Annotated in this window: 51 protein-coding genes and 1 riboswitch (2 of these 52 only partly in view); of the genes, 33 read left to right on the top strand and 18 right to left on the bottom strand. The window is 72.0% G+C overall.

All coding sequences use genetic code 11. The annotated features are described in order from the left end of the window. Positions 1-777 carry the 5' portion of a leucyl aminopeptidase gene (locus OHA81_RS09870; protein WP_329194705.1) on the bottom strand. The gene continues 765 nt to the left of window position 1, outside the view, so only the first 777 of its 1,542 coding nucleotides appear in the window; it begins with the start codon at positions 775-777; its stop codon lies beyond the left edge, outside the window. 353 nt (positions 778-1,130) lie between these two features. Here OHA81_RS09870 and OHA81_RS09865 point away from each other — a divergent pair, with 353 nt between their 5' ends. The 5 genes from OHA81_RS09865 to OHA81_RS09845 all read left to right on the top strand — a co-directional run bounded on the left by OHA81_RS09865 (position 1,131) and on the right by OHA81_RS09845 (position 7,849). Beyond that, complete coding sequence (locus tag OHA81_RS09865; RefSeq protein WP_329194703.1) at positions 1,131-3,164, top strand: hypothetical protein; 2,034 nt, start codon at positions 1,131-1,133, stop codon at positions 3,162-3,164. A gap of 125 nt (positions 3,165-3,289) precedes the next feature. Next, a complete protein-coding gene (gene pelF / locus OHA81_RS09860) occupies positions 3,290-4,804 on the top strand; it encodes a GT4 family glycosyltransferase PelF (RefSeq protein ID WP_329194701.1) in 1,515 nt (504 codons plus the stop codon). Then, a complete protein-coding gene (locus OHA81_RS09855) occupies positions 4,801-6,327 on the top strand; it encodes a hypothetical protein (RefSeq protein WP_329194700.1) in 1,527 nt (508 codons plus the stop codon). The genes pelF and OHA81_RS09855 overlap by 4 nt, the downstream gene beginning before the upstream one ends. A 41-nt stretch (positions 6,328-6,368) precedes the next feature. Next, the gene (locus OHA81_RS09850) at positions 6,369-7,019 is read left to right on the top strand and encodes a spherulation-specific family 4 protein (protein WP_329202138.1); all 651 of its coding nucleotides are present in this window, start codon (positions 6,369-6,371) and stop codon (positions 7,017-7,019) included. Beyond that, positions 7,016-7,849, top strand: a complete 834-nt coding sequence (locus OHA81_RS09845) for an endo alpha-1,4 polygalactosaminidase (RefSeq protein ID WP_329194699.1) — start codon at positions 7,016-7,018, stop codon at positions 7,847-7,849. The genes OHA81_RS09850 and OHA81_RS09845 overlap by 4 nt, the downstream gene beginning before the upstream one ends. 52 nt (positions 7,850-7,901) lie before the next feature. On the opposite strand, the gene OHA81_RS09840 is transcribed toward OHA81_RS09845, so the two are convergent. Then, entirely contained in the window at positions 7,902-9,347 is a 1,446-nt protein-coding gene (locus tag OHA81_RS09840) for an FAD-dependent monooxygenase (RefSeq protein WP_329194697.1), read from the bottom strand. A gap of 67 nt (positions 9,348-9,414) precedes the next feature. On the opposite strand from OHA81_RS09840, the gene OHA81_RS09835 reads away from it, so the two are divergent. Beyond that, positions 9,415-10,065: a TetR/AcrR family transcriptional regulator C-terminal domain-containing protein gene (locus tag OHA81_RS09835; RefSeq protein WP_329194695.1), complete on the top strand. Its 651-nt coding sequence runs from the start codon at positions 9,415-9,417 to the stop codon at positions 10,063-10,065. Positions 10,066-10,137: 72 nt separating this feature from the next. On the opposite strand, the gene OHA81_RS09830 is transcribed toward OHA81_RS09835, so the two are convergent. The 5 genes from OHA81_RS09830 to OHA81_RS09810 form a co-directional block, all read right to left on the bottom strand. Then, positions 10,138-11,364, bottom strand: coding sequence for a sensor histidine kinase (locus OHA81_RS09830; protein WP_329194693.1), 1,227 nt, complete (start codon positions 11,362-11,364; stop codon positions 10,138-10,140). A 36-nt stretch (positions 11,365-11,400) separates the two neighbouring features. After that, entirely contained in the window at positions 11,401-12,138 is a 738-nt protein-coding gene (locus tag OHA81_RS09825) for a hypothetical protein (RefSeq protein WP_329194692.1), read from the bottom strand. Next, positions 12,135-13,994 carry a phosphatidylglycerol lysyltransferase domain-containing protein gene (locus OHA81_RS09820; protein ID WP_329194691.1) on the bottom strand — a complete coding sequence of 620 codons (1,860 nt, stop codon included), beginning with the start codon at positions 13,992-13,994 and terminating at the stop codon, positions 12,135-12,137. The genes OHA81_RS09825 and OHA81_RS09820 overlap by 4 nt, the downstream gene beginning before the upstream one ends. 80 nt (positions 13,995-14,074) lie before the next feature. Then, positions 14,075-15,139 carry a nicotinate-nucleotide--dimethylbenzimidazole phosphoribosyltransferase gene (gene cobT, locus OHA81_RS09815; protein WP_443056492.1) on the bottom strand — a complete coding sequence of 355 codons (1,065 nt, stop codon included), beginning with the start codon at positions 15,137-15,139 and terminating at the stop codon, positions 14,075-14,077. A gap of 96 nt (positions 15,140-15,235) precedes the next feature. Next, positions 15,236-16,447, bottom strand: coding sequence for a bifunctional adenosylcobinamide kinase/adenosylcobinamide-phosphate guanylyltransferase (locus OHA81_RS09810; protein ID WP_329194689.1), 1,212 nt, complete (start codon positions 16,445-16,447; stop codon positions 15,236-15,238). A gap of 117 nt (positions 16,448-16,564) precedes the next feature. Here OHA81_RS09810 and OHA81_RS09805 point away from each other — a divergent pair, with 117 nt between their 5' ends. After that, on the top strand, positions 16,565-16,777 hold the full coding sequence (locus OHA81_RS09805; protein ID WP_190182197.1) for a hypothetical protein: 213 nt from the start codon (positions 16,565-16,567) through the stop codon (positions 16,775-16,777). 55 nt (positions 16,778-16,832) lie between these two features. Here the strand turns inward: OHA81_RS09805 and OHA81_RS09800 are convergent, their stop codons facing one another. Continuing rightward, a complete protein-coding gene (locus OHA81_RS09800) occupies positions 16,833-17,540 on the bottom strand; it encodes a class I SAM-dependent methyltransferase (RefSeq protein ID WP_329194687.1) in 708 nt (235 codons plus the stop codon). Between the two features lie 116 nt (positions 17,541-17,656). Next, complete coding sequence (locus OHA81_RS09795) at positions 17,657-18,256, bottom strand: DUF3043 domain-containing protein (protein WP_329194685.1); 600 nt, start codon at positions 18,254-18,256, stop codon at positions 17,657-17,659. A gap of 358 nt (positions 18,257-18,614) precedes the next feature. Between OHA81_RS09795 and OHA81_RS09790 the strand changes: the two genes are divergently transcribed. Both OHA81_RS09790 and pspAA read left to right on the top strand, forming a co-directional pair. After that, the gene (locus OHA81_RS09790; protein ID WP_329194683.1) at positions 18,615-19,409 is read left to right on the top strand and encodes a PspA/IM30 family protein; all 795 of its coding nucleotides are present in this window, start codon (positions 18,615-18,617) and stop codon (positions 19,407-19,409) included. A 13-nt stretch (positions 19,410-19,422) separates the two neighbouring features. Next, a complete protein-coding gene (gene pspAA, locus OHA81_RS09785; protein WP_329194681.1) occupies positions 19,423-19,701 on the top strand; it encodes a PspA-associated protein PspAA in 279 nt (92 codons plus the stop codon). Between the two features lie 35 nt (positions 19,702-19,736). Here pspAA and OHA81_RS09780 read toward each other — a convergent pair whose 3' ends face one another. Further along, positions 19,737-20,507, bottom strand: a complete 771-nt coding sequence (locus tag OHA81_RS09780; protein ID WP_329194679.1) for a hypothetical protein — start codon at positions 20,505-20,507, stop codon at positions 19,737-19,739. 86 nt (positions 20,508-20,593) lie between these two features. Between OHA81_RS09780 and OHA81_RS09775 the strand changes: the two genes are divergently transcribed. From OHA81_RS09775 to OHA81_RS09765, 3 genes are all read left to right on the top strand, one after another. After that, complete coding sequence (locus OHA81_RS09775; protein ID WP_329194677.1) at positions 20,594-21,415, top strand: adenosylcobinamide-GDP ribazoletransferase; 822 nt, start codon at positions 20,594-20,596, stop codon at positions 21,413-21,415. Positions 21,416-21,441: 26 nt separating this feature from the next. Next, positions 21,442-22,143, top strand: a complete 702-nt coding sequence (locus OHA81_RS09770; protein WP_329194676.1) for a response regulator transcription factor — start codon at positions 21,442-21,444, stop codon at positions 22,141-22,143. A gap of 167 nt (positions 22,144-22,310) precedes the next feature. Then, entirely contained in the window at positions 22,311-25,436 is a 3,126-nt protein-coding gene (locus OHA81_RS09765; RefSeq protein ID WP_329194674.1) for an efflux RND transporter permease subunit, read from the top strand. Positions 25,437-25,515: 79 nt separating this feature from the next. Here OHA81_RS09765 and nadA read toward each other — a convergent pair whose 3' ends face one another. Continuing rightward, the gene (nadA, locus tag OHA81_RS09760; protein ID WP_329194671.1) at positions 25,516-26,718 is read right to left on the bottom strand and encodes a quinolinate synthase NadA; all 1,203 of its coding nucleotides are present in this window, start codon (positions 26,716-26,718) and stop codon (positions 25,516-25,518) included. Between the two features lie 312 nt (positions 26,719-27,030). On the opposite strand from nadA, the gene erpA reads away from it, so the two are divergent. Beyond that, positions 27,031-27,387 carry an iron-sulfur cluster insertion protein ErpA gene (gene erpA, locus OHA81_RS09755; RefSeq protein WP_136217385.1) on the top strand — a complete coding sequence of 119 codons (357 nt, stop codon included), beginning with the start codon at positions 27,031-27,033 and terminating at the stop codon, positions 27,385-27,387. A 77-nt stretch (positions 27,388-27,464) separates the two neighbouring features. Here the strand turns inward: erpA and OHA81_RS09750 are convergent, their stop codons facing one another. Then, positions 27,465-28,913 carry a hypothetical protein gene (locus OHA81_RS09750; RefSeq protein ID WP_329194667.1) on the bottom strand — a complete coding sequence of 483 codons (1,449 nt, stop codon included), beginning with the start codon at positions 28,911-28,913 and terminating at the stop codon, positions 27,465-27,467. 121 nt (positions 28,914-29,034) lie between these two features. Continuing rightward, entirely contained in the window at positions 29,035-29,250 is a 216-nt protein-coding gene (locus OHA81_RS09745) for a hypothetical protein (protein WP_329194665.1), read from the bottom strand. Positions 29,251-29,381: 131 nt separating this feature from the next. Here OHA81_RS09745 and OHA81_RS09740 point away from each other — a divergent pair, with 131 nt between their 5' ends. Further along, positions 29,382-30,356: a carbohydrate kinase family protein gene (locus OHA81_RS09740; RefSeq protein WP_329194664.1), complete on the top strand. Its 975-nt coding sequence runs from the start codon at positions 29,382-29,384 to the stop codon at positions 30,354-30,356. Positions 30,357-30,405: 49 nt separating this feature from the next. Here OHA81_RS09740 and OHA81_RS09735 read toward each other — a convergent pair whose 3' ends face one another. Further along, positions 30,406-31,785 carry a cysteine desulfurase/sulfurtransferase TusA family protein gene (locus OHA81_RS09735; RefSeq protein WP_329194663.1) on the bottom strand — a complete coding sequence of 460 codons (1,380 nt, stop codon included), beginning with the start codon at positions 31,783-31,785 and terminating at the stop codon, positions 30,406-30,408. 283 nt (positions 31,786-32,068) lie between these two features. Between OHA81_RS09735 and ctaC the strand changes: the two genes are divergently transcribed. The 4 genes from ctaC to OHA81_RS09715 all read left to right on the top strand — a co-directional run bounded on the left by ctaC (position 32,069) and on the right by OHA81_RS09715 (position 36,534). Then, entirely contained in the window at positions 32,069-33,043 is a 975-nt protein-coding gene (ctaC, locus tag OHA81_RS09730) for an aa3-type cytochrome oxidase subunit II (RefSeq protein WP_329194662.1), read from the top strand. Continuing rightward, the gene (gene ctaD, locus OHA81_RS09725; protein WP_329194661.1) at positions 33,040-34,776 is read left to right on the top strand and encodes an aa3-type cytochrome oxidase subunit I; all 1,737 of its coding nucleotides are present in this window, start codon (positions 33,040-33,042) and stop codon (positions 34,774-34,776) included. Before ctaC ends, ctaD begins: the two co-directional genes overlap by 4 nt. Then, a complete protein-coding gene (locus tag OHA81_RS09720; RefSeq protein WP_190182182.1) occupies positions 34,773-35,171 on the top strand; it encodes a cytochrome c oxidase subunit 4 in 399 nt (132 codons plus the stop codon). Before ctaD ends, OHA81_RS09720 begins: the two co-directional genes overlap by 4 nt. A 115-nt stretch (positions 35,172-35,286) precedes the next feature. Next, a complete protein-coding gene (locus tag OHA81_RS09715) occupies positions 35,287-36,534 on the top strand; it encodes a L,D-transpeptidase (protein WP_329194659.1) in 1,248 nt (415 codons plus the stop codon). A gap of 108 nt (positions 36,535-36,642) precedes the next feature. On the opposite strand, the gene OHA81_RS09710 is transcribed toward OHA81_RS09715, so the two are convergent. Beyond that, entirely contained in the window at positions 36,643-37,044 is a 402-nt protein-coding gene (locus OHA81_RS09710; RefSeq protein WP_329194657.1) for a hypothetical protein, read from the bottom strand. 201 nt (positions 37,045-37,245) lie between these two features. Between OHA81_RS09710 and ctaE the strand changes: the two genes are divergently transcribed. From ctaE to OHA81_RS09680, 6 genes are all read left to right on the top strand, one after another. Then, positions 37,246-37,866: an aa3-type cytochrome oxidase subunit III gene (gene ctaE, locus OHA81_RS09705; RefSeq protein ID WP_136215176.1), complete on the top strand. Its 621-nt coding sequence runs from the start codon at positions 37,246-37,248 to the stop codon at positions 37,864-37,866. Between the two features lie 76 nt (positions 37,867-37,942). Continuing rightward, positions 37,943-38,752, top strand: coding sequence for a cytochrome bc1 complex diheme cytochrome c subunit (gene qcrC, locus OHA81_RS09700; protein WP_329194654.1), 810 nt, complete (start codon positions 37,943-37,945; stop codon positions 38,750-38,752). Then, positions 38,749-39,807: a cytochrome bc1 complex Rieske iron-sulfur subunit gene (qcrA, locus tag OHA81_RS09695; RefSeq protein WP_329194652.1), complete on the top strand. Its 1,059-nt coding sequence runs from the start codon at positions 38,749-38,751 to the stop codon at positions 39,805-39,807. The genes qcrC and qcrA overlap by 4 nt, the downstream gene beginning before the upstream one ends. Next, positions 39,804-41,435, top strand: coding sequence for a cytochrome bc1 complex cytochrome b subunit (gene qcrB / locus OHA81_RS09690; RefSeq protein WP_329194650.1), 1,632 nt, complete (start codon positions 39,804-39,806; stop codon positions 41,433-41,435). The genes qcrA and qcrB overlap by 4 nt, the downstream gene beginning before the upstream one ends. Positions 41,436-41,603: 168 nt before the next feature. Beyond that, positions 41,604-42,668: an anthranilate phosphoribosyltransferase gene (gene trpD, locus OHA81_RS09685; protein WP_329194647.1), complete on the top strand. Its 1,065-nt coding sequence runs from the start codon at positions 41,604-41,606 to the stop codon at positions 42,666-42,668. Positions 42,669-42,752: 84 nt separating this feature from the next. Then, positions 42,753-42,869: riboswitch (SAM riboswitch) on the top strand. Positions 42,870-43,082: 213 nt separating this feature from the next. After that, positions 43,083-44,504: an aminotransferase class V-fold PLP-dependent enzyme gene (locus tag OHA81_RS09680; RefSeq protein WP_329194645.1), complete on the top strand. Its 1,422-nt coding sequence runs from the start codon at positions 43,083-43,085 to the stop codon at positions 44,502-44,504. 168 nt (positions 44,505-44,672) lie between these two features. Here the strand turns inward: OHA81_RS09680 and OHA81_RS09675 are convergent, their stop codons facing one another. Together OHA81_RS09675 and OHA81_RS09670 are read right to left on the bottom strand one after the other, a co-directional pair. Then, on the bottom strand, positions 44,673-44,954 hold the full coding sequence (locus OHA81_RS09675; protein WP_007263678.1) for an Lrp/AsnC family transcriptional regulator: 282 nt from the start codon (positions 44,952-44,954) through the stop codon (positions 44,673-44,675). Then, entirely contained in the window at positions 44,951-45,697 is a 747-nt protein-coding gene (locus tag OHA81_RS09670) for a rhomboid family intramembrane serine protease (protein WP_443056490.1), read from the bottom strand. The genes OHA81_RS09675 and OHA81_RS09670 overlap by 4 nt, the downstream gene beginning before the upstream one ends. Before the next feature lie 133 nt (positions 45,698-45,830). On the opposite strand from OHA81_RS09670, the gene OHA81_RS09665 reads away from it, so the two are divergent. The 7 genes from OHA81_RS09665 (at position 45,831) to OHA81_RS09635 (ending at position 54,184) form a co-directional block, all read left to right on the top strand. After that, positions 45,831-46,070 carry a hypothetical protein gene (locus OHA81_RS09665; protein WP_030291802.1) on the top strand — a complete coding sequence of 80 codons (240 nt, stop codon included), beginning with the start codon at positions 45,831-45,833 and terminating at the stop codon, positions 46,068-46,070. Positions 46,071-46,109: 39 nt separating this feature from the next. Next, positions 46,110-47,474: an NYN domain-containing protein gene (locus tag OHA81_RS09660; protein WP_329202134.1), complete on the top strand. Its 1,365-nt coding sequence runs from the start codon at positions 46,110-46,112 to the stop codon at positions 47,472-47,474. A gap of 300 nt (positions 47,475-47,774) precedes the next feature. Next, complete coding sequence (locus tag OHA81_RS09655) at positions 47,775-48,797, top strand: C40 family peptidase (protein ID WP_329194633.1); 1,023 nt, start codon at positions 47,775-47,777, stop codon at positions 48,795-48,797. Positions 48,798-49,033: 236 nt separating this feature from the next. Continuing rightward, complete coding sequence (locus tag OHA81_RS09650; protein ID WP_329194632.1) at positions 49,034-50,077, top strand: C40 family peptidase; 1,044 nt, start codon at positions 49,034-49,036, stop codon at positions 50,075-50,077. Between the two features lie 25 nt (positions 50,078-50,102). Then, positions 50,103-51,221, top strand: coding sequence for a hypothetical protein (locus tag OHA81_RS09645; protein WP_329194630.1), 1,119 nt, complete (start codon positions 50,103-50,105; stop codon positions 51,219-51,221). Between the two features lie 24 nt (positions 51,222-51,245). Next, a complete protein-coding gene (locus tag OHA81_RS09640; protein WP_329194628.1) occupies positions 51,246-52,388 on the top strand; it encodes a glycosyltransferase family 4 protein in 1,143 nt (380 codons plus the stop codon). Positions 52,389-52,567: 179 nt separating this feature from the next. Continuing rightward, complete coding sequence (locus OHA81_RS09635; RefSeq protein ID WP_329194626.1) at positions 52,568-54,184, top strand: GMC oxidoreductase; 1,617 nt, start codon at positions 52,568-52,570, stop codon at positions 54,182-54,184. Between the two features lie 19 nt (positions 54,185-54,203). Here the strand turns inward: OHA81_RS09635 and OHA81_RS09630 are convergent, their stop codons facing one another. After that, positions 54,204-56,000 carry an AMP-dependent synthetase/ligase gene (locus tag OHA81_RS09630; protein ID WP_329194624.1) on the bottom strand — a complete coding sequence of 599 codons (1,797 nt, stop codon included), beginning with the start codon at positions 55,998-56,000 and terminating at the stop codon, positions 54,204-54,206. A 229-nt stretch (positions 56,001-56,229) separates the two neighbouring features. On the opposite strand from OHA81_RS09630, the gene OHA81_RS09625 reads away from it, so the two are divergent. Together OHA81_RS09625 and OHA81_RS09620 are read left to right on the top strand one after the other, a co-directional pair. Beyond that, positions 56,230-57,012, top strand: a complete 783-nt coding sequence (locus OHA81_RS09625) for a metallophosphoesterase family protein (RefSeq protein ID WP_329194623.1) — start codon at positions 56,230-56,232, stop codon at positions 57,010-57,012. Between the two features lie 221 nt (positions 57,013-57,233). After that, positions 57,234-57,431, top strand: the start of a protein-coding gene (locus tag OHA81_RS09620; protein ID WP_329194621.1) for an SRPBCC family protein. Its footprint extends 243 nt past the window's final position; only the first 198 of its 441 coding nucleotides appear in the window; its start codon is at positions 57,234-57,236; the stop codon falls past the right edge of the window.

Below are 57,431 nucleotides of genomic sequence, written 5' to 3'. Positions count from 1 at the left end.
CAGCTTGACCAGCCGCGGCGGGTTCTCGGAGCCCTTGCCGACGCCCATGATGCCGCCGAAGCCGCCCTTGACCAGGGCCTTCTCGTCCAGCACCTGGACCTTGACGCCGTTCTCCTTCGCGGTCGCGGTGGCGACGGCGGCGAAGGCCTCGGGGGTGAGGTCGTTCGGCGGGGTGTTGACCAGGTCGCGAGCGATGTTGACCTCGGTCGCGACGACGGTGGCGCGCTCGGCGGCGGCCTTGTGTTCCTTGTCGCGCGGCTTGGCGCCGAGCAGGACGACCTCGGCCAGCGGCTGCTTCGGGCCGCCGTTCTTCGCACCGCTCTTCGCGACCTTGTCCTCGCCGCCCTGGTAGGCGGTGAAGGCGTACGCGCCGAGCAGCGCGCCCTCGGCGACGGCGGTGACGGCGGAGGCGTCGTCCAGGGGAAGGGCGAAGGCGGCCTTCTTCGTGCCGTGCAGGGCGCGGGCGGCAGCGCCGGCGGCGCGGCGCAGGGCCTCCTCGTCGTACGACTCGTCCTGCTCCGGTACGGAGCCGAGCCCGACGGCCAGCACGACCGGGACCTTGACGCCGGCGGGCGCGGGCAGCTTGGTGACCTCGCCTTCGGCGCCCGAGGCGCCCATGGCGTCGAGCACGGCGGCCAGCTTTCCGTCGAACGCCTTGTCCACGGCCTCGGCGCCCGCGGCGACGACGGGCCCCTTCGGGCCCTTCGCCACGCCGACCACGAGGGCGTCGGCGCGGAGCGTCGCCGCGCCGGCAGTGCTGAGAGTCAGAGCAGTCACGGTGGTGAAGTCTCGCTTCCGTTTGTGTATGTGTGCGCTGCGGTCGCGTCAGGGTCGCCGGCCGCTCCGCAGCGATCGTATTCGGGCGCGGCGGCACCCGGAAACGAGCCTACGCGTACGCGGTCGTCCGTACGTCACTCGAAGGTTTGGCAAGTTGTTCGACGGGACCACTGACAGGTTCACCCATCTGTGGTCTCTGTTCCAGGTTTGCGCTTTAGACCTGACGAGGTCCTAGAGACTCGACCCACTCTCGCAAGGGGGCGTGGGGTCCCTTTGCATGATTTCCACAGAGCCTCCCCGGTCGGCCGTCCGCCATGGCCGTCGCCGAGGGAGCCTGCGGGGGGAAGGCCGAAATGGTCAGCAAGAGCAAGAACCGGATGAACAGGCTCGCGGCGGCGATGGCCGCGACAGCGCTGATGTCCGTGGCGGTGCCCGCGGCGACCGCCCAGGCGGCCACCGTCGTACCGCGCATCGACCTGAGGGTGCTGGTCGTCGACGACGGCGGCAGCTCGGTCGCGGCGATCACCGCCGAACTCCGGGACACCGGAGTCCCCTACACCCGCGTCGACCTGGGCAGCAGCAGCCGCCCGGTCATCGACGCGGCCTTCCTGAGCGACACCGTCGACGGCCGGCCGCGCGCCAAGTTCCAGGGTGTCGTCCTGCCCAACGAGAACCCCTTCGGCGCGGGTTCCGCCGAGTCCGCCGCGCTCACCGCCTACGAGACGGCGTACGGCATCCGCCAGGTGGACGCCTACACCTGGGCGCACCCCGAAGTCGGCCTGGAATACACCGACAACGGCGGCTACGGCGGCACCCTCGACGGCACCCAGGCGGCCGTCACCGCAGCGGGCAAGGCCGGCCCGTTCGGCTACCTCGGGGGACTGGTCGCCTTCGAGGACAACTCGCCGCTGATCCCGGAGAGCTACGGGTTCATCGCCAAGCCCCGCACCGGCTACACCAGCTACCTCGACGCCCCCGTCGGATCGGGACGCGCCTCGCTGCTCGGCGAGTACGCCCACGACGGGCGCAGCGAACTGGTCGTCACCTTCGGCTACAACCAGTACCAGCAGCAGTTCCGGCTGCTGGCCCGGGGCATCGTCGAATGGCTGACCCAGGGCGTCCACCTCGGCCAGGAGCGCAACTACTTCGCCGTCCACGTCGACGACGTCTTCGCCCCGGACGCCCGCTGGGACCGGGCCCTCAACTGCACGCCGGGCGACTACGCCTGCGCGGGCGGCGAGGGCAAGGAGAGCACCATCCGGATGAGCGCTGCCGACGCCCAGTACGCGGTGCAGTGGCAGAAGAGCAAGAACTTCAAGCTCGACATGCTCTTCAACGCCGGCGCCGGGGAGGAGTGGAAGACGGAGAACGGCGGCACCGACGCCCTGACCGCACAGCTCGTCGCCGACCGGGCCCAGTTCCGCTGGATGAACCACACCTACACCCACCCCTTCCTCGGCTGCGTCCAGGACGTCACCACCGTCCCCTGGACCTGCACGAAGAACGCCCAGGGCGCCATCAACTGGATGAGCCGCGCCGACATCTCCGCCCAGATCCGCGACAACAACAACTGGGCCGCCTCCAAGGGCATCACCACCGACCGCTCCGAGATCGTCACCGGCGAGCACTCCGGCCTCAAGACCCTGCCGCAGCAGACGGTCGACAACCCGAACCTGGCGGGCGCTTTCGCCGACAACGGGATCAAGTGGGCCGGCAGCGACAGCTCGCGCGAGCCCGGGCAGCGCGCGGTCGGCGCCGCCCTGACCGTCCCCCGCTACCCGATGAACGTGTACTACAACACGGGCACCAACGCGGAGATGGCCGACGAGTACAACTGGATCTACACCAGCCGCGCCCAGGGCGGCAGCGGCGCCTGCGAGGACAACCCGGCGACCTCCACCTGCCTGCCCGCGCCGCTCGACGCCGCCACCGGCTACCTCGACTACATCGTCCCCGCCGAGGCCCGCACCGCCCTGCGCCACGTCCTGAACAACGACCCGCGCCCGCACTACGTCCACCAGTCCAACCTCGCCGAGGACCGCACCCTCTACCCGGTCCTCAACCAGGTCCTCGACACCTACCGCACCCTGTACGCCCCCAGCGCCCCGCTCGTGAACCAGAGCATGAAGGACAGCGGCGTCGAGCTCGGCCGCCGCGCCGCCTGGGACGCCGCCCTCGCCGCCAACAAGGTCACCGCCTACCGCATCGGCAAGGACGTCACCGTCAAGGCGCCCTCGGGCGTGGTCGCACCCGTCACGGCGCCCGCCGGGACCAAGAAGCAGCTCCTGCTCGGCACCGCGGACTTCGGCACCGCGTACGCCGGCACCCGCTCCGCGTGGACGTCCCCGGAGCTCCTCCAGTCGGCGGTCACGCTCAAGCTGGCCTGACGGCCGCCCCGGCCGTACGCCCGGCCGGAACCGCTCCACTCACCCGCGTACGCAGCATCACCTTGCGCCGGCGCTCCGCGAACCACGGGCGCCGGCCCCTTTTCCGTCCTGGGGGGACACACCGCATGAGCCATGGGCGTCACGTCACCATGCTCACCGAAGGCACCTACCCGCACGTCCACGGGGGCGTCAGCACCTGGTGCGACCAGCTGGTCCGGGGAATGCCGGAGGTCGACTTCAACGTCATAGCCCTGACCGGCTCCGGACGCGAGCCGGTCACCTGGGAACTGCCCCGCAACGTCTACCGGCACACCGCCGTGCCGCTCTGGGGCCCGCCGCCGCCCCGCACGCTCCGCGCGGCCCTGCGCGGCAAGGCCCGGCGCCGCTTCACCGACACCTACGAAGCCTTCCTGCTGTCGATGCTCGACCCCGCGCGCGGCGGATTCTCCGAAGCCCTGCGCGAACTGGCCCTGCTGGCCCGCTCCGGCCGCCTCGCCCCCGCCCTGCGCTCCGAGTCCGTCCTGCGGCTGCTGATGGACCTGTGGACCCGCCCGGGCACGGGCACCGCCGCGGCCGAGCCCACCATCCACGACGCGCTGACCGCCACCGACCTGCTGGAACACGCGCTGCGCCCGCTCGGGGTCCGCATCCCGCGCGACAGCGTCTCCCACGCCGTCAGCAGCGGCCTCGCCACCTTGCCGGCGCTCGCCGCGAAACACCTCGACCAGGTGCCCTTCCTGCTCACCGAGCACGGCATCTACCTGCGCGAGCGCTACCTCGGCTACCGCACCGCCGAACAACGCTGGCCGGTCAAGGCCCTCCTGCTCGGCTTCTACCGGGAGCTGAACACCGAGGGCTACCGGCAGGCCGACCTGATCACCCCCTGCAACCAGTACAACCGCCGCTGGGAAGAGCGCGGAGGCGCCGCCTCCGACCGCATCCGCACCGTCTACAACGGCGTCGACCCGCACGCCTTCCCCGAGGCCGGCCCCGAACCCGAGGTGCCCACCCTCAGCTGGTGCGGCCGCGTCGACCCCATCAAGGACCTCGAAACCCTCATCCGCGCCTACGCGTTCATGCGACAGGAGATCCCCGCCCTGCGGTTGCGCCTCTTCGGCCCGGTCCCGGCCGGCTGCGAGGACTACAAGCTGCGCCTGGAGAAGCTCGCCGCCGAAATCGGGGTGTCCGACGGCGTCACCTTCGAGGGCCGCATCGCGCAGGTCGCCCAGGCCTACGCGGCCGGCTCGGTCGTCATGCTCTCCTCCATCAGCGAGGGCTTCCCGTTCAGCATCATCGAAGCCATGTCCTGCGGCCGCACCACCGTCTCCACCGACGTCGGCGGAGTGCGCGAGGCCGTCGGCGACACCGGGCTGGTCGTCCCGCCCCGCGAACCCGAGACCATGGCACGCGCCACCCTCGCCCTGCTCCGCGACGACGTGCGCCGCGCCGAACTCGGCCGGCTGTCCCGCAAACGGGTCGTGGAGAAGTTCACCCTCCACCAGTCCGTGGACGGGTTCCGCCACATCTACCGGGAACTCGCGGGCCAGCCCGTCCTGCCGGTCCACCCGGGCGACGACTGGACCCAGCGCCTGGCCGACCCCTGGTACCGGGAGCTCGCCGCCGAAGGGAACCCGTGGTGAGCGGATCCCTGTGGCTCAAAGTGCCCGGCGGCAACACCCTGCCCGCCATCCCCCGCCCCCGGCGGACGGCCACGGCCGCCGCCGACCCGATGGATGAACTCGTCGAACGCTTCGACGAGTTCATCGCCGCCGCCGTCCATCCCGACGAGATCGCCGCCATCCTCGAATCCGACGGGATGAACGATGAGTACATCCGCCTGACCTACGGCCGCCACGACTCCTTCGCGCTCGCGGAGGAGCTCTACGCCCGGGTGCCCCGCTCCTTCCCCGAGCCCCGCAGCACCCCCGACCCCTGGAAGGTCTCCCTCACCGCCTGCCTCCTGCGCGGGGTGATCTTCGCCCTGCCCGGCCTCGCCTACCTGCTCGGCGCCCCCCTGCTGGAAGGGCCGCCGGACCGGCTCGGCCTGCCCGCCGGGACGCTCACCCTGCTCGCCGGCGCCCTGATCGGCTGGGTGTGGGACCAGACCCTGTCCCACCGGGCCTACTCCTGGCTCGGCCTCGGCGACCGGGCCGCCGCCGGGCGGACCCTGCTCGCCGGGGCCCCCGCCGGGGCACTGCTGGGCACCGCCGCCGCCCTGGCGGTGCCCGGCGGGCCGCCGTTCTCCTACGCGTTCGCCGCCGGGCAGGCGCTGTACGTCGGCGCGGCCACCGTCCTGCTGGTCCTCGGCCGGGAGCGGGTGCTGCTCGCCGCGCTCGCCCCGATGGCCGCCGGGGCGGTGCTCGTCCTCTTCACCGACCTGCCCGTCAGGGTGCGGGTGACCCTGCTGGTGGTGTCCCTGCTGGCCGCCTGCGCCCTGGCCGTACGCGAACTGCCGCTGGCCGAGGGGGTACGGGCCCTCGCCGGGCGGGTCCGGGAGCGGACGCGGGCCCGCCCGGGCGGGGGCCCCGTGCGGTGGCGGATGCTGCGCGGCGCCGAGGAGGAGTACGCGCCGCGCGGGCCCCGGCTCGCGGACTCCGTGCCGTACGGCGTCTTCGGCCTGGGCACCGGGCTGCTCGTGCTGTACGCGGCTCTGGGGGAGGTGCTCGCCGGGGGGCCCGCCGAGGCGGTCGCCGCGCCCTCGGCGGTGGCCCTCACCCTCAGCATGGGCCCCGCCGAATGGCTGCTGCACCGGTTCCGCAGCGGCAGCCTCGCCGGGCTGCGGGCCGCCCGCTCGCCCCGGGCGTTCCGGCGCCGGATGCTGGTCACCCTGGCCCGCTGCCTGGCCCGGTACCTGGCGGTGCTGCTGGCGCTGGGCGTGAGCGGGACCCTGCTGTGGCCCGGCGCTCCCACCCTGACCGGGGCGCGGGCGGCGACGCTGCTGCTGCTGGGCGCCGTCATGTGGACGGGGCTGCTGCTCCAGTCCTTCGGGGCGGTCCGGCCCGCCGCGGTGGTCTGCGCCTCGGCGGCGTTCGTGCAGAGCCTGGCCGTGCTGACCGGTTCCGGGCCGCCGCGGCTGGTGCAGTTGGCGGTGGCGGGCGCGGCCGCGGCCGCCCTGGCCACCCTGGTCTGCCTGCTGCTGGGCCGCGCGACGGCCCACCGCTGACGCACGTGCCCCCGTACGAGACGCACAAGAAGAAGGACCTCATGCTGCTGGTGCCCCTCTACGAGCACCCCGCCGACCGGCCCGAGGCGTGGGAGCTGCTCATCGCCTCGGCCGGCCGGCTGCATTCGGTGGTGCTCAACCCCGACAGCGGGCCGGGCGCGGCCCCCGACGAACGGTTCGCCGCGGTCGCCGGGCGGCTGCGGGCCGCCGGGGTGCCCGTCCTGGGGTACACCGACACCGACTACGGGCGCCGCCCGCACGCGGCCGTCGTCCAGGACCTGCTGCGCCACCGCGACTGGTACGCCACCGACGGCGCCTTCCTCGACCAGGCCTCCGCGGAGCCGGGACTCCTGCCGCACTACGGCCGGCTCGCCGTCGCCGCCCGGGCGGCCGGCGCCCGCACCCTCGTCCTGAACCACGGCGTCCACCCGCACCCCGGGTACGCCGCGCTCGCCGACCTGCTCGTCACCTTCGAGGGTCCCTGGGACGCGTACCGCGACGCGGGAGCCGCCCCGGGGTGGACCGCCGACCACCCCGCCCAGCGGTTCTGCCACCTCGTGTACGCCGTCCCGCCGGGCGCCCCGGCCGCCGAACTCGCCCTGGAGCGAGGGGCCGCCGTGCACTGCGCGGTCCCCGGCACCGGCGCGCACCCGTGGGGAACCCTGCCGTACGCCCTGGAGGCCACCGCATGAGGCGCCGCGCGCTGCCCTGGCTGCTCGTCGGCCCGCTCCTGCTCCTGGCCTCCTGCACGTCCGTGCCCGAGTCGCCGGAACCCGACGACCTGTCGCCCGACCCGGCGCCCGGGCAGCGCTGGCAGCCCGCGCCGCAGGTGAGCTGGCAGTGGCAGCTGACCGGCGCGCTCGATGCCTCCGTGAAGGCGGCCGTGTACGACGTCGACGGCTTCAACACCTCCAAGGAGCAGGTGGCCGCCTTGAAGAAGGCCGGCCGCAAGACGATCTGCTACCTCTCCACCGGAGCCTGGGAGGACTTCCGTCCCGACGCCGCCGACTTCCCGAAGGAACTGCTGGGCAAGGGCAACGGCTGGGAGGGCGAGCGCTGGCTGGACATCCGGCGCTCGGCCGAACTGGAACCGCTGATGGCCAAGCGGTTCGACATGTGCAAGGCCAAGGGCTTCGACGCGATCGAGCCGGACAACATGGACGGGTACGCCAACTCGTCCGGGTTCCCGCTCACCGCCGCCGACCAGCTGGCCTACAACCGGCTGATCGCGAAGCTCGCGCACGACCGGGGACTGTCGGTCGGGCTCAAGAACGACCTGGACCAGATCCCCGACCTCGTCGGTGACTTCGAGTTCGCCGTCAACGAGCAGTGCGCCCAGTACGAGGAGTGCGAGCGGTACCGGCCGTTCGTCGCGGCCGGGAAGGCCGTCTTCCACGTCGAGTACGAGGGCCGGCTGCGCGAGTGGTGCCCCGTCTCGCAGCGGGAGAAGCTCAGCTCGCTCCAGAAGAAGACCGACCTGGACGCCTGGCGCCGCTGGTGCCCGCCGAGGGGCGAGCCTTAGGCGGCCCGGGCCGGCCGTGGCCGGGCCGGCGGCCCCGGGGCCCTGTCCCGGTTCAGACGCCGGCCAGGACCGCGTAGTCGGCGGCGCCCGCGCCCGTCGGGCCCGCCCAGCCGACGTAGCCGTCGGGGCGGACGAGGAACACCCCGTCCCCGTACGGTGCGTAGGACGGGATGCGCACCGTACGGGCGTCGGGCAGCGCCGGAAGGTGCGCCCCCGCCCCGGCGCCGACGGCGAGCAGAGTCCAGTGCGGTCCGCGGAACGCGTCGAAGAGGCGTACGCCGCCGCACACCCCGTCCGGTGCGCGGTCGCCGGCGCGCAGGGCGCCCTCGGGCAGCGCGGTGCGGGTCTCCACGGCGAGGGCGGAGCCGCGGTAGCCCAGGCCCAGCATGCGGGTGGCCTCGCCGCGCCGGGTCTCGCCCCGGTGGACCCGGGTGGACAGGCCGAGCATGTCGGCGGCGACGGGCAGCCGTTCCTCCTCGTAGGTGTCGAGCAGGGACTCGGGGGCCCGGCCGCCCAGCACCGCGGCCAGCTTCCAGCCGAGGTTGTACGCGTCCTGGACGCTGGTGTTCAGCCCTTGGCCGCCCGCGGGGGAGTGGATGTGCGCGGCGTCCCCGGCGAGGAAGACGCGGCCCTCGCGGAACCGGTCGGCGAGCGCCGCCCGGGGGCGGAAGTCCGAGGCCCAGCGGACTTCCGTCACGGCCTCGGGGGCGAGGTGGGTGCGGGCGGCGACGACCGCGCGGATCCCGGCGGGGGAGACGTCGATGTCCGTGCCCTCGGGGAAGCGGGCCGTGAGCTGGAAGTCCTGCGTCCCGGCCAGCGGACAGAGCGTGAGCACCCCGCAGTCGTCGGCGGCGGGGAAGATGTGCCAGTTCTCGCGGTCGAGCCCGGTGAGGCGGACGTCGGCCACGAGCATCGGGTTCGGATCCAGGCTCTCGCCGGTCATCGTGATGCCGAGGGCGCGGCGCACGGTGGACCGGCCGCCGTCGGCGGCCACGGCGTAGCGCGCGCGGACGCTCTGGCCGGAGGCGAAGAGGGCGTTCACCCCGTCGGGGTCCTGGGTGATCCCCGTCAACTCCCTGCCGAAGGCGACCTCGCCGCCGAGCTCCGCGAGCCGGGTGAAGAGGATCTCCTGGGTGCGCCACTGCGGCACCATCCAGGGCTCGTGGTACGGGGAGTCCTCGCGGCGCTCACCCTCGTCGAACATCGGGTACTCGCCCTGGCGCCGGCCGTCCTGCCAGATCATCCCGAGCGGGTAGGGGCCGCCGGCCGCACCGATGGCCGCCCCCACGCCGAGGTCGTCGAAGACCTCCCGGGTGCGCGGCTGGACGCCCTTGCCGCGGGAGCCGGGGAAGAGGCCGTCGGCCCGCTCCACGAGGAGGGAGCCGATCCCCCGCCGGGCGAGGTCGACGGCGAGGGCGAGGCCGGTGGGGCCCGCGCCGACGATCAGTACGTCCGTGTGCGTGCCCTTGTTCGTACCGCTGGTCACAGTGCTGCTCATGGCGCATCTCCTTAACGTCGTTAAGTTGCCTCCACAGATTCGCCTTAACACTGTTAATCTGTCAAGCGTGACGACCCGGAGAACTCCCAAACTGGACAAGAAGCAGGTCGTGGAGACCGCGCTGCGCCTGCTGAACGAGGTGGGCCTGGACGGACTGACCCTGCGGGCCATCGCCAAGGAGCTGGACGTGCAGGCGCCCGCCCTGTACTGGCACTTCAAGGACAAGCAGGAACTGCTCGACGAGATGGCCACCGAGATGTACCGGCGGATGACCGCCCAGGTGCGGCTCGCCCCGCACACGGCGTGGCAGGAGCGGCTCCTGGCCCGCAACCGCTCCCTGCGCGCGGCCCTGCTCGGCTACCGCGACGGAGCCAAGGTCTTCAGCGGCTCGCGCTTCACGGGCACCGGGCACGCCGTCCAGCTGGAGGCCGATCTGCGGGCGCTGGTCGACGCGGGCTTCACACTGCCCCGGGCGGTGCGCGCCCTGTCCACCGCCTACTCCTTCACCATCGGCTTCGTCACCGAGGAACAGGGCGTCGAGCCCGTCCCCGGTGACCGCAGGGAGGGCTACGACGTCACCGAACGCGCTGCCCGGCTGGCGGAGTTCCCCCTTGCCGCAGCGGCGGGCGCCGGCCTCTTCCAGGAGTACGACGAGGGGTTCGAAGAGGGCCTGGCCCTGCTGGTCCAGGGCATCGAGGCGCGCTACGGCCTCGCCTGAGCCGGGCCCGCCTCCGGCCTCACCCGAGCAGGCCGGGCGCCCCTTGGGGCCCGCCTCCGGGCCCGCCCCCGCTCACGCCGGCAGGACCGCGTGGACGCGGTACCCGCCGCCGTAGCGGGGCCCGGCGGAGCAGGACCCGCCCAGGGCGCCGGTCCGCTCGCGCATCCCCAGCAGGCCGTGGCCGCCGCCCGGGTCGGCCGGGCGGGGGGCGGAGTCCGCCGAGGTGCCCCCGTCGTCCAGCACGGTCACCTCCACGGACGCCCCCACCCGCACCACGCTGACCTCGGCCGTCGCGCCCGGACCCGCGTGCTTGCGCACGTTGGTCAGCGCCTCCTGGATCACCCGGTACGCGGCCAGGTCCACGGCCGCCGGAAGGGCGTCCCCGTCCCTGCCCAGCTCGACCATCACCTTCACCGGCAGCCCGGCGTTGCGGAAGGTGTCGGTCAGCTCCTCCAGCACCCCCAACCCCGGCGCGGGCTCCGTCGGCGCCTCCGGATCACCGGACTGCCGCAGCAGCCCGACCGTGGCGCGCAGTTCGTTCAGCGCCGAACGGCTGGCGTCCCGTACGTGCGCCAGCGCCTCCTTGGCCTGGTCGGGGCGCTTGTCCATCACGTGCGCGGCCACCCCCGCCTGCACGTTGACCAGGGCGATGTGGTGGGCCACCACGTCGTGGAGGTCCCGCGCGATCCGCAGCCGCTCCTCGGCGACCCGGCGCCGGGCCTCTTCCTCGCGGGTGCGTTCGGCGCGTTCGGCGCGCTCCCGGATCGCGTCGATGAAGGCCCGGCGGCTGCGCACCGCGTCCCCGGCGGCCGCGGCCATGCCGGTCCAGGCGAAGACGCCGATGTTCTCCTGCGCGTACCAGGGCAGCGGCCCGGCCAGCATGGCGACGCCCGTCAGCCCCGCCATGGTGAGCAGACCGACCTTCCAGGTCGTGGGCCGGTCGGTGCGGGCGGCGAGCGTGTACAGGGCGATCACCGTGCACATCGCGACGGGCGCCCGGGGCTCCCCGGTGGACAGCTCCAGCAGCGAAAGGGCGACGGTCGCGGCGAGCACCGCGCGCGGCCGTCGGCGCCCGAACACGAGGGCGGCGGAGCCCAGCAGCATCAGCACGAGCGAGAACGGCTCGGGGGTACGGGTGCCGAAGGTGGGACCGTGCGGCCCGTGCGGGCTGGCGAAGGAGCCGACCACCATGGCGACGAGCGCCCCGAGAGCGAGTGCGGCGTCGGTCGCCGGCGGATGGGTCCGCAGCCACTGCCGGACCGCACGGAAGCGTCCCTGCCGGACGGGGTCTGTCGTCACGGGAAGCTACGGTACGGCCTCCACCCGCAGTCCCGGTCAGTCGCTGCGCGAGGACGGCGGGGACGGCGGGGACGCGGGCGGAGGCCGGCGGCCCAGCGGTATCCGGGAGCGCTCCGGACCCCACTTCGCGCGCACCACGCACACCGCCATGACGGCGGCGATGGCCGCGAGGTGCTCCTTGCCCGCCAGGTTGTCCTTGAACAGCACCTCGCCGATCATGACGGCGATCACCAGACCGCCCGTCAGGTACGCCCGGTAGCGCCAGCAGACGTAGATCGCCAGGCCCACCACCGCCGCCGACGGCCCGGTGTCGTTGACGACGCGGTCGGACACCGGCAGGCCGAAGGGGTGGTCATGGCCCAGCGAGAGCCCGATCCGGGCGTACGTGGTCCCGGCGAGCGTGGCCACGTAGCCGATCACCAGGGTGCGCCACCACCCGATGCAGATCTCGGAGATGCCGAAGACCAGCAGGATCTGGGCGAGTGCCCCCCACACCGGCAGGTCGAGTGCCGGCACGAACAGGGAGAGCGGGGTCCGCAGGAGCGCCAGCCAGAGCGGGTCGGCGGCCTTGACGGAGCCGAGGTCCTGCACCGGCTGGAAACCCCAGTGGGTGTTCTGGACGATCTGGAACAGCGAGGTCAGGGCGACCGCGCCGATCGTCATCGGGATCGCGCGCCACTTCTGGTGGACGAGCGCGTCCCGGATCGTCCGGAACAGGGGCCCCCACTCGCGGCGGGCGAACCGCCGCGGTGAGGGGTTCGACCACGCTGTCAACGACGCGTCTCCAGATGTCTGCGGTGCAGCCACTTCGGCAGGCCGGGTGCCTCCAGGAAGCCCTCGGCCCGGCCCGCCGCGATACCGATCCGCAGCAGGTCGGAACTCTTCTCGAAGAGCATGAACCGCGGCTCCCAGATCGGCCGGTATTTGGCGTTGGCCCGGTAGAGGGACTCGATCTGCCACCAACGGGAGAAGAAGCTCAGCAGCGAGCGCCACATGCGCAGCACCGGACCCGCCCCGAGCTTGGACCCCCGTTCGAAGACGGAACGGAACATCGCGAAGTTCAGTGAGACCTGTGTGACGCCGATCTCCTTCGAGCGCTCCAGGAGTTCGATGACCATGAACTCCATCAGACCGTTCTCGGATTCCCGGTCGCGGCGCATCAGGTCGAGCGACAGGCCCTTGGGTCCCCACGGCACGAAGGACAGCACGGCGCGCAGCTCGCCCTGCCCGTCGAAGCACTCCAGCATCACGCACTGGCCGTCGTCCGGGTCGCCCAGCCGGCCCAGCGCCATGGAGAAGCCGCGCTCGGTCGCGCCGTCGCGCCAGTCGTCGGCCCGCTTGAGGAGGTTGTCCATCTCGTCGGCCGGCACGTCGGCGTGGCGGCGGATGCGGACGGTGTACCCGGCGCGCTTGACGCGGTTGAAGGCCTGCCGGACGGTCCGCATGGCGCGGCCCTCCAGGGTGAACTCGTCGGTCTCGACGATGGCCTCGTCACCGAGCTCCAGCGCGTCCAGGCCGTGCCGCGCGTAGATCTGCCCGGCCTCCTCGCTCGCGCCCATCACGGCCGGGATCCAGCCGTGTTCGCGGGCCTCGGCCAGCCAGGGTTCGATGGCGCCGGGCCACGCCTCCGGGTCGCCGATCGGGTCGCCGGACGCCAGTGAGACGCCGCCGACGACGCGGTAGGTGACGGCGGCCTTGCCGGTGGGGGACCAGATGACGGACTTCTCCCGGCGCAGCGCGAAGTAGCCCAGGGAGTCGCGGTCGCCCTGCTTGGCGAGCAGGGCCCGCAGCCGCTCCTCGTCCTCGGGGGTCAGCGGGTCGACGGCGCGGCGCGCGCGGAACGCCGCGAACAGCACGGCGAGCAGCAGCATCATCGACATCACGTTGATGGAGACGTCCACCCAGCTGGGGGTGGCGATCCCGTCGTAGGCCCGGTCGTTCGGCTCCAGGGTGACCAGCCGCATCACGCCGTACCGCCAGCGGGCCAGGAACGTCGCCTGGGCGCGGTCGGGGTCGGTGTTGGTGGCGCCGACCAGCAGGGCGGCGACGAGCGAGGTCAGCAGCAGGCCCACCGCGCCGACGGCGGTGGCGAGCTTGGGGTTGGACCGGTCGCCCTTGGCGTAGAACTCGTGCCGGCCCAGTACCAGCGCACCGACGAAGGCGGCGGTCAGCACCAGCGACACCCAGTTCTGGGCGTGGTCGCGGAACTCGGGGTAGCAGAAGTTGAACTCCCCGCCCGTGCACGGGGCGAAGGCCGCGGTGGCGAAGGCGAACAGCAGCATCCCGCTGATCACCAGGTTCAGGATCCAGGCGGCCCGCTTGCGGCGGCGCATGGTGACCGCGAGGATCAGCGAGAACAGCCCGGACGCGAACCCGGCCGTCAGCAGGTACGGGGTGTAGAAGTCGGCGGTGTTGTGCCGGCGCAGGTCCTGCCCGAGCGAAAGCCACACCGCGCTGAGGAAGTTCACGAAGGTGACGGCACGCAGGTACCAGACCGCGAAGGCGGCCCCGCGCCGCGATGGTCCGGTGCCCCTGCGGCCGGCCGCCTTGTCGGCGGGCTCCCCGCCGGGCTCTTTTCTGCCGTTGGCAACCGTCGTGGTTTCTACGCTGGTCAAGCGGACCTCTCCCATGGAATGCGATGTTATGGGGCGTCACCGTCCACGGGCGGTTCGAGCACCCCGGACTGCTCAGGCCCGTGGCGCCCGTCGACTCAGTCCTTCGTTTCCTCCGCCGCCCGCTCGGGCAGGTCCGCCGCGAGTGCGGCGGCCGCTTGGACGAGGGGGAGGGCGAGCAACGCCCCGGTTCCCCCACCTACTGTGACGCCGTGGTCGAGCACCGGGTTGAGCGCCATCCGGTCCAGGGCTTTGGCCTGGCCCGGCTCTCCGCTGGCCTGGCCGGCCAGCCACCAGTCCGGGGCGCGGAACGCGGCCCGCTGGGCCACCAGCCCGCACGCCGCGGACACGATGCCGTCGAGGATGACAGGCGTGCGGCGTACCGCGCACTGGAGCAGGAACCCCGTGATGGCGGCGACGTCCGCACCGCCGACCTTTGCCAGCAGGGCCACCTGGTCCCCGAGGACGGGGCGGGCCCGGCGCAGCGCGTCGCGGATCGCCGCACACTTGCGCATCCAGGTCAGGTCGTCGACGGGGAGACCGCCGCGGCCCGTGACGACGGAGGCGTCCGTGCCGCACAGGGCCGCCACCAGGGTCGCGGCCACCGTGGTGCCGCCCACGCTGAGGTCGCCGAGCACGACGAGGTCCGTCCCCGCGTCGGCCTCCTCGTCGGCGATGCGCATCCCGAGCCGGAGCGCAGCCTCGGCCTCCTCGGGCGTCAGCGCGTCCTCCACGTCGATGCGGCCGCTGCCGCTGCGGACCCGGTGGCGCGTGACGTCCGACGGGAGCAGCCCGGGGTCGCAGTCCAGTCCCGCGTCGACGATGCGGACGCCGGCGCCGAAGCGGCCGGCCAGGACGGCGACCGGGCTCGTCCCGTCGAGCACGGCGCGCACCAGTTCGTGGGCTGAACCGGCGGCCCGGGCGGAGACCCCGGCGGCGGCGATCCCGTGGTCGGCGGCGAACAGCACGACGCGCGGCCGCTCGATCGCCCTGACCGGTACCCGGCCCTGCGCGGCGGCCAGCCACTCGCCGAGCTCGTCGAGCCGGCCCAGCGCGCCGGGCGGCACGGCCAGCCGTTCGCGGCGATCCTCGGCATCACGACGGACGCCCCCGTCGGGGCGTTCGATCAGATCGGAGAACTCGTCGAGATTCAGCGTGGTCATCTGCCAGAGCGTACAGGCGGTGAGGCCTTCCCCAAGCCCCCGATCCGGCCTCTCGGTCAGCCCGCCGACGGCCCCCCGCGGACCGCTCCGCCGGCGTCACGGCTTCAAGATCAACGCCTGGCCCGCGACGACCAGCAGCACGTGCTCGCACTCGGCCGCCACCGCGTTGTTCAGCCGGCCCAGCTCGTCGCGGAAGCGCCGCCCCGACGCGGTCGCGGGAACCACGCCCGCACCCACCTCGTTGCTGACGAACACCACCGTCCGGCGGGCCGCCCGCACGGCCGCCGCCAGCGCACCGGTCCGCTTGCGGAGCTCGGTGCGGCCGCCCGCCTCCCACACCGAGTCGTCCCAGGCCCCGGCCCGGTCCATCGCGTCCGTCAGCCACAGCGCCAGGCAGTCCACCAGCAGCGGCGGCCCGTCCCCGTCCTCCAGCAGCGGCACCAGCTCGCACGTCTCCACCGTCCGCCAGCTCGCCGGACGCCGCTCCCGGTGCAGCCCCACCCGCTGCGCCCACTCCGCGTCCCCCTCCCGGGAACCGCTCGTGGCGACGTAGACCACCTCGGGGAACGGCGCCAGTCGCCGCTCGGCCTCGTACGACTTCCCCGACCGGGCCCCGCCCAGCACCAGCGTCCGCCGCGGCACCTGCGGCAGCGCGCGGTACTCGCCGGCCACCACCGTCGTGCCGTCCGGGACCGTCCGCGCCCCGACGGCCGCGCACCGGCGCTCCAGCTCCCGCCCCGGCGGGGTCCCGTGGTCCAGGTGCACGGCGATCACATCGGTGGCCGGGCCGACCGCCCCGCCCGCCCGCAGCCGTGCGAGCGCCTCGGGGCGGCCCAGCACGTCCGCGAGGACCACGTCGTACGGGAGCTGTCCGCCCGCGCCGGGACCGAGGCCCGCCGGGGCCCCGCCCGGCGGCAGGTACAGCAGCCGGGCGCCGTCCGGGCCGGTGACCTCGTACCCCGTGCCGGGGGCGTCCATCGGCACCGCCCGCACCCGGTGCCCGCTGATCACCGCCAGCTCCCGGCCGTCCGGCACCCGCCCGGCGGCGGGCAGCCCGGGCGGCAGCTCGACGGCCGGGCCGTCGTGCGGGTGGGTCAGCAGGACCTGCCGTACGCCCGACAGCGAATGCCCCGCACGGGCGCCGGCCAGCACCGCCCCCGGTGTCAGGTCCAGCAGCAGCGCGCCGTCCACGAGGACGGCGGTCGCGGCGCGGGCGCCCGGGCCGACGGCCAGGGCGCAGGTGGCGCAGGGACAGCCGGGGCGGGGCAGTCCTTCGGGTGTACCGGTACCGAGGAGAGTGAGTTCCACGGGATGATCCTCCCGCGTCACCGGGACTGCTGCGCGCCCGGCTACTCTGCGGGCAGACTCGAGGCGGAGTACGCGCGCGAGCGACAGACGAGCGGCGGACGAGCAACGGAGGCGGACATGGCGTGGACGTGGCGGTTCGAGGCGGCCGACGGCGGCGAGACCAACCCGTCGGTGGAGCCTGAGGAGTTCACCACGCAGGGGGACGCGGAGTCCTGGATCGGGGAGTACTGGAAGGACCTGCTGGAGGGCGGGGTCGAACGGGTCAAGCTCTCCGACGACGGCGGCACCGAGCTGTACACGATGAGCCTGCGCGAGGCGCTGGACGCGTGAGCGCCTGATCGGGCGGCGGTGTGCGGGGCCCGGCCCCGCACACCGCACAGGTGCGTCAGCCCCGTACGCCGCACAGGTGCAGCAGCGCCGCCACCCCGCGGTAGGGGTCGGTCCGGCCGGCCCGGTCCTCGGCGGCCAGCAATCGCTCCAGTTCCCCGTCCGGGGGCAGGGTCTCGCCGGCCTCGGTGCCGTCGGTGAAGACGCGGACGCCGTACCAGGCGTGGAGCGGCGCGCCGATCCCGGACAGGGTCGCGGTCAGATCGGCCAGCCGGTCGGCCCGTACCTCGAGGCCGAGCCGGTTCGTGTAGTCGACGGTGTCGAAGGCGGCCAGGGCGGCCGTCCAGTTCCCGTCGAGCCCCGGTCGCATCGCGAGGGCGTCGCCGTTGCGCACGAGCAGGGACAGCAGCCCGCCCGGCGCCAGCATGCGGGCCAGCCCGGCGAGCATCGGGTCCGGCTCGGGCACGTACATCAGCACGCCGTGGCACAACACCACGTCGAAGCTGCCGGGACCGAAGTGGGCGCCCGTCTCGCGGCCGTCGCCCTCCATCAGCCGGACCCGCTCCTGGATCCCGGCCGGTTCCGCGGCCAGTGCGGCGTGCGCGACCGCGAGCATGTCGGGGTCCTGCTCCAGGCCGGTGACCATGTGCCCGGCGCGGGCCAGGCGCAGGGCCTGCGTGCCCTGGCCCATGCCGACGTCGAGCACGCGCAGCCGCTGCCCGACGGGGAAGCGGTGCACGATCTGCTCGTCGACCTGGCGGCCCACGAGTTCCTGGCGGACGGCGTTGCGCAGTCCGCCCAGTCCCTCCAGCCACAGCCGGGCGCCCCCGGCGAATCCCTGTTTCCCCTCCCCTGACGCCCCTGAGCGGGGCGTCGCTCGGCTCAGGGCCGTTCCCCGCGCTTGACCTGCGGCTTCGGCAGACGCAGGCGGCGCATCTGGAGCGTGCGCATCAGGCCGTAGGCGACGGCGCCGCGCTTCGGCTCGTTCGGGAAGCGCGTGTTCAAGGCCTTGCGCAGGCGGATGAACAGGCCGATGGAGTCGAGGATGATCAGGACGATCACGCCGAGCCACAGCAGCAGCGCGATGTTCTGGATCGAGGGGATCCGGACCATGCTCAGCACCAGGATGATCACCGCGAGGGGCAGGAACATCTCGGCGACCGAGTAGCGGGCGTCCACGTAGTCGCGGACGTACCTGCGGACCGGGCCCTTGTCACGGGCGGGCAGGGCCCGCTCGTCGCCGTTGGCCAGCGCCTGGCGCTGCTTCGCCATCTCTTCGCGGCGGCGCTCACGGGCGCGCTTGGCATCCTCCTTGCGGTTGCCGGTCGGAGCCGCCACTGCCTTGCGCTGCGACTGGGCCACAGCACGCTTCGGCGTCGGGCGGCCCTTCGGGGCCTGGGGGTCACGGGGCTGCGAAAGGCCGGCGCTCACCTTGTCGGTGGCGGCGTCCTTTTCTTCCTTGGAGGAACGGCTACCAAACACAAAACCCAAGCGTACGTGGTCGTGCGCTCCCGCCCCACCTCCGCGGGGAACGATCCGGCAACGGCGGGCGTCTTCCCTGTGCAGGGTTCTTGCGGCGGGCGCACCTCCCGCGCGGACGGCCCGGGAGCGCACCGGGTCCCGGGGATCTCGGGGGTTCTCCTGGGATCACCTACTCCTCGCGCCCGATACGGCGGGGGAGTCAGTCGTCCTGGAGGAGGAGCGCATCCGGGCAGGAACAGTGCGGTAATGGAGACAGGGCCCGTACTGTGGGTCCTGATGGCGGCCGTCTCGGGAGACCGGGCACCGCCATGGCTGTGACCTGGAGCGAAGTCCGTCTAGAAGGGGGCGCGCGAAGCCCATGAGCGGTGTCATGAAGCGTATGGGGATGATCTTCCGCGCGAAGGCGAACAAGGCCCTTGACCGGGCCGAGGACCCGCGCGAAACCCTCGACTACTCCTACCAGAAGCAGCTGGAACTGCTGCAGAAGGTGCGCCGGGGCGTCGCCGATGTGGCGACCTCCCGCAAGCGGCTGGAGCTGCAGCTGAACCAGCTCCAGGGCCAGTCCGCCAAGCTGGAGGACCAGGGCCGCAAGGCGCTCGCCCTCGGCCGCGAGGACCTGGCCCGCGAGGCCCTGGCCCGCCGCGCCTCCCTCCAGCAGCAGGTCAGCGACCTGGAGGTGCAGCACCAGACCCTCCAGGGCGAGGAGGAGAAGCTGACCCTCGCCTCCCAGCGCCTGCAGGCCAAGGTGGACGCCTTCCGGACGAAGAAGGAGACCATCAAGGCCACCTACACCGCCGCCCAGGCGCAGACCCGGATCGCCGAGTCCTTCTCCGGCATCTCGGAGGAGATGAGCGACGTCGGCCTCGCCATCCAGCGTGCCGAGGACAAGACCGCCCAGCTCCAGGCCAGGGCCGGCGCGATCGACGAACTGCTGGCCTCCGGCGCCCTGGACGACCAGAGCGGTCTCGGCTCCAAGGACGACATCCAGGCCGAGCTCGACCGCCTCTCCGGCGGCACCGATGTGGAACTGGAGCTCCAGCGGATGAAGGCCGAGCTGGCCGGCGGCCCGTCCGCGCAGCAGCAGGCCATCGAGGGCGGTGCCCCCGGCACGGGCCAGCCGTCGCAGACCCAGCACCGGTTCGACAAGCAGTAGGACGGGGCCCGTCATGATTGTCCGCATCATGGGGGAAGGCCAGGTGGAGCTGGCCGACAGCCACTTCGCCGAGCTCAACGCCCTGGACGACGCCCTCCTGGAGGAGATGGAGTCCGGTGACGAGTCGGGCTTCCGCAGGACGCTCGGCGAGCTGCTCGATGCGGTCCGACGGCTCGGCCGGCCGCTGCCGGACGACGTACTGGAGCCGTCGGAGCTCATCCTGCCCGCCCCGGACGCCACGCTGGACGAGGTCCGGCAGATGCTCAGCGACGACGGCCTGATCCCGGGCTGAGCGGCGCGGGGGCTGTTCGGGGCAGGGCCCGTCGCTCAGTGCGGCGGGCCCTTGCGCAGGGGGATCCGCTCCGGGTCCGGGGTGCCGCCGATGAAGTTCTCGAACCTGCGGCGCGGCGCGGCCCAGCGCCGGTCGTGGTGGAAGGCGCGCAGCCCGGCCCTGGCGCGGGCCCGCGGGCGCTTGGCGTAGAACCGCTTCGCGTACGGGGAACCGGGCCGGGCCAGCCGGATCGCGCCGATCAGCGCCACGAAGGGGACCACCGTCCCGAACAGCGCGGTGCGCGGCTTGCCCTTCCACAGCGCGACCAGCGCCAGGAAGAAGTTGCCGGCCATGTTCAGGACGACCAGGCCGCGGCTCTGCCGTTCGTCGGGGCTGAGGTCGTTGACCCCGAAGGGCAGGAACCCGCCCAGCACCAGCGCCACCAGCGCGGCCGTCAGGACCACGATCTCGACGCTCTTGCGGCCCTGCTCGCTCCAGTAGACGTCGTCGAGGTGCAGGATCAGCGCGAACTCGTCCAGCACCAGGCCCGCGCCCAGCCCGAAGAGCACGGCCGAGGCCAGCGCGCCGAAACCGCCCCGGCCGCTGGCGATCGAGCCGAACCCGCCGATGATCACGAGGACCACCCCGGGCACGACGTGGTGGATGTGCAGGCCGCCCGGCGACACGTTGCGGAACGGGCCCCGGCCCGCCCGGATCAGCCGGGTGATCACGCGGGTGACCAGGAACGACAGCACGAAGGACAGCAGGGCGACCAGCAGGGGCAGCTTCCCCGGTTCGACGATGTTCCGATACCACCAGTGACCCATACCGCCGGCTCCTTCCCCTGACAGCTCCCGGTTTAGCAGGTATTGGGCAATTTACCGGCCGCCCCGAGCGGGTAGCGTTCGCGCCGATGACAGATTCGTACGAAGATCCGCCGACCGTCCCGCCCCGGGAGCGCGCCCCGCTCGGCGACGGGCTTCGCTTCGCGTTCGGCACGCTCACCGTGCTGCCCGCCCGCGTCACGCGCTGGGACCGGCCGGCCGCCCGGACCGGGATGGCGTGCGCCCCGCTCGTCGGCCTCGTCGTCGGCGCGCTCGCGGCGGCGGCCGGAACGGCCCTGCTCCTGCTCGGCGGCGGTCCGCTGCTGGCCGCGGCCGTCACCGTGGCCGTCCCGGCCGCGCTGACCCGGGGCCTGCACCTCGACGGACTGGCCGATACCGCCGACGGGCTGGGCAGCGCGAAGCCGGCCGAGGACGCGCTGCGGATCATGAAGCAGTCCGACATCGGCCCCTTCGGGGTGATCACCCTGCTCTTCGTGCTGCTGATCCAGGTGGCCGCCCTGGCCGACGCCTACGCCGACGGCTGGGCCCGGGGTGCCCTCGCCGCGGTGACCGCCGCCGTCGCCGCCCGGCTCGCGATGACCCTGGCCTCGCGCGTCGGCGTCCCCGCGGCCCGGCCCGGGGGCCTGGGAGCGGCGGTCGCGGGCGTGGTCCCGCGCGGCTCGGCCGTTGCCGTCGCCGCCCTCACCGTGGCGGCGGCCGCCGCAGCGGCCCTGCCGCTGGGCCTGCCCGCCGCCGCCCGGCACGCGGCCGCGGTGCTCCTCGCACTGGGCGCGGCGGGGCTCCTGCTGCGCCGCTGCGTGCGCCGCTTCGACGGGGTCACCGGCGACGTGTTCGGAGCCCTGTCCGAGGTCGCGGGCACCACCGCGCTGCTGACCCTCGCCCTCGGCTGACCGGGCAGCCCCCGTACGCTCGGGGCGTGGAAGAGACCCCGACGCCCATCAGGGTGCTGCTCGCCGACGACCAGGCGCTGCTGCGCAGCGCGTTCAAGGTGCTCGTCGAGTCCGAGCCCGACATGCACGTCGTGGGCGAGGCCTCCGACGGCGCCCAGGCCTACGCGCTCGCTCGCGACCACCGGGCCGACGTCGTCCTCATGGACATCCGCATGCCCGGCACCGACGGCCTCGCCGGCACCCGGATGATCACCGCCGACCCGGAACTCGCGGCGGTGCGCGTCGTCATGCTGACCACCTTCGAGGTCGACGAGTACGTCGTCCAGGCGCTGCGGGCCGGCGCCTCCGGCTTCCTCGGCAAGGGCGCCGAGCCCGAGGAACTGCTCAACGCCATCCGCGTCGCCGCCGCCGGCGAGGCGCTGCTCTCCCCGGCCGCCACCAAGGGGCTGATCGCCACCTTCCTCGCCCAGGGCGCCCACGCCGATCCCCCCGGCCCCGGCTCCGCGCACGCCGAACGGCTCGCCGCGCTCACCGGCCGGGAGCGCGAGGTCCTCGTACTCGTCGCGGCGGGCCTGTCCAACGACGGCATCGCCGGCCGCCTGGAGGTCAGCCCGCTCACCGTGAAGACGCACGTCAACAGGGCCATGGCCAAGCTCGGCGCCCGCGACCGGGCCCAACTGGTCGTCATCGCCTACGAATCCGGCCTGGTCCGGCCCCGCGCGGACTGAGCGGGGCGCACGGCCCGAGGGGCGGGACGAGCCGCGCAGTAGGGCGGCGTACTGCGGGCGCGGTACGCGGGACGCGAGGACGGCACCTGGGAGCGACGCGGCGCCGCCGTGCCGTGGGTCAGGGTGAGGGGTCGCTCGTGTCTGAACCTGCAGAGAGATCCCGAACCATGTCGTGGCTGTCCCGCTTCAGCCTGGCCCAGAGAGCGCTGATCGGCCTCGTGTCGATCGTCGCGCTCGTCTTCGGTGCCATAGCCATCCCACAGCTCAAGCAGCAACTGCTGCCCTCCATCGAACTGCCGATGGTGTCCGTGCTCGCGCCGTACGAGGGTGCCTCGCCCGACGTGGTGGAGAAGCAGGTCATCGAGCCGATCGAGGCCACCCTCAAGGGCGTCGACGGCATCACCGGCATCACCTCGACCGCCAATGAGGGCAACGCCCTGATCATGGCGCAGTTCGACTACGACGAAAGCGGCACGAAGCAGCTGGTCGCCGACGTCCAGCAGGCCGTGGGCCGCGCCCGCGTCCGGCTGCCCGCCGACGTCGACCCGCAGGTGGTGGCCGGTTCCACCGACGACATGCCGACCGTGGTCCTCGCCGCCACCTCCGGCAAGGACCAGCAGGCCCTGGCGGACCAGCTGGAAAGCTCCGTCGTGCCCGTCCTCTCGGACATCGCCGGCGTCGGCCGGGTCACCGTCGACGGGGTCCAGAAGCTCCAGGTCACCGTCACGCCCGACCCGGCGAGGCTCGCGGCCGCCGGCCTCGACGGCGCCCTGCTCGCCAAGGGCCTCCAGGCGGGCGGCGCGAGCGTCCCCGCCGGTTCCTTCGACGAGCAGGGCAAGAACCGCACCGTCCGGGTCGGCGCCGGCTACACCTCCCTCGCCCAGCTGGAGGACCTGCGCCTGAGCGCCGGGCCCGGCAAGCCGGCCGTGCGCCTCGGTGACGTCGCCACGGTCAAGCAGGAGCCCGCCAAGGCCGTCTCCCTGACCCGTACCAACGGCAAGCCCAGCCTCGCCGTCACCGTGACCATGGACAAGGACGGCAGCGCCGTCGCGATCTCCGACGCGGTCAAAGCCAAGCTGCCCGAGCTGCGCTCCACCCTCGGCTCCGGCGCCGACCTGGCCGTGATCATGGACCAGGGGCCGGCGGTCGCCAAGTCCATCTCGGGCCTGACCACCGAGGGCGCCCTCGGTCTGGTCTTCGCGGTCCTCGTGATCCTGGTCTTCCTCGCCTCGCTGCGCTCGACGCTGGTCACCGCGGTCTCCATCCCGCTGTCCGTCGTGCTCGCGCTGATCGTGCTGTGGACCCGGGACCTGTCGCTCAACATGCTGACGCTCGGCGCGCTCACCATCGCCATCGGCCGGGTCGTCGACGACTCGATCGTGGTCCTGGAGAACATCAAGCGCCACCTCGGCTACGGCGAGGAGCGCGAGGAAGCCATCGTCACCGCGGTGAAGGAAGTGGCCGGGGCGGTCACCTCCTCCACCCTCACCACCGTCGCCGTCTTCCTGCCGATCGGTCTGGTCGGCGGCATGGTCGGGCGGCTGTTCAGCTCCTTCTCGCTGACCGTCACCGCCGCCCTGCTGGCGTCGCTGCTCGTCTCCCTGACCGTCGTGCCCGTGCTGTCGTACTGGTTCCTGCGCGCCCCCAGGGGCGTGGCCGAAGAAGCCGCCAAGAACGCGGAGAAGGCGCGGCGCGACGCGCAGGAGAAGGAGGCGCGCAGCCGGCTCCAGCGGTTCTACGTCCGCGTCCTCGGCTTCGCCACCCGCCGCAGGCTGACCAGCGTCGCCATCGCGGTGGCGGTCCTTGCCGCCACCTTCGCCATGACCCCGCTGCTCAAGACGAACTTCTTCGACCAGGGCGAGCAGGACACCCTGACGGTCAAGCAGACCCTGGAGCCGGGCACCTCGCTGGCCGCGGCCGACGAGGCGAGCCACAAGGTCGAGAAGGTCCTGTCCTCGGTCGACGGCGTCAAGGACTACCAGGTCACCGTCGGCTCCTCCGGCTTCATGGCGGCGTTCGGCGGCGGCACGGGCACCAACCAGGCGTCCTACCAGGTCACCTTGGAGAACGCGGACGACGCCGGCTCCGTCAAGGATCACATCGAGAGCGAGCTGGCCAAGCTCGACGGCGTCGGCGAGACCCGGATCCTCGCGGGCGGCGGCTTCGGCAGCTCCAACCTGAGCGTGGTCGTCAAGGCCGGTGACGCCGACGTGCTCGCCAAGGCCGCCGGGCAGGTCCAGGCCGAGATGGCCAAGCTCAAGGACGTCACCGACGTCCAGAGCGACCTGTCCCAGTCCGTGCCCCGCATCTCGGTCACCGCCACCCCCAAGACCGCCGAAGCGGGACTGGACCAAGGCGCGCTGGGCGCGCTCGTCGCCCAGGCCGTACGCGGCACCCCGGCCGGCAAGGCCGTACTGGACGACACCGAGCGGGACATCGTCATCAAGTCCGCCCGGCCGGCCACCACCCTCGCCGAACTCCAGGCGCTCCCCGTCGGGCCGACGGCCAAGCTCGGCGACGTCGCCGACGTCAAGATGGTCCCCGGCCCCGTCGCGATGACCCGGATCGACGGCGCGCGCGCCGCCACCATCACCGCCCGCCCGGTCGGCGAGAACACCGGCGCCGTCAGCAGCGCACTGCAGAGCAGCATCAAGGCGCTGGACCTGCCCGCCGGCGCCACCGCCTCCATCGGAGGTGTCTCCCAGGACCAGAGCGAGGCCTTCGGCTCCCTGGGCCTGGCGATGCTCGCGGCCATCGCGATCGTCTTCATGCTGCTGGTGGCGACCTTCCGCTCGCTGGTCCAGCCGCTGATCCTGCTGGTCTCCGTCCCCTTCGCGGCGACCGGCGCGCTCGGCCTGCTGATCGTCACCGGCACCCCCATGGGCGTCCCGGCGATGATCGGCATGCTGATGCTCATCGGCATCGTCGTGACCAACGCGATCGTCCTGATCGACCTCGTCAACCAATACCGGCGCCAGGGCCTGGGCGTCGTCGAGGCCGTCATAGAGGGCGGCCGGCACCGCCTGCGGCCCATCCTGATGACCGCACTCGCGACGGTCTTCGCGCTGCTGCCGATGGCGCTCGGCGTCACCGGCGAAGGCGGCTTCATCTCGCAGCCGCTCGCGGTGGTCGTCATCGGCGGCCTGGTCAGCTCGACCCTGCTGACCCTGCTCCTGGTGCCGACCCTGTACACGATGGTCGAGCTCTTCAAGGACCGCCGCCGCGCCAGGCGGCGGGCCCGCCTGACGGTGGTCCCGGCCCTGAGCGAGGGGGAGACCCCGGCGCGGGTGTGACCGCAGGGACCGTACCAACGCCGAAGGGGCGCCTCCCGGCCGGGAGGCGCCCCTTCGGGCATGCGGGGGAGGGCCCGGCCTACGGCAGCGCGAGCATCCGCTCCAGGGCGAGCTTCGCGAAGCTCTCGGTCTCCTTGTCGACCTGGATCCGGTTGACGAGGTTGCCCTCGGCCAGGGATTCCAGGGCCCACACCAGGTGGGGGAGGTCGATGCGGTTCATGGTCGAGCAGAAGCAGACCGTCTTGTCGAGGAAGACGACTTCCTTGTCCTCGGCGGCGAATCGATTCGCCAGGCGCTGGACCAGGTTCAGCTCGGTGCCGATGGCCCACTTGGAGCCGGCCGGGGCCGCCTCCAGCGTCTTGATGATGTACTCCGTCGAGCCCACGTAGTCGGCTGCCGCCACGACCTCGTGCTTGCACTCGGGGTGCACGAGCACGTTCACGCCGGGGATGCGGGCGCGGACGTCGTTGACGGAGTCGACCGAGAACCGGCCGTGGACCGAGCAGTGCCCGCGCCACAGGATCATCTTGGCGTCCCGCAGCTGCTCGACGGTGAGGCCGCCGTTCGGCTTGTGCGGGTTGTAGAGCACGCAGTCGTCCAGCGACATGCCCATGTCGCGCACGGCGGTGTTGCGGCCCAGGTGCTGGTCCGGGAGGAAGAGCACCTTCTCCCCCTGCTCGAAGGCCCACTCCAGGGCCTTCTTCGCGTTGGAGGAGGTGCAGATCGTGCCGCCGTGCTTACCGGTGAAGGCCTTGATGTCGGCGGAGGAGTTCATGTACGAGACCGGCACCGTGGTGCCGGCGATCCCGGCCTCGGTCAGCACGTCCCAGCATTCCGCGACCTGCTCGGCGGTGGCCATGTCGGCCATCGAGCAGCCCGCCGCGAGGTCGGGCAGGACGACCTTCTGGTCGTCGGTGGTCAGGATGTCGGCGGACTCGGCCATGAAGTGGACGCCGCAGAAGACGATGTACTCGGCCTCCGGCTTGGCGGCCGCGTCCTTGGCCAGCTTGAAGGAGTCACCGGTCACATCGGCGAACTCGATGACCTCGTCGCGCTGGTAGTGGTGGCCGAGGATGAAGACCTTGTCCCCGAGCTTCTCCTTGGCCGCGCGGGCGCGCGCCACCAGGTCCGGGTCCGACGGCGAGGGCAGGTCGCCGGGGCACTCGACCCCGCGCTCGCTCTTGGGGTCGGCTTCGCGGCCGAGCAGCAGCAGGGCGAGCGGCGTCGGCTGGACGTCCAGGGGCTGGACGTCCATAGGCTGGGCGGTGGTCACGACACGCACCCTTTCTCTTCTGCGACAAGGGACTTCGGAAGACGTTCGGAGCGACTTCTCGTCTATTTGACGCTATCTATCATAGCCGCTTCACGTCAGTTTGACGATGCCGATTGTGTCGATGTGACGAATTCGCCCGCTCCGTGACTCCTCGTCCGTCAGGTCCGCACCCCGGCCCCGGTGTGTGCGAGCATGAAGAACTGGAACAAGGTGCGGGACCCCGGAATGAATCCGCGGTCGCGCTGGTTGCCACCGACGGCAAGAGTCCGACGTTTCCCCAGCCCTCCGGCGGGGAGCCGCCCACTTCGGGAGTGAATGCAGATGTCCGTACAGGACGAAAAGACCACCGTGAGCGACGGCATCCTCCTGTCCGACGCCGCCGCCGAGAAGGTCAGGACCCTGCTGGAGCAGGAGGGCCGCGATGACCTGGCGCTCCGCGTCGCCGTCCAGCCCGGTGGCTGCTCCGGCCTGCGCTACCAGCTCTTCTTCGACGAGCGCTCCCTCGACGGCGACGTCGTCAAGGACTTCGACGGGGTCAAGGTCGTCACCGACCGCATGAGCTCCCCGTACCTGCACGGTGCGTCCATCGACTTCGTCGACACCATCGAGAAGCAGGGCTTCACGATCGACAACCCGAACGCCACCGGCTCCTGCGCCTGCGGCGACTCGTTCAGCTAGGCAGTCCTGCGACGAGGGCCCGGACGGCGTTCGCCGTCCGGGCCCTCGTCGTGTGCGCACCGTCCTGCCGGACCGTCCTACTGGCGGGGCAGCTGCTTGCCGGTCGTCGCGTCGACCACCTTCCGGTCGCCCAGCGGCTTCTGGAGCGTCACCGTCAGGGACATCTCCTTCGCCAGCATGATGCAGGCCCGCCCCGGCTTGTTCGGGGTGTCGGTGATCTTCACCAGGACGTCGGTCCCCTCCTCCCGCGCCTCCACGGCGTAGGTGCTGCACACCCCGCCCCAGAAGTTCACGGTCAGCGTCCGGTCGGCCTCCTTGTACGAGAACCCGGGCACGGTACGCGAGGCCCCCGCGCCCGGCGCGACGGTCTCCCGGGAGGAAGCCGGCTCGACCACGGTGCGGGACGGCCCGCCGTCCTTGCCCGCCACCTCGAAGAACCAGGCCGGGACCAGACCCCGCTCACCGCTGTCGACCGTTCCCGCGGCGAGCCCCAGCACGGCCCCCCGTACGGTCTCCGTCCGCGGCGGCTTCATCGGACGCGGCTCCGGGTTGCAGGGCAGGGTGTCCGTCGCCCCCGTCGGCGTGTCCGGGGTCTGCGGGACCGAGGTCGCGCAACCGCTGGGACCGGGGCCGGTCCCGTCCGAGCCGCCGCTGCGGGCATTGAGCCGGGCCAGCGCCTCGACGGCCCCGACCACCGGCTCGTCGGCCGCGCGGACCGGCGCCTTCAGCTCGCCGCTGCCCGCCACCACCGTGCCGTCCGGGCCGACGCTCACCTTGCTGGACCAGCCCTGCGTGGGCAGGCCGCCGATCACCGGGTCCGCCGTCACCACCCGGACCGAGCCCTGGGTCAGGCGGGCGTCCAGCTTGGTGTCGGCCTGGCCCGCGCCCGCGAGCACCGGGGCGGCGGCGGACTTGGCCGCCTGCTCCGAAACGGGCTGCGCGGTGTCGCCGGCGCCCTGGGGGAGGGTGGCCGGGCCGCAGGTGTCCTGGCCGCGCTTGCAGTTGTCGCCGCCCGAGCCGCTGCCCGCGCCGTTGCCGTCCCCGGCCTGGAAGCGGGCGTAGTTCCACGTTCCCGGGGCCGTACGGGTGACCGTGAGCCGGGGCCCGGCGCCGTCGGCCGCCTCACCGGCCAGCCACTGCTCGCCGTTCAGCCGGGGCGCGCCCGGGATCCCGAGGGCCGCGGCGAGCCGGGCCACCTCCTCGGAGGTCACCTCGCCCTTCGCGGCGAAGGTGGGGGCGCCGGCCGGTCCGTCGGGGAGCTTGACGTCCGCCCGGTAGGTCACCGCGCCGCCCGAGGGGTCCGGCTCGCCCGGCGCGATGCCCGGCCCCGGCGGGGTCGGCGCGACGCGGGGCGCGGAGGCCGCGCCGGCACCCGTACGGTGGTCGCCCGAGCCGTCTCCGTGGGCCGTGGACGCCCAGTAGGCGGTGCCCCCGCCCGCCAGGAGGACGGCCGCCGCGACCGAGCCGACGGCCCAGCCCGGCCGCCGTCGTGTGGGGCGTGATGTGTCGGGTCGTTCGGTGGTCACCGCATCGCTCCTTCGCCTGTCCCGCGTGTCTCGTTGCGGGTGTGACGGAGCGGACCGCGAACCGGTTCCCTGCCGGCCCGAGAAGATCGCCCGGACAGGGCCGAGATCCGGAAGGCTCGTCCTAGTCGCCGTACTCCGCGGTGGAGGCGATGAGCCGGGCGGACGCGGCCGGGACGCTGACGCCGTGGATCTGGGAGGGCGCCACGGACGCGGGCCGCGGATCGGCCGGGACCGCCCAGTGCGGGGCCATACGGGCGCAGTCGCCCAGCAGCCGGGCGAAGCCGGGCCGCGTCCCGGCGGAGTGCTCGGCGTACCCGAAACCATCGGTGTAGGTCATGGACGGCACGTTAAGCCCGGGCGGAGCGAGGAGAAAGACCTACTACGGGGTAGTTTCGACGGGTCGGCCCGCAGCTGCCGACCGGGTAGTTTTGACTGTCCACCGCCGTCCCCCGCAGGAGCATCCACGCCGTGCGTATCGCAGTCACCGGCTCCATCGCCACCGACCACCTGATGACCTTCCCGGGCCGCTTCGCCGACCAGCTGGTCGCCGACCAGCTCCACACGGTCTCCCTCTCCTTCCTCGTCGACAACCTCGACGTCCGCAGGGGCGGTGTCGGCCCGAACATCTGCTTCGGCATGGGGCAGCTCGGCAGCCGCCCGATCCTGGTCGGCGCGGCCGGCTACGACTTCGACGAGTACCGCGCCTGGCTGGACCGGCACGGCGTCGACACCGAGTCCGTCCGGATCTCCGAGGTGCTGCACACGGCGCGCTTCGTGTGCACCACCGACGCGGACCACAACCAGATCGGCTCCTTCTACACGGGCGCCATGAGCGAGGCCCGCCTGATCGAGCTCAAGGCCGTCGCCGACCGGGTGGGCGGGCTGGACCTCGTCCTCATCGGCGCCGACGACCCCGAGGCGATGCTGCGCCACACGGAGGAGTGCCGCACCCGCCAGATCCCCTTCGCGGCCGACTTCTCGCAGCAGATCGCCCGGATGGACGGCGAGAACATCCGCACCCTGATGGAGGGTGCGACGTACCTCTTCTCGAACGAGTACGAGAAGGGCCTCATCGAGTCGAAGTCCGGCTGGACGGACGCGGAGATCCTCTCCAAGGTCGGCACCCGGGTCACCACGCTCGGCTCGAACGGCGTGCGCATCGAGCGCGAGGGCGAAGAGCCGATCGTCGTCGGCTGCCCGGAGGAGAACGCGAAGATCGACCCGACCGGTGTCGGCGACGCGTTCCGCGCCGGTTTCCTGACCGGCCTCGGCTGGGGCGTCGGGCTGGAGCGGGCCGCGCAGGTCGGCTGCATGCTGGCGACGCTGGTGATCGAGACCCTGGGCACCCAGGAGTACACCCTGGCCCGCGCGCACTTCATGAAGCGCTTCACCGAGGCCTACGGCGAAGAGGCCGCCGCCGAGGTCCAGGCCCACCTGGCGTAACGCCACCCGTGACGGCGACGCCCCCGGCACCGGCCGCGGGGCGTCGCCGTCACCGCAGGCGGCGGACCGCGTACGCCGCCCCGACCGGGCGCGGGGTCTCGCCCAGGTACGCGTGGCCCCGCATGGAGCACCACGCCGGGATGTCGAGCCGGGCCACCTCGTCGTCGGACACCACCGTCACCGTCCCGCCGACGGGCACCGTGCCGATCGCCCGCGCCAGCTCGATGACCGGCTGCGGGCACCGCAGGCCCAGCGCGTCCAGCTCCACCGACTCCGCGACCGGGACCGTCTCCTGGACCTGCGGCACCCCGAGCCGGGCCCGGATGCCCGCCACCGCCTTCGGCAGCACCTCCAGGAAGCCGTTCACCTCATCGGCGGTCGTCCCGGCCGGCAGTGACACCCGTACGTTCCCCTCCGACAGCACGCCCATCGCCTTGAGGACGTGCGACGCCGTCAGGGTGGAGCTGGTGCAGGAGGAGCCCGAGGACACCGAGTAGCCCGCCCGGTCCAGTTCGTGCAGCAGGGTCTCCCCGTCGGCGTACAGGCAGGAGAACGTGACCAGGTGCGGCAGCCGCCGTTCGGCGTCGCCGACCACCTCCACGTCCGGCACCAGCCGTGCCACCCGTCGCCGGATGCGGTCCACCAGCACCCGCAGCCGGGCCGCCTCCGCGTCCGCCTCGGCCCGCACGGCCCGCAGCGAGGCCGCCGCCGCCACGATGGCCGGGAGGTTCGCGAAGCCGGGGGAGCGGCCCGATTCCCGCTCGTCCGCGGGGTGTTGGGGCGCGAACCTGACGCCCTTGCGGACCACGAGCAGTCCCACCCCGGGCGGCCCGCCCCACTTGTGGGCGCTCGCGGTGAGCAGCGACCACGCCCCCTCGACCGGACCCCAGCCCAGGGACTGCGCCGCGTCCACCAGCAGCGGCACCCCGGCGGCCCCGCACAGCTCGGCCACCTCCGCCACCGGCTGGACGGTGCCCACCTCGTGGTTGGCCGACTGGAGGCAGGCCAGAGCGGTGGCCGGGTCCAGGGCGGCCGCGTACGCGTCGGGGGACACCGCCCCCAGCCGGTCCACCGCCACCTCCGTCACCGTGCCGCCGGAAGCCGCGTGCGCCTCGGCGGCGTGGAGGACGCAGCTGTGTTCGACCGCGGACACGACCAGCCGGCCGCCTACCCTCCGGCGCCCGGCCAGCGCCCCCGCCACGCCCGTGTGAACCGCGTGCGTCCCCGAAGGAGTGAACACGAGCTCGTCGGCGCGGCACCCCACCGCTTCGGCCGCCGCCTCCCGCGCCGCGTCCAGCAACAGCCGGGCGCGGCGCCCCTCGCGGTACAGCCGGACGGGATCGGCCCAGCCCTCGTCCAGGGCGGCCAGCAGGGCCTGCCTGGCCACGGGGTGCAGCGGGGCGGCGGAAGCGGAGTCGAAGTACGGCATACGGGCACGCTAACCGGCCCCCCGCCCCGGGCGAGGTCAGGGCCCGTCAGAAGGGGTGTCCCGCCCGCCGGTCAGGGCAGGATGGCCCGTCCCCCGGACGGCGCATCCATCCCTTCGGGGGCAGTAGCGGCGCGTTGGGCACCCTCCCCGCGCGACCCCAAATAGCGTCCAGTAGGGTTTGGTCCGCATAAACATCCAAACCCCTGCCTGCGTCAGGGCCGGCGACCGACCCGAACACGGCCGCGGCCGGCCGCGCGGGCCGAGACTCTCGGGAAGGCGCTACGTGAGTCCCTACGGCTCCGACCGCTCGCCGCGGCGCCCGATGCGGCGGAAGCTGCTGCAGGCGCTGACTGCGGGCGCGGTCCTGGCGACCGCCACTGGTTGCTCGTACAACTGGCAAGACTTCCCCCGCCTCGGAATGCCCACCCCGGTCACGGAGGAGGCGCCCCGCATCCTGTCCCTGTGGCAGGGGTCGTGGGCAGCCGCCCTCGTCACGGGCATCCTGGTCTGGGGCCTGATCATCTGGAGCGTCATCTTCCACCGGCGCAGCCGGACGAAGGTGGAGGTCCCCCCGCAGACCCGGTACAACATGCCCATCGAGGCGCTGTACACCGTGGTCCCGCTCATCATCGTCTCGGTGCTCTTCTACTTCACCGCGCGTGACGAGTCGAAGCTGCTGTCCCTCTCCGCCAAGCCGGCGCACACGATCAACGTGATCGGCTACCAGTGGAGCTGGGGCTTCAACTACGTCGAGGACGTCGACGGCGACGGGGCCACTCCGAAGGCGGGTGAGGTTCCCAAGAACCTCGCCAACATCCCGGACCGCTTCACCAAGGACTTCCCCGCGGGCGCCGAGGGCGTCTACGACAAGGGCGTCCCCGGCGAGCGGAACCCGCAGACCGGCAACCCGGGGCCGACCCTCTACCTGCCCAAGGGCGAGAAGGTCCGCTTCATCCTGTCGTCGAACGACGTCATCCACTCCTTCTGGGTGGTGCCCTTCCTGTTCAAGCAGGACGTGATCCCCGGTCACACCAACGTCTTCGAGGTCACCCCGGACCAGTTCGGCACCTACAAGGGCAAGTGCGCCGAGCTCTGCGGCGTCGACCACTCCCGGATGCTCTTCAACGTGAAGATCGTCTCGCCCGCCGAATACCAGGCGCACCTCAAGGAGCTGGCCAAGAAGGGGCAGACCGGCTTCCTCCCGGCCGGCATCAACCAGACGGACTCGGCCCGGAACGCGGAGACGAACAAACTGTGAGCATCCTCAACGAACCTCAGGGTGCCGCCGCAGCCGACTCGTACGAGAACGAGCTGCCGGTACGGCGCAAGCAGCCGGGCAACGTGGTCGTGAAGTGGATGACCACGACCGACCACAAGACCATCGGCACGATGTACCTGGTCACGTCGTTCGTGTTCTTCCTGATCGGCGGCGTGCTCGCGCTCTTCATGCGCGCCGAGCTGGCCCGTCCGGGCTCGCAGATCATGTCGAACGAGCAGTTCAACCAGGCGTTCACCATGCATGGCACGATCATGCTGCTGATGTTCGCCACCCCGCTGTTCGCGGGATTCGCGAACTGGATCATGCCGCTGCAGATCGGCGCGCCCGACGTGGCGTTCCCGCGGCTGAACATGTTCGCGTACTGGCTGTACCTCTTCGGCTCGACCATCGCGGTGGCCGGCTTCGTCACGCCGAACGGCGCCGCCGACTTCGGCTGGTTCGCCTACTCCCCGCTGTCGGACGCGGTCCGCTCGCCGGGCATCGGCGCCGACATGTGGATCATGGGTCTGGCCTTCTCGGGCTTCGGCACGATCCTCGGCTCGGTCAACTTCATCACCACGATCATCTGCATGCGCGCTCCCGGCATGACGATGTTCCGCATGCCGATCTTCACCTGGAACGTGCTGCTGACCGGTGTCCTGGTCCTGCTCGCCTTCCCGGTGCTGGCCGCCGCGCTCTTCGCGCTGGAGGCCGACCGGAAGTTCGGTGCGCACGTGTTCGACGCGTCCAACGGCGGCGCCCTGCTGTGGCAACACCTCTTCTGGTTCTTCGGCCATCCAGAGGTGTACATCATCGCGCTACCGTTCTTCGGCATCGTCTCCGAGATCATCCCGGTGTTCAGCCGCAAGCCGATGTTCGGTTACATCGGCCTGGTCGCCGCGACGATCGGCATCGCCGGCCTCTCGGTGACGGTGTGGGCCCACCACATGTACGTCACCGGCGGTGTGCTGCTGCCGTTCTTCTCCTTCATGACCTTCCTGATCGCGGTACCGACCGGTGTGAAGTTCTTCAACTGGATCGGCACCATGTGGAAGGGCTCGCTGTCCTTCGAGACCCCGATGCTCTGGACGATCGGCTTCCTGGTCACCTTCACCTTCGGTGGTCTGACCGGCGTCATCCTGGCCTCGCCCCCGATGGACTTCCACGTCTCCGACTCGTACTTCGTCGTCGCGCACTTCCACTACGTCGTCTTCGGCACCGTGGTCTTCGCGATGTTCGCCGGCTTCCACTTCTGGTGGCCGAAGTTCACGGGCAAGATGCTGGACGAGCGCCTCGGCAAGATCACGTTCTGGACGCTGTTCATCGGCTTCCACGGCACCTTCCTGGTGCAGCACTGGCTCGGTGCCGAGGGCATGCCGCGTCGTTACGCGGACTACCTCGCCGCCGACGGCTTCACCACCCTGAACACGATCTCCACGATCAGCTCCTTCCTGCTGGGCCTGTCGATGCTGCCCTTCATGTACAACGTCTGGAAGACGGCGAAGTACGGCAAGAAGATCGAGGTCGACGACCCGTGGGGCTACGGCCGTTCGCTGGAGTGGGCGACCTCCTGCCCGCCGCCGCGGCACAACTTCCTCACCCTGCCGCGGATCCGTTCCGAATCCCCGGCGTTCGACCTGCACCACCCGGAGATCGCGGCCCTCGACCACCTCGAGGACCACGCCGCCGGTGCCACGCAGGCCCTCACCGGCGACAAGGAGGCGGGCAAGTGAAGATCCAGGGCAAGCTGTTCCTGTGGCTCTCCTTCTTCATCCTGATCATGGCCATCGTCTACGGCGTGTGGTCGAAGGAGCCCGTGGGCACCACCGCGCTCTTCCTGGCCTTCGGCCTGAGCGTCATGATCGGCTACTACCTGGCCTTCACGGCCAAGCGCGTGGACGAGATGGCCCAGGACAACCTGGAGGCCGACGTCGCCGACGAGGCGGGCGAGCTGGGGTTCTTCTCCCCGCACAGCTGGCAGCCGCTCTCGCTGGGCATCGGCGGTGCGCTCGCGTTCATGGGCGTCATCTTCGGCTGGTGGCTCATGTACTTCTCGGCCCCGATCATCGTGATCGGCCTGTGGGGCTGGGTGTACGAGTACTACCGCGGTGAGAACCAGAACCAGTAGCAGGACCCGAGAGCACGGCACCTGGGGCCCGGACACCTCCAACGGAGGAGTCCGGGCCCCTCGTTTGCAGTCACCCCGCGCGCCGTAATTGTCATATCTTCATAGCGTTGGCTCCATGAAGCACTCACCGCGTCTTTGGACGGTACTCAGCTGCTCCCTGCTGGTCGCGTCCCTCGGGGCCGGCGCCACCGCGTGCGGGGGGTCCGACGACAACCCGCTGTCCGCCCGCCCGTACGACGCGGGCGACCACGTCGCCTTCAACCAGGCCGCGGGCGGCCGTCCGGTCGACCCCAACCGGCCCTTCGAGGTCACCTCGAAGGGCAGCGGAACCCGGATCACCGACGTGACCGTCGTGGACACCCACGGCCGCCGGCTGGCGGGCGAGCTCTCCGCCAAGGGCGACCGCTGGCACAGCACCGCCCCGATGGCCGCCGGCGTGCACTACACCGCCACCGTGAGCACGGAGGACGAGCGGGGCGCCCCAGGGCAGCGCACGCTGACGTTCGACACCACCCCGGCCAAGAAGGTCCTCCAGGTGGAATTCGGCCCGGACGCGGGCAAATACGGCGTCGGCCAGCCCCTCACGGCCGAACTGAACGAGCCGGTCCACGACAAGGCCGCCCGCGCCCTCGTGGAGCGCGGTCTGGTCGTGGACGCGCCGTCGGGCGTCGAGGGTGCCTGGCACTGGGTGGACGACAAGCACCTGCACTTCCGGCCCAAGGAGTACTGGCCCGCCCACTCCACGGTCTCCGTCCGGAGCAACCTCGAAGGCGTCAGGGTCACCGACGATCTCTACGGGACCGTCAGCAAGCCGCTGAAGCTGGAGATCGGGGACCGCGTCGAGGTCACCACCGACGCCGCGGCCCACTACCTCACCTTCAAGCGCAACGGTGAAGTGATCAACACCATTCCGGTGACCACGGGGAAGCCCGGCTTCTCCACGCGCAACGGCATCAAGGTGGTCCTGGGCAAGCAGTACTACGTCCAGATGCGCGGGGACACCGTCGGCATCGGCGGCAGCGAGTACTACAACCTGCCCGTCTACTACGCGACGCGCGTCACCTGGAGTGGTGAATACGTCCACGCCGCGCCGTGGTCCGTCGACTCCCAGGGCTACGAGAACGTCAGCCACGGCTGCACGGGCATGAGCACCGGCAACGCCGCCTGGTTCTACGAGAACATCACCGAGGGCGACATCGTCAAGGTGATCAACAGCATCGGCGAGGACATGGACACCTTCGGCAACGGCTTCGGCGACTGGAACATGGACTGGAAGGACTGGCGCGAGGGCAGCGCCCTGGTGGGCGGCACCCAGGAAGGCCGCAACGCGGTCGACCAGGCCCGACTGCGCCCCCAGGTCTGAACCGGCCCCGCAGGCACGCCCAGCGGCCCCGAACCGGCCCCCGGAAGCCCCTGAGGCTCCCGACGGGCCGGTTCCGCTCGAGCCGCGCCCGGAGGGCCCGGAGGGGCCCTAGGCGTCCAGGGACAGCCGGGCGCGCAGCAGGCGCGCCAGGGTCTGCGGGAACTCCACCGGGTCGACCGGAAGGGTGACCGCCGCGTCCGCGCGGCTCCAGGTGGCCAGCCAGGCGTCCTGCGGGCGCCCCATCAGCAACAGCACCGGCGGACAACGGAAGATCTCGTCCTTGATCTGCCGGCACACGCCCATGCCGCCCGCCGGAACGGCCTCGCCGTCCAGCACGCACGCGTCCACGCCGCCCTCGTCCAGCGCCTTGAGGACCGCCGGCAGCGTCGCGCACTCCAGGAACTCCACCGGCGGCAGGTCCGCGGCCGGCCTGCGCCCGGAGGCCAGCCGCACCTGCTCCCGGGTGCCCGCGTCGTCGCTGTAGACCAGAACTCGCGCAGTCGCCCGCATTTCGTTCCTCCACGTGTGCCCGTGAATCACGTTGATGTTGCGCGGGATGCTACTCCGTCCGACCGCTTGTCAACATCGGTTCGGCCGGGCCCGCGGACACCTGCCGGTAAGCCGATCTGATGGGCCGTTCGGGCCTTGCACACCCCTCTGACACTCCGAACGGCACCCCCCGGGGTGAGGGCGGGATAAGCGACCGACATAATGTCGGTCGTGGCGACAGCAACGACAGTAGATACCGGGCACGCGCACCCGACGGTCAACCGGCCGAACCTCGTCAGCGTCGGAACCATCATCTGGTTGAGTTCCGAGCTGATGTTCTTCGCGGCCCTCTTCGCGATGTACTTCACCCTGCGATCCGTGACGGGCGCCGAGTACTGGACAGAACAGGCTTCGGCCTTGAACCTGCCCTTCTCGGCGACGAACACCACGATCCTGGTGCTCTCCTCCCTCACCTGCCAGCTCGGCGTATTCGCCGCCGAGCGCGGTGACGTGAAGAAGCTCCGGACGTGGTTCATCGTCACGTTCGTCATGGGTGCGATCTTCATTGGCGGCCAGGTGTTCGAGTACACCGATCTGGTCAAGGAGGAGGGACTCTCCCTCAAGTCCGGACCGTACGGATCGGTGTTCTACCTGACCACCGGCTTCCACGGTCTGCACGTGACAGGCGGTCTCATCGCCTTCCTGCTGGTCCTCGGCCGGACGTACGCGGCCAAGAGGTTCACCCACGAACAGGCCACGTCGGCCATCGTCGTGTCCTACTACTGGCACTTCGTCGATGTCGTCTGGATCGGCCTCTTCGCGACGATCTACCTGATCAAGTAGCGAACACGTCGCCGGGCAGGCCCCGGCAACCCATCCAGAAACACCGACGCAGAAGATCCTGACACCGGGGTAATCCGTGAAAAAGCTCTCCGCACGACGACGCCATCCGCTGGCGGCGGTCGTCGTTCTACTCCTCGCGCTGGCGGCCACTGGGGGGCTTTACGCCGCCTTCGCCCCCGCGGGCAAGGCGCAGGCCGATGAAACCGCCCAGTCCCTCGCCATCGAGGAGGGCAAGAAGCTCTACGCCGTGGGCTGCGCAAGCTGCCACGGAACCGGCGGTCAGGGTTCCACTGACGGCCCCAGCCTGGTCGGCGTCGGCTCCGCGGCCGTCGACTTCCAGGTGAGCACGGGCCGCATGCCCGCCCAGCAGCCCGGCGCCCAGGTGCCGGCGAAGCCTCCGGTCTACACGCAGGCCCAGATCGACCAGCTGGCCGCGTACATCTCCTCCCTGGGAGCCGGCCCGTCCGTGCCCACCCAGAAGCAGGTCGACCCGGCGGGTGCCGACATCGCCAAGGGTGGCGAACTGTTCCGCAACAACTGCGCGCAGTGCCACAACTTCACCGGCGAGGGCGGCGCCCTGACGCACGGCAAGTACGCTCCCAACCTTGCGGACGTCTCGCCGAAGCACATCTACGAGGCCATGCTCACCGGCCCGCAGAACATGCCCTCCTTCCCCGACAGCACGATGCCGGAGAAGCAGAAGAAGGACATCATCGCGTACCTCCAGAACGTGAACGGCGACGAGTCGGTCAGCCCTGGCGGCCTGAAGCTCGGTGGCCTCGGCCCCGTCTCCGAGGGTCTGTTCGGCTGGATCTTCGCTCTGGGTGCGCTGATCGCTGTCGCCGTCTGGGTCGCGGCCCACACCGCTAAGGCCAAGAAGTCATGAGTAGCCAAGACATTCCCGAAGAGAAGCACCTGCCGAGCGAGCAGGGCGACGCGCACCACGGTGGCGTAGCAGTCGCGGACGACCCGTTCGCCGACCCGGGCCTGCCGGTCCACAAGCCGCGCATCCAGGACATCGACGAGCGGGCCGCCAAGCGGTCCGAGCGCACTGTCGCGATGCTGTTCACGCTGTCGATGCTGGCCACGATCGGCTTCATCGCCGCGTACGTGACCATCCCCGTCGACAGGTTCGTGTACATCTTCCCCATCGGGAAGGTGAGCGGCCTGAACTTCGCCCTCGGCCTGACCCTGGGCACGGCCCTCTTCTGCATCGGCGCGGGCGCGGTCCACTGGGCCCGCACCCTGATGTCCGACGTGGAGGTCGCCGACGAGCGCCACGCCATCGCGGCGCCGCCGGAGGTCAAGGCCAAGGTCCTCCAGGACTTCGCCGACGGTGCGAGCGAGTCGGCCATCGGCCGCCGTCCGCTGATCCGCAACACCATGCTGGGCGCGCTGGCCATGCTGCCGCTGTCCGCCCTGGTGATCATGCGGGACCTGGGCCCGCTGCCCGAGGACAAGCTCCGCAAGACCGTCTGGGCCAAGGGCAAGCTGCTCATCAACCAGAACACGATGGAGCCGCTGCGTCCCGAGGACGTGGTCGTCGGTTCGCTGACCTTCGCCATGCCGGAAGGCCTGGAGGAGACCCAGCACGACTTCCAGAACCAGATCGCCAAGGCCGCCCTGATGATCGTCCGGCTCCAGCCGCAGGACATCAAGGACAAGCGGGAGCTGGAGTGGTCCCACGACGGCATCGTGGCGTTCTCCAAGATCTGTACCCACGTCGGCTGCCCGATCAGCCTGTACGAGCAGCAGACGCACCACGTGCTCTGCCCGTGCCACCAGTCCACCTTCGACCTCTCCGACGGCGCCCGAGTCATCTTCGGCCCCGCTGGTCACGCGCTTCCGCAGCTGCGGATCGGCGTCAATGACGAAGGCTTCCTCGAAGCGCAGGGCGACTTCGAAGAGCCCGTCGGTCCTGCATTCTGGGAGCGCGGATGAGCACTGCCACCACCACCGACAGTCAGCGCAAAGCGCCCGCCGGCGAGCGGGTAGCGGACTGGGCCGACGGCCGCCTGGGCATCTACAGCCTGGCCAAGTCGAACATGCGCAAGATCTTCCCGGACCACTGGTCCTTCATGCTCGGTGAGATCTGCCTCTACAGCTTCATCATCATCATCCTCACGGGTGTGTACCTGACGCTGTTCTTCCACCCGAGCATGAACGAGGTCGTCTACCACGGCCCGTACGTGCCGATGCAGGGCGTCCCGATGTCAGAGGCCTTCGCCTCGACGCTCGACATCAGCTTCGACGTCCGCGGCGGTCTGCTCATCCGGCAGATCCACCACTGGTCGGCGCTCATCTTCGTCGCGGCCATGGTCGTGCACATGATGCGCGTGTTCTTCACCGGCGCGTTCCGCAAGCCGCGTGAGGTCAACTGGATCTTCGGCTTCCTGCTGCTGGTCCTCGGCATGTTCACCGGTTTCACCGGTTACTCCCTGCCGGACGACCTGCTCTCGGGCACCGGTGTCCGCTTCATGGAGGGCGCGATCCTGTCCGTGCCGATCGTCGGCACGTACCTGTCGTTCTTCCTCTTCGGCGGCGAGTTCCCCGGCGGCGACTTCGTCGCACGGTTCTACTCGATCCACATCCTGCTGCTGCCCGGCATCATGATGGGCCTGCTGGTGGCCCACCTGATCCTGGTCTTCTACCACAAGCACACCCAGTACGCGGGCCCCGGCAAGACGAACAACAACGTCGTCGGCATGCCGCTGCTGCCGGTCTACATGGCCAAGGCCGGAGGCTTCTTCTTCCTGGTCTTCGGTGTCATCGCGGCCATCGCGGCGCTCGCCTCGATCAACCCGATCTGGGCGCTCGGCCCGTACCGCCCGGACCACGTGTCCACCGGTGCGCAGCCCGACTGGTACATGGGTATGCCGGAAGGCCTGATCCGTGCCATGCCGGGCTGGGAGATCAACCTGTGGGGCCACACCCTCGTCCTGGGCGTGTTCATCCCGCTGCTGCTCTTCCCGCTGGTGCTGGGCGCGATCGCCGTCTGGCCGTTCATCGAGTCCTGGGTCACCGGGGACAAGCGTGAGCACCACCTGCTGGACCGCCCGCGCAACGTCCCGACCCGTACGGCCTTCGGTGTCGCCTGGATCGCGGAGTACATCGTGCTCCTGATCGGCGGTGGAAACGACATGTTCGCGCAGTACTTCCACCTCTCGATCAACAACATCACCTGGTTCGTCCGGATCGGCTTCTTCGTCGTCCCGGTCCTCGCCTTCATCGCCACCAAGCGGATCTGCCTCGGCCTCCAGCGCCGGGACCACGACAAGGTGCTGCACGGTCGCGAGACCGGCATCATCAAGCGCCTGCCGCACGGTGAGTTCGTCGAGGTCCACGAGCCGCTGCCGCAGGCCAAGCTGCACACGCTCACCGCGCATGAGCAGTACCAGCCGATCGAACTCGGCCCGACGGTCGACGAGAACGGCGTGGAGCGCAAGCCCAAGGCCATGGAGAAGCTCCGCGCGAAGCTCAGCAAGGGCTTCTACGCGGAGAACAACCAGATTCCGAAGCCCACGGTGGAGGAGTACAAGGAGATCCAGAGCGGCCACGGCCACCACTGATCTCCGGGAGGACCCGTTAGAGGGATCGGTTCCGGCCAATCCCCGTGTCGCCACGGCGAGAGCCCCGTCCAGGGTCTGGACGGGGCTCTTTGCCGTCCGCCGAGGCTGGATAGGCTGGGCTCCTCACCCCATTCGACGTGGAACTTTCCCGAGCAGCAGGAGCGGACCATGAACGTTGTGACCCCGGCAGGCGGCGACAGCGTGGCGGCCCGCGGCTGGCCGGGTCTCCTCGACGCCCTGCTCACCGGCCGGGACCTGGGCCCGGACGACACCGCCTGGGCCATGGACCGGATCATGCGGGGCGAGGCCACGGACGCGCAGATCGCCGGGTTCGTGGTGGCGCTGCGGGCCAAGGGGGAGACCGTCGCGGAGATCAACGGCATGGTGCGTGCCATGTACGAACACGCCAACCTCATCGAGGTCCCGGGCCGGACGGTGGACATCGTCGGCACGGGCGGGGACGGCGCGAAGACGGTCAACATCTCCACCATGTCGGCGCTCGTGGTGGCCGGAACGGGCGCCAAGGTGGTCAAGCACGGGAACCGGGCCGCCTCTTCGGCGAGCGGCTCCTCCGACGTACTGGAGAAGCTCGGCGTCAACCTCAACCTCACCCCGGCCCGGGTCGTCGAGGTCGCGGAAGAGGCCGGCATCACCTTGTGCTTCGCCGTCAAGTTCCACCCCGCGCTGCGGCACGTGGCGGCGGCCCGCAAGGAGCTGGGCATCCGGACCACCTTCAACTTCCTCGGCCCGCTGACCAACCCGGCGAAGGTGCGCGCGCAGGCCACGGGCGTGGCCGACGCCCGGGTGGCGCCCATCGTCGCCGGGGTGCTCGCGGAGCGGGGTTCCTCGGCGCTGGTCTTCCGCGGCGACGACGGCATGGACGAACTGACCACGACCGCCACCTCGCGGGTCTGGTGGGTCCGCGAGGGCACCGTCACCGAGCTGCCGTTCGACCCGCGCGACGTCGGTATCCCGATCGTGGGCGCCGGGGACCTGCGCGGCGAGGACGCCTCGTACAACGCGGACGTCGCCCGCCGGTTGCTGGCCGGCGAGACCGGTCCCGTACGCGACGCCGTCCTGCTGAACTCGGCGGCTGCCCTGGTGGCGCTGGATCCGGGCACGGGCTCGCTGGAGGAGCAGATCGCCGCGGGCATCGCCCGTGCGGCCGAATCCATCGACTCGGGCGCGGCGCGGGCGGCGTTGGAGCGCTGGGTCGCGGCCAGCAACGCGTAGGTCCTCGGGCGCGGCGGTGGGCCCCGGTCCGGAATGTGGACCGGGGTCCCCGGCGTGGGGGATCTTGTGGCAGGATGCTGGGCAGGTCACGAGTGACAGCGTTTTGGCCCCGGCTCGCTGTCCGGCAACCCTCCTTCCGTGGCGGGGTGCCCCGGGTGATGACCAGGCCGTAGGCAGTGAGGTCTACGGCAAGCGCGGATCCCTCGAAACCGGGGATCCTGGTTGTCGAGGAGCGTTTTCCATGAGCAAGCGAATGCGATAGGGCGGCTCCGCCCCTTCTTCACCCTCGGAAACAGGGTCCCTTCCGCGTACCCGCATCCCCGAGGCATCCCCGTACCCCGGACGGCCGCAGGGCCGTACCCGCGTACGGGCAGACCCCGAAGCCGTTCCGCCCTGCCGCCGGGAGACACCGCCATGTCCGCATACGCATCCGCAACCGCATCCCTGAACACCACCGCCGACCGCACCCCGTGTGCCGAGCCGCTGCCCGTGCTCGGCCGGGACGTCACCGTCCCGCTCGTCACCGGTGGCGAGGTCACCTACGCGGCGCTCGACTACGCGGCCAGCGCGCCGGCGCTGCAGCGGGTGTGGGACGACGTGGCCGCGTACGCCCCGTACTACGGCAGCGTGCACCGCGGCGCCGGGTACCTCTCGCAGCTGTCCACCGACCTGTTCGAGCAGAGCCGGGTCACGGTCGCGGAGTTCCTGGACTGCCGCCCCGCCGACCAGGTGGTCTTCACCCGGTCCACGACCGACTCGCTGAACCTGCTCGCCGCCGTGCTCCCGGCCGGCTGCCAGGTCTTCGTCTTCGAGACCGAGCACCACGCGTCGCTGCTGCCGTGGGGCGACGCGCGGGTCACCTACCTCGACGCGCCGCGCACCCCGGACGAGGCCGTCGCCACCCTGGAGCGGGCGCTGGCCGCGCGGGACCCTTACGGCCCGGCGCTGGTGTGCGTCACCGGCGCGTCCAACGTCACCGGCGAACTGTGGCCGGTGAAGGAACTCGCCGCCGCGGCGCACGCCCACGGCGCGCGGATCGTGCTGGACGCCGCCCAGCTGGCGCCGCACCACCCCGTCTCGGTGCGGGAACTGGACGTGGACTGGATCGCCTTCTCCGGGCACAAGCTCTACGCGCCGTTCGGCTCGGGCGTGCTCGCCGGGCGGGCCGACTGGCTCCAGGAGGCGCAGCCCTACCTGGCCGGTGGCGGAGCCTCGCGGAAGGTGGCGCGGCGCGAGGACGGGGGCGTGGACGTCGAGTGGCACACCACGGCCGCGCGGCACGAGGCCGGCTCCCCGAACGTCATCGGCGTCTACTCCATCGCCTCCGCCTGCCGGGCGCTGACCGAGGCGGGCTTCGAGGGCCTGGTCGAGCGGGAGCAGCACCTGATCGGCAAGGTCCGCGACGGCCTGGCGGAGGTCCCGGCGGTCCGCGTGCTGTCCCTGTTCGGCAACGACGCCCCGCGGGTCGGCGTGATCTCGTTCGTGGTGGAGGGCTGGAACAGCTCGCACTTCGCCGCCGCGCTGTCGGCCGAGTACGGCATCGGCGTCCGCGACGGCCTGTTCTGCGCCCACCCGCTGGTGCGGACGCTGCTCGGCAGTGAGCCGCAGGCCCAGGGCGAATGCGGAGCGCCGGAGGCGGCGGGCGAGCGGAGCGAGGTGGGGGTCCCCCCGGCCGAAGGCCGGGGGAGGTCGCTGAACGCGATCCGCGTCAGCTTCGGCGCGGGCACCCCCGACGAGCACGTCGAGCGCTTCGTCCGCGCGGTCCGCGAGCTCGTCGCGGACGGCGCCAAGTGGAAGTACCGCACCGAAGAGGGCCGCTGCGTCCCCGTTTCCTGACGCGCCTGCGGGGGAGCCGCGCTCCCGCGCACGTCCTGTCCGGCGACGGCACGCCCGGGAGTCCGTGACGGGCAGCCGGCGGCCGAGCGGCCCGGCCGGGGGAGAGCCGGCCGGAGCCGTGGGGCGGGCCCGGGGCGCCGGCCCGGGTTCCGCTGCCCCCGGCCAGGACTACGCGTCGAGGCCGATGGCGAACGCGGCTTCCAGGTCGTGCTGGGAGTACGTGCGGAACGCCACGTGGGTGTCCGTCGCCTCCACGCCCGGGATCTTGCTGATGCGGCCCGGGATGATGTCCGCCAGGTTCTCGTGGCGGGCGACGCGGACCAGCGCGATGAGGTCGTAGGTGCCGGTGACGGAGTAGACCTCGCTGACGCTGTCCAGCTGCGCGATGGACTCGGCGATCTCGGGGATGCGGTCCACGCTGGTCTTGATGAGCACGATCGCGGTGATCACGGTTGGCTGTCTCCCTCGCTGGCCGTCGCTGGTCGCTTCACTCTAGTCGCACGCCGATACCGCACCCAGGCGTAGGCGAACCCGACGGAGAAGCCCACCACGTGGGCCAGGTACGCCACCCCCGGCCCGCTCGCCGCCCGGTGGGCCGCCAGCCACTGCAGGACGAACCAGAACATCAGCACGATCCACGCGGGGAACCGCAGCGGCAGGAAGAACAGGAACGGGAACAGGCTCGTCACCCGGGCCCGCGGGAACAGGCACAAGAACGCCCCCAGCACCGCCGAGATCGCCCCCGAGGCGCCGACCAGCGTCTGGTCGGAGGTGGCGTTGGCCGCCGCGTAGGCCGCAAGGGCCAGGTAGCCGCAGGCGACGTAGAAGACCAGGAACGCCGCCCGGCCCATCCGCTCCTCCGCCATCGCGCCGAACACGTGGAGGAAGAGCATGTTGCCGAGCAGGTGCAGCCAGCTCCCGTGCACGAACAGTGCCGTCAGCGGCGTGAGCAGGGCCCGTGCCGTCCCCGCGAAGAGCTCGTCCGGGACCACGCCCCAGCGCCGGAAGTACGCCGTCCCCGTCTCCAGCAGCAGGTCACCCGTCCCGTACTCCGGGTTCAGCCCGGAGGCCGGGCCGAGGACGAACACCAGACAGCAGCCCGCGATCAGCGCGCGGGTGACCACCGGGCCCCGCACGGCCTCCCGCAAGGCCTCGGCGAGGGCCTGCCACCTTACGATCATGGGACAGAGCATGACGCAGCACAGCCCCCGTGCGGGTGGTGCCAGGCCGTAGGGTTACGTGCTGCGGTCCGTCGAAGGTGCCATCGGCCCCCGACGGCCCGCGGGCGGCTTTAATTGAAAGAGCTACGAAGGAGAGAGCGACCTGATGACGGTTCCCCTGCCGACCGACACCACACGGTGGCGCTGCACCCTGTGCGGCAACCTCACGCGCTTCGACGTCACCCGGTCGTCGAAGGTCGTGGAGTACGTCCACCTGGACCTCGCCGGGGAGCCCAAGGTCGAGGAGCGCGAGGTGGTCAATGAGACCATCGAGTCGGTCCGCTGCCGCTGGTGCAACGCGGTGGACCAGATCGAGCTCGTGGACAGGCCGGGCACGGACTCCTGACGGAGCCGGGCCCACAGTAGATCACGGTAGGGGTGACGGATTGTGGAGCCAGCAAGCGGCGCTGAGCCGGCCGACGCGGCCGGCGACGCCGCGGAGGTGCTCGACCGCCCGCTGCCGGAAGGCGTGCGGCGCCGGGTCATCGCGCTCGTCTCGGACGCCTTCGGCGGCCTGACCGTCGCGGACCTGCCCGCGCAGCTGCGCCAGTACGCCCGGTTCACCCCGACCCGGCGCGCCAAGTTCGCCGGCAACGCGATGGCCGCGGCGGTGGAGACGGACGCCGTCTTCCGCGGACGCGTCGCGGAGAAGCTCCGGGACGCCCAGGCGGAGCTGGCCGGGGCACTGGAGTGCGGTGCCCCGCCCGCCGCCGCCGACCCGCTGGACGTGGCGGCGGCCGCGTACGTCCTGCGCCCCTCCGGCTGGGTCAAGCTCGTCGCCGCCGCCGGTGAGGAGGTCCAGCGGGCGGACGCCGAACGGGTCGGCGACGAGACCCGGCGCGAGCTGGAACGGCTGCGCGAGGAACTCGCCCACGCGCGCGAGACGCAGCGCTCGGGCGGCGAGCAGGTACGGGCCGAGCTCGACGCCGCCCGCAAGGAAGCGGAATCGCTTCACCGCAAGCTGCGCAGCGCCCAGAGCGACGTCAAGCGGGGCGAGGCGGCCCTGCGCAAGCTGACCGCCGAGGTCGACGGCATCCGCGGTGACGCGGCCGCCCGGGTCGCCGCCGCCGAGAGCGAGAGCCGCCGGCTCAAGTCCCGTCTGGCGGAGGTGGAGTCGGCGCTGGAGACCTCGCGCCGGGCCACCCGGGAGGGGCGCAGCATCGAGGACATGCGGCTGCGGCTGCTGCTGGACACCGTCCTCGACGCGGCCGCCGGGCTGCGCCGCGAGCTGGCACTGCCGCCGGTCTCCACGCGGCCGGCCGACACGGTGGACGCGGTGGAGCCGGGCCGGATGACGCCGAAGGACATCGCGGCACGTGCCCTGTCGGAGACCGATCCGGCGCTGCTGGACCAGCTGTTGGCGCTGCCCCAGGCGCACTTGGTGGTCGACGGCTACAACGTGACGAAGACCGGCTACCCGACGATGCCGCTGGAGAAGCAGCGGCTGAGGCTGCTGGGCGGGCTGTCGATGCTGGCCGCCCAGACGGGTGCGGAGATGACCTGTGTCTTCGACGGCGCCGAACTGGCCGCCCCGGTGCTGCTCGCACCGCCGCGCGGGGTGCGCGTGCTGTTCTCCAAGGCGGGGGTGACGGCGGACGAGCTGATCCGCCAGCTGGTGCGGGCCGAGCCGCCCGGCCGTCCGGTGGTCGTGGTGTCCACCGACCGGGAGGTCGCGGACGGGGTGGCGAAGTCCGGAGCCCGGCCCGTTACGTCCGCCTTGCTCCTCAAGCGGCTTTCGCGCGTTTCGTAAGGTTCACGCCGTCGATGCGGCGTATTCGGGCGTCTTGGCAACTGCCGTCCCCGATGTCGGAATTGGCGGTGCATCGAGGGAACGTACCGTCAACTCCCCGGCACCCACAGTGGCCTGGGTGTGAAGAAGTCGTTGAAGGGGCGATTTTTTGCTCCCGGGGATTTGAAGTGATCACAGCGGGGTCACTAGTGTCTGTTCAAACCTTCGTGCGGTAGATCACTCATTCGGGGTGACGGCGGAGGTGCTGCCGCCGTGTGTGAGTGCCCCATCGGCGGCCGGAGGAAGAAGGAGCTCGCCTTCGTGGCGTCCCACCGTCGACCCAAGCAGCCCACCCGCACGCGCGTGTCCGTGCTCACCGCCCTCGCCGCGGCCACCGTCGCGCTCACCTCCCAGGCGGCGAGCGCCGCTCCGGGGCAGCCGAGCAAGGACGAGGTCAAGGCGAAGGTCGACGCCCTCTACGACGAGGCGGAACAGGCCACCGAGAAGTACAACGGGGCCAAGGACCGCCAGGACAAGCTGGAGAAGGAGATCGCGCAGCTCCAGGACTCGGTGGCGCGCGGCCAGCTCGAACTCAACGACATGCGCAACACGCTGGGTTCGATGGCCAGCGCGCAGTACCGCACCGGCGGCATCGACCAGTCCCTCACCCTCCTCCTCTCCGACGACCCGCAGAGCTACCTCGACAAAGCCTCCACGCTCCAGCAGTTGAGCGGCAAGCAGATCGAGGCCGTCGGCAGGATCCAGGCCAAGCAGCGTGCCCTCGCGCAGCAGCGCCAGGAGGCCGCCGGCAAGCTCGCGGACCTCGACGCCACCCGCAAGGTGCTCGGCGAGCAGAAGAAGGCCACGCAGGACAAGCTCGCCGAGGCGCAGGCCCAGTTGAACAGCCTGAGCGCGCAGGACCGGGCCCGGCTCCAGGACGAGGAGGGCAAGGCCAGCAGCAGCGCCGCCCAGAGCGCCGGGAACGTCAAGGGTTCGGGTCGGGCCGGTGCCGCGCTCGCCGCCGCCAAGACGAAGCTGGGCAGCGGCTACCACATGGGCGACACGGGGCCCAACTCCTTCGACTGCTCCGGACTCACCCAGTGGGCCTACGCGCAGGCGGGTGTCAGCATCAGCCGTGTCACCTACACCCAGGTGAACGACGGGACCCGCATCGGCCGCAGCCAGCTCCAGCCGGGCGACCTGGTGTTCTTCTACGACGACCTGCACCACGTCGGCCTGTACGCGGGCAACAACATGACGCTGCACGCCTCCAACCCGAAGGGCGGCGTCAAGTACGAGTCGATGGACAACATGCCGTTCCAGTTCGGCGTCCGCGTCGGCTGATCCGAACCCCCAGGACGCGCCGTACACCGCCCATCCGGGCGAATTGCTCGGCTCGGCCCTGACCCCGCGCCCCGCCGGTGACCTGCGTCTGCGGCGGGGCGTCGCCGTGTGTGCCCCCGTACGGCCGTCGTCGGTGCCCCGCGGCTGCGGCTACTGTCTGCCAGCGCGGAACCCGGCACACGGCCGTCCACGGGGGGCGGACCCGGGCTGCGCGCAGCGCAAGGGAGCGGTTTCACGTGGCGTCCCATCGCCGGCCCGGGCTCACCGGCCTCGACCGGAGCACCAAGCTCACCACCTTCACCGCCGCCGCGGCCGGCGCCGCCGTCGCCCTCACGGGAGCGGTCGCGAGCGCGGCACCGGCCCTCCCGCAGGACCCCCCGGCCGGCGCCCGCGCCCAGGTCGACCGGCTCTTCGAGGAGGCCGAGCAGGCCACCGAGCGCTACAACGAGGCCGACGAGAAGGCAGGCAAGCTCCGCGCCGAGATCAGCCGGGCCCAGGACGCGGTGGCCCGGGGCCAGGACCGCATCAACACCATGCGCAACGTACTCGGCGCCTTCGCCGGGGCCCAGTACCGCTCCGGGGGCCTCGACCCCGCCCTCGCGCTGATGCTGTCCGAGGACCCCGACGGCTACCTCGACAACGCCGCCGTGCTCGACCGGCTCAGCGGCCGCCAGGCCCGGCAGCTCGGCGAACTGCGCGAGGAGCAGCGCAGGATCGCCCAGGAGCGCCAGGAGGCCTCCGTCAAGCTGGCCCAGCTGGACTCGCTGCGCTCGGACGTCGCGGAGCACAAGCGGGCCGTCACGGCGAAGCTCGCGGCCGCCCGCCGGCTGCTCGACGCGATGCCGTCCGAGGAGCGGGCCGACTTCGAGCGGGCCTCGCGCTCGGGGGGCCGCGCCGACGCGCTGCCCGACCTGCCCTCGGCCGTCCCCGCCTCCTCCCGGGCGGCGGCCGCCGTGCGGGCGGCCCGGGCCGCGGTCGGGCGGCCGTACGTGTGGGGGTCGACCGGACCGTCCGGGTTCGACTGCTCCGGGCTGATGGTGTGGTCCTACCGCCAGGCCGGGGTCTCCCTTCCGCGCACCTCGCAGGCACAGCGGTACGCGGGCCGGCACGTGCCGCTGTCGCAGGCGCAGCCGGGGGACCTGGTGACGTACCGCTCGGACGCCAGCCACGTCGCCATGTACGTCGGCAACGGCCAGGTGATCCACGCCCCCTACCCGGGCGCCCGGGTGCGGTACGACCCGGTCGGGATGATGCCGGTGTCCTCCGTGACCCGGCCCTGACGCACCGGGTGCGTACGATCGGCGGATGCCCCCCGCCCGCCGCCCCGTACGCCTGCTCGTGCTCGCCCTGCTGCTGCTGTGCGGGCTGCCGGCCGGCTGCGCCGCTCCCGGCGGCGGCGCCGGGGACCCCGCCGTCCGGCGGGCCGTCGCCGACTGGGCCGCCGCGCCGCCCGCCCGGCTCGCCGGGATCCCGCTGGAGGGGTGGTCGTACGAGGTCACCTCGGTGCGCCGGGACGGCGTACGGGCCTTCGCGCGGGCGGCGCTGCACTACCGCCTGACCGGCTACGACACCGCTGCGGCGGACGCGCGGCGCGAGGTGGAACTCGCGCGGGACGACGCCGGCGGCTGGCGGGTCACGGCCGACCGCCCCGCGCCCGGGGCGCCGCCGCAACTGTGGGACCAGGGGGCGGTGACGGCCGTACGCGGGGCGCACGCGCTGGTGCTGGGGGTCGGCCAGAGCCCGGGGACCCTGTCCGCCATCGCGGCGCAGACCGACCGCGCGGTGCCCGCGGCGAGCGCCGCCTGGCCGCGGCCGTGGGCCGGCCGGGCGGTGGTGCTCGTCCCGGCGACGCTCGACGCGATGGCGGCGCTGCTCGGGCAGCCCGCCGACGCCTACCGGGGGATGGGCGCCGTCACCACCGGCCGGGTGGGGGCCGGTCCGGCCCCGGCCGACCGGGTCGTGATCAACCCGGAGGGGTACGCGGGGCTGTCGGAAGCGGGCCGGGACATCGTGCTGACCCACGAGGTCACCCATGTGGCGACCCGCGCCGCGACCTCGGCCACCACCCCCCTGTGGCTGTCCGAGGGCTTCGCGGACTGGGCCGCGTACCGCGCCACGGACCGCACCCCGGCCGAGGCCGCGCCGGAGCTGGCCCGCGCGGTGCGCCGGGGCGGTCTCCCGGGCGCGCTGCCCGCGGACGGGGACTTCGCCTTCGGCGGTGACCCGCAGGCGCTCGCGCGGTCGTACGAGGGGGCGTGGCTCGCCTGCCGGCTCATCGCGGCGAAGTGGGGCGACGCGGCCCTGGTGCGGCTGTACGAGAGGGCGGGCGCCCCCCTGTCCGTGGCCCTGGACGAGACCCTGGGGACGGACCGGGGCGAACTGACCCGGCTCTGGCGCGAGACCCTGCGGGAGCAGCTCGGTTAGGGGCGTCCGGTACGTTGGCTGGCGATGCACAAGACGCTGATCGTGACCAATGACTTCCCGCCGCGACCGGGCGGCATCCAGGCCTTCCTGCACAACATGGCGCTGCGGCTGGATCCCGACCGGATCGTCGTCTACGCCTCCACCTGGAAGCACGACGAAGAGGGCCGCGCGGCGACCGCCGCCTTCGACGCGGAGCAGCCGTTCCAGGTCGTGCGCGACCGTACGACGATGCTGCTGCCGACGCCGCGCGTGACACGGCGTGCGGTGGAGCTGTTGCGCGAACGCGGCTGCCAGTCGGTCTGGTTCGGCGCCGCGGCCCCGCTGGGCCTGATGGCCCCGGCGCTGCGGCGGGCGGGGGCCCGGCGGATCGTCGCGACCACGCACGGGCACGAAGCGGGCTGGGCACAGCTGCCGGCCGCCCGGCAGCTGCTGCGGCGGATCGGCGAGGGCACCGACACCCTGACCTACCTGGGCCAGTACACCCGCACCCGGATCGCCTCGGCGGTCACGGAGCGGGCGGCGGCGCGGATGACGCAGCTGCCGCCCGGGGTCGACGAGAAGACCTTCCACCCCGGGTCCGGCGGAGCGGCGGTGCGGGCCCGGCTGGGCCTGACCGACCGGCCGGTGGTGGTGTGCGTGTCCCGGCTCGTGCCCCGCAAGGGGCAGGACACCCTCATCGAGGCGATGCCGCGGATCCTGGCGGCGGTGCCGGACGCGGTGCTGCTCATCGTGGGCGGCGGCCCGTACGAGGCGGACCTGCGGGCACTGGCCGCCTCCACGGGGGTCGCGGACTCGGTGGTCTTCACCGGGTCGGTCCCCTGGGGCGAGCTGCCCGCCCACTACGGCGCCGGGGACGTCTTCGCGATGCCGTGCCGGACCCGGCGCGGCGGCCTCGACGTGGAGGGGCTCGGCATCGTCTACCTCGAAGCCTCCGCGACCGGCCTGCCCGTGGTGGCGGGCGACTCGGGCGGGGCGCCGGACGCGGTGCTGGACGGGGAGACCGGCTGGGTGGTCCGGGGCGGGGCGCCGGACGAGGCGGCGGACCGGATCGTGACCCTGCTCCTGGACCCGGAACTGCGACGCCGCATGGGCGAGCGCGGCCGCGCCTGGGTCGAGGAACGCTGGCGCTGGGACCTCCTCGCGGAGCGGCTGCGCGAGCTGCTGTAACCGCGGAGCCGCGCAGGAGGGGGAATTGTCGCACCCCGTGGCCCGTCATGGGGCGCGGTCCGTCGAACAGGGCGGGCGACGGCGCAGCGCGGATACGGTCGAGACATGTCTGACTGTTACTCACATGCGTGTCAGTGCGGGTTATGGCCGGTTGGGCGGAATCCGCTCATGATGCGCGCATGACACCCCATCTGACGCGTCGTCAACTGCTGGGGGCCGGCGCCCTCCAGACCGCCGCCGTCCTCGGCTTCACCCGTATCGGGCTCGACTCCGCCGCCGCCGTCGAGCCGCCCGCCGCCCCGTACGCCCCCGCCATCGTGGTCGGATCCGGGTACGGGGCCGCCGTCGCCGCCCTGCGCCTCGGGCAGGCCGGAGTGCGGACCGTCGTCCTGGAAATGGGCCGGCTCTGGAACACCCCCGGGCCCGACGGCAAGGTGTTCCCCTCCACCTCCGCCCCCGACCAGCGCTCCATGTGGTTCCGCACCCGCACCGAGGCCCCGCTCGCCCAGTTCCTCTGGCTCGACGTCGTCAACCGCGACATCAGCCCCTACCCCGGCGTCCTGGACCGGGTGAACTACGACGGCATGTCCGTGTACGTGGGACGGGGGGTGGGTGGCGGCTCGCTCGTCAACGGCGGCATGGCGCCCACACCGCGCCGGTCGTACTTCACCGAGGTCCTGCCCCGCGTCGACGCCGACGAGATGTACGGCACCTACTACCCCCGCGCCCGCGCCATGCTCGGCGTGGGCGACATCGACCCCGCCTGGTTCGAGTCCACCGAGTGGTACCGCTTCGCCCGGATCTCCCGCAAACACGCCGGCAACACCGGGCTCCGGACCACCTTCGTGCCCAACGTCTACGACTTCGCCTACATGCAGCGCGAAGCGGCCGGCACCGCCACCAGATCCGCGCTCGCGGGCGAGGTCATCTACGGCAACAACCACGGCAAGAAGAGCCTCGACAAGACCTATCTCGCCGCCGCCCTCGGCACCGGCAACGTCACCATCGAAACCCTCCAGCGCGTGGTCGCCGTGCGCCGGGACCCGGCCGGGGGGTACGTGCTGACCGTACGCACCATCGACCTCACCGGCCGTGTCACCCAGACCCGCGAACTCGGCTGCGCCCAGCTCTTCCTGGGCGCGGGCAGCCTCGGCACCACCGAGATCCTGCTGCGCGCCCGCGAGACCGGGGCCCTGCCCGAGCTGGCGGAGGCGGTCGGCCGTGGCTGGGGGCACAACGGCAACATCATGACGGCCCGGGCCAACCACCTGTGGGACACCGTCGGCGCGAACCAGGCCACCATGCCGGCCCTCGGCATCGACGACTGGGACAACGCGGCCCACCCCGTCTTCGCCGAGATCGCCCCGCTGCCCATGGGGTTCGAGCACTGGATCTCGATGTACCTGGCCATCACCAAGAACCCCGAGCGCGGCCACTTCACGTACGACGCGGCCGCCGACGCGGCCCGGCTCAACTGGACCCGGGACCAGAACACGCCGTCCGTGGCCGCCGCCAAGAACCTCTTCGACCGGGTGAACCGGGCCAACTTCACGATCTACCGCTACGACCTGTTCGGCCAGAACAGGGCCTTCGCCGACGACTTCACCTACCACCCGCTCGGCGGCTGCGTCCTCGGCGAGGCGACCGACGACTACGGCCGCGCCAAGGGCTACCGGGGTCTGTACGTCGTCGACGGCTCACTGATCCCGGGCTCGCTCGGAGTGAACCCGTTCGTCACCATCACCGCCCTCGCCGAGCGGAACATGGCGCGGATCCTGGCGGAGGACCCGCGCTGAGCCCCCCGCGGCGCAAGACCTAACCCCGGTACAGGGCGTCGATCTCGTCGGCGAAGTCCTTCGCCACCACGTTGCGCTTGAGCTTGAGCGACGGCGTGATGTGGCCCGATTCCTCCGTGAACTGGGAGGCGAGGATGCGGAACTTCCGCACCGATTCCGCCTTGGAGACCGCCGCGTTGCCGTCGTCCACGGCCTGCTGGACGGCGGCGATGAGGTCGGCGTCCTCGCGCAGTTCCGCCGCCGTCACCCCGGCCGGCTTGCCGTGCTCCGCGGCCCACCGGCCGAGGAACTCCTCGTCGATGGTGACCAGGGCGGCCACGAACGGCCTCGCGTCGCCGACCACCATGCACTCGGCGACCAGCGCGTGCGCGCGGATGCGGTCCTCGATCACCGCGGGCGCCACGTTCTTGCCGCCGGCGGTGACGATGAGCTCCTTCTTGCGCCCGGTGATCGCCAGGTAGCCGTCCTCGTCGAGGGTGCCGACGTCGCCGGTGTGGAACCAGCCGTCGGACAGCGCCTCGGCGGTCGCCGCCTCGTTCTTCCAGTAGCCGGTGAAGACGTGCTCGCCGTGCACCAGCACCTCGCCGTCGTCGGCGATGCGCACCACCGAGCCCGGCAGCGGCTGGCCGACCGTACCGATCTTCGTACGGTCCCACGGGTTGAAGGCGGTGGCCGCGCAGGACTCGGTCAGGCCGTAGCCCTCCAGGACCGTGAAGCCGATGCCGCGGAAGAAGTGGCCGAGCCGCTCGCCCAGCGGGGCGCCGCCGGAGATCGCGTACTCGCCGCGGCCGCCGAGGACCGTGTGGAGCTTGCTGTAGACCAGCTTGGTGAAGAGCTTGTGCTTGAGCCGCAGGCCGAAGGACGGGCCGCCCGGCGTGTCCAGGGCGCGGCTGTAGGCGATGGCCGTCTCGGCCGCCGCGTCGAAGATCTTGCCCTTGCCGTCGGCCTGGGCCTTGGCGCGCGCCGAGTTGTAGACCTTCTCGAAGACGCGCGGCACCCCGAGGATCAGCGTCGGCTTGAAGGACGCCAGCTCGTCGGTGAGGTTCTTGATGTCCGGTACGCAGCCCAGGCGGATCGGCGCCAGCACGGACGCCACCTCCACCAGGCGCCCGAAGACGTGGGCGGCCGGGAGGAAGAGCAGCACGGAGCACTCGCCGGTGCGGAACAGCGGGCTGAGGCGCTCCACGACGTTGCCGCACTCCGCGAAGAAGTTGCGGTGGGTCAGCACGCAGCCCTTGGGGCGGCCGGTGGTGCCGGAGGTGTAGACGATGGTGGCCGTGTCGTCGGCGTTGGCGAGCGAGCCGCGACGGTCGACCTCGTCGTCGGAGACCTCCGCCCCCGCCGCCTTGAGCGTCTCGAAGGCGCCCTGCTCGATCTCCCAGACCTCGCGCAGCTCCGGGAGCCGGTCGCGCAGGGCGGCCACGGTGGCGCTGTGCCCCGGGCTCTCGGTGATCACCGCGGCGGCGCCGGAGTCCCCGAGGATCCACTGGATCTGCTCGGGCGAGCTGGTCTCGTACACGGGGACGGTGATGGCCCCCGCGCTCCAGATGGCGAAGTCGAACAGCACCCACTCGTAGCGGGTGCGGGAGATCAGGGCGACGCGCTCGCCGGGCGTGACACCCGCCGCGATCAGGCCCTTGGCCGCGGCGCGGACCTCGGCGAGGAACTCGGTGGCCGTGACGTCCTGCCACCGGCCGTCGACCTTGCGGCTCATGACGGCGGTGTCGGGATGCTGGGCGGCGTTGCGGCGGATGAGATCCGTCAGGTTCCCGTCCGACGGGACCTCGTACAGGGCCGGAAGGCTGAACTCGCGCAAGACTGCTGCTCCTCTGGGCGCCATCGCCACCGTGTGGACCGACCGGACGTTACCCACCGGTAGTGGGTTCACGATAGGGGGAACCGGCCAGATGTTCCGTGCGTCACATGACGCGGCGGTCCCCTGCCGACAGTAGTCGACCCCGCCGAAGACCCGGAAGTAACCGCAGGTCCGGCCGCCTGCGGAGGTGCCCCTACCCGAGGAGCCCAGGCGCCCCTAGGGTGGCCGCATGAGTGGCGGGAAGAGTCGTACGCGGGTCCACGTCGTCAGCGACGTCCACGGCAACACGGAGGCGCTCGCGCGGGCCGGGGACGGCGCCGACGCGCTGATCTGCCTCGGTGACCTCGTCCTGTTCCTCGACTACGCCGACCACTCGCGCGGGATCTTCCCCGACCTGTTCGGCGTCGAGAACGCCGACCGGATCGTGGAGCTGCGCACCCAGCGGCGGTTCGCGGAGGCCCGCGACTTCGGGCGCGAGCTGTGGACCGGGCTGGACCGGGAGCGGCTGATCGAGGGCGCCGTCCGGCGCCAGTACGCGGACATGTTCGCCGCTCTCCCGAGCCCGACGTACGCCACGTACGGCAACGTCGACGTCCCCGGGCTGTGGAGGGAATACGCCGGCCCCGGCACGACCGTGCTCGACGGCCAGCGGGTGGAGATCGGCGGCCGCGTCTTCGGGTTCGTGGGCGGCGGGCTGCCGACGCCGATGCGGACGCCGTACGAGGTGGACGTCGAGGAGTACGCCGCCAAGGTCGAGGCACTGGGCGAGGTGGACGTGCTGTGCTCGCACATCCCGCCGGAGGTGCCGGAGCTCTGCTACGACACGGTGGCCCGGCGGTTCGAGCGGGGCAGCGAGGCGCTGCTGGCGGCGATCCGGCGGATGCGGCCGAGGTACGCGCTCTTCGGGCACGTCCACCAGCCGCTGGCCCGGCGGATGCGGATCGGCGGCACGGAGTGCGTGAACGTCGGACATTTCGCGGCGACGGGGACGCCGTGGGCGCTGGAGTGGTGAGCGGCCCGCAGGTGCCGGTGCCGGGGCGGACCCGGAGCGGCCGGGCCGCGCAGCGGCGGGGTCCCCGCGGGGGCGGGGCGTTGGAGCGGCGCGGTTCCCCCCAGGGGCGGGGCCTTGGAATGCCGGGGTCCCTGGAGTGGCGGGGTCCGCACGCGCGGTAGCCTTCACCCGGCGGCCGGAGGCCCCACACACTTGTCGAACTCCCCGGAGGAGCGACCGCGATGGCGGAACACACCAGTTCGAGTATCACGATCGATGCGGCCCCGGCCGACGTCATGGCCGTGATCGCCGACTTCGCCCGCTACCCGGAGTGGACCGGCGAGGTGAAGGAGGCGGAGGTGCTCGCCACCGACGCCCAGGGCCGCGCGGAGAAGGTCCGGCTGCTGCTCGACGCGGGAGCGATCAAGGACGACCACACG

Origin of the sequence: Streptomyces sp. NBC_00667 (genome assembly GCF_036226825.1) — a bacterium.
In the GTDB taxonomy this organism is placed as follows: Bacteria; Actinomycetota; Actinomycetes; order Streptomycetales; family Streptomycetaceae; genus Streptomyces.
Note: the sequence above shows the minus strand (reverse complement) of the source record. Positions and strands in the feature narration are given on the sequence as shown.

Bases quoted from the DNA above. Each gene is read 5' to 3' on its own strand.
- OHA81_RS09670 (WP_443056490.1), bottom strand. From the start codon at position 45,697: ATGCTCTGTCCCATGATCGTAAGGTGGCAGGCCCTCGCCGAGGCCTTG.
- OHA81_RS09745 (WP_329194665.1), bottom strand. From the start codon at position 29,250: ATGACCTACACCGATGGTTTCGGGTACGCCGAGCACTCCGCCGGGACG.
- OHA81_RS09635 (WP_329194626.1), top strand. From the start codon at position 52,568: ATGACACCCCATCTGACGCGTCGTCAACTGCTGGGGGCCGGCGCCCTC.
- OHA81_RS09820 (WP_329194691.1), bottom strand. From the start codon at position 13,994: ATGGGAGAGGTCCGCTTGACCAGCGTAGAAACCACGACGGTTGCCAAC.
- OHA81_RS09680 (WP_329194645.1), top strand. From the start codon at position 43,083: ATGTCCGCATACGCATCCGCAACCGCATCCCTGAACACCACCGCCGAC.
- OHA81_RS09850 (WP_329202138.1), top strand. From the start codon at position 6,369: ATGCTGCTGGTGCCCCTCTACGAGCACCCCGCCGACCGGCCCGAGGCG.
- OHA81_RS09865 (WP_329194703.1), top strand. From the start codon at position 1,131: ATGGTCAGCAAGAGCAAGAACCGGATGAACAGGCTCGCGGCGGCGATG.
- erpA (WP_136217385.1), top strand. From the start codon at position 27,031: ATGTCCGTACAGGACGAAAAGACCACCGTGAGCGACGGCATCCTCCTG.
- cobT (WP_443056492.1), bottom strand. From the start codon at position 15,139: ATGACCACGCTGAATCTCGACGAGTTCTCCGATCTGATCGAACGCCCC.
- pspAA (WP_329194681.1), top strand. From the start codon at position 19,423: ATGATTGTCCGCATCATGGGGGAAGGCCAGGTGGAGCTGGCCGACAGC.
- OHA81_RS09765 (WP_329194674.1), top strand. From the start codon at position 22,311: ATGTCGTGGCTGTCCCGCTTCAGCCTGGCCCAGAGAGCGCTGATCGGC.
- ctaE (WP_136215176.1), top strand. From the start codon at position 37,246: ATGTCGGTCGTGGCGACAGCAACGACAGTAGATACCGGGCACGCGCAC.
- OHA81_RS09640 (WP_329194628.1), top strand. From the start codon at position 51,246: ATGCACAAGACGCTGATCGTGACCAATGACTTCCCGCCGCGACCGGGC.
- OHA81_RS09780 (WP_329194679.1), bottom strand. From the start codon at position 20,507: ATGGGTCACTGGTGGTATCGGAACATCGTCGAACCGGGGAAGCTGCCC.
- OHA81_RS09710 (WP_329194657.1), bottom strand. From the start codon at position 37,044: ATGCGGGCGACTGCGCGAGTTCTGGTCTACAGCGACGACGCGGGCACC.
- OHA81_RS09665 (WP_030291802.1), top strand. From the start codon at position 45,831: ATGACGGTTCCCCTGCCGACCGACACCACACGGTGGCGCTGCACCCTG.
- OHA81_RS09805 (WP_190182197.1), top strand. From the start codon at position 16,565: ATGGCGTGGACGTGGCGGTTCGAGGCGGCCGACGGCGGCGAGACCAAC.
- OHA81_RS09645 (WP_329194630.1), top strand. From the start codon at position 50,103: ATGCCCCCCGCCCGCCGCCCCGTACGCCTGCTCGTGCTCGCCCTGCTG.
- OHA81_RS09845 (WP_329194699.1), top strand. From the start codon at position 7,016: ATGAGGCGCCGCGCGCTGCCCTGGCTGCTCGTCGGCCCGCTCCTGCTC.
- OHA81_RS09775 (WP_329194677.1), top strand. From the start codon at position 20,594: ATGACAGATTCGTACGAAGATCCGCCGACCGTCCCGCCCCGGGAGCGC.
- OHA81_RS09715 (WP_329194659.1), top strand. From the start codon at position 35,287: ATGAAGCACTCACCGCGTCTTTGGACGGTACTCAGCTGCTCCCTGCTG.
- pelF (WP_329194701.1), top strand. From the start codon at position 3,290: ATGAGCCATGGGCGTCACGTCACCATGCTCACCGAAGGCACCTACCCG.
- OHA81_RS09735 (WP_329194663.1), bottom strand. From the start codon at position 31,785: ATGCCGTACTTCGACTCCGCTTCCGCCGCCCCGCTGCACCCCGTGGCC.
- qcrB (WP_329194650.1), top strand. From the start codon at position 39,804: ATGAGCACTGCCACCACCACCGACAGTCAGCGCAAAGCGCCCGCCGGC.
- trpD (WP_329194647.1), top strand. From the start codon at position 41,604: ATGAACGTTGTGACCCCGGCAGGCGGCGACAGCGTGGCGGCCCGCGGC.
- OHA81_RS09625 (WP_329194623.1), top strand. From the start codon at position 56,230: ATGAGTGGCGGGAAGAGTCGTACGCGGGTCCACGTCGTCAGCGACGTC.
- OHA81_RS09840 (WP_329194697.1), bottom strand. From the start codon at position 9,347: ATGAGCAGCACTGTGACCAGCGGTACGAACAAGGGCACGCACACGGAC.
- OHA81_RS09790 (WP_329194683.1), top strand. From the start codon at position 18,615: ATGAGCGGTGTCATGAAGCGTATGGGGATGATCTTCCGCGCGAAGGCG.
- qcrA (WP_329194652.1), top strand. From the start codon at position 38,749: ATGAGTAGCCAAGACATTCCCGAAGAGAAGCACCTGCCGAGCGAGCAG.